This window comes from Nocardioides luteus (genome assembly GCF_014648595.1).
GTDB classification, from domain to species: domain Bacteria; phylum Actinomycetota; class Actinomycetes; order Propionibacteriales; family Nocardioidaceae; genus Nocardioides; species Nocardioides luteus.
In genome coordinates, this window is the sequence record NZ_BMRK01000012.1 from 57,672 (window position 1) to 98,260 (window position 40,589).

35 protein-coding genes (1 of these 35 only partly in view) are annotated in these 40,589 nt (G+C 70.3%); 13 read left to right on the plus strand and 22 right to left on the minus strand.

What is annotated here, in order from left to right:
- The 8 genes from IEY81_RS15455 to fakA form a co-directional block, all read right to left on the minus strand.
- Positions 1-955: the 5' portion of a hypothetical protein gene (locus tag IEY81_RS15455; RefSeq protein WP_189119374.1), read on the minus strand. Its footprint begins 755 nt before the window's first position; the window shows 955 of its 1,710 coding nt (coding positions 1-955); the start codon lies at positions 953-955; its stop codon lies off the left edge, out of view.
- 19 nt (positions 956-974) lie between these two features.
- Positions 975-2,456, minus strand: coding sequence for a phospholipid carrier-dependent glycosyltransferase (locus IEY81_RS15460; protein WP_189119375.1), 1,482 nt, complete (start codon positions 2,454-2,456; stop codon positions 975-977).
- Between the two features lie 209 nt (positions 2,457-2,665).
- Entirely contained in the window at positions 2,666-4,405 is a 1,740-nt protein-coding gene (locus IEY81_RS15465) for a hypothetical protein (protein ID WP_189119376.1), read from the minus strand.
- Positions 4,406-4,419: 14 nt separating this feature from the next.
- On the minus strand, positions 4,420-5,148 hold the full coding sequence (locus IEY81_RS15470; protein WP_229787900.1) for a class I SAM-dependent methyltransferase: 729 nt from the start codon (positions 5,146-5,148) through the stop codon (positions 4,420-4,422).
- Positions 5,149-5,205: 57 nt separating this feature from the next.
- Entirely contained in the window at positions 5,206-5,697 is a 492-nt protein-coding gene (coaD, locus tag IEY81_RS15475) for a pantetheine-phosphate adenylyltransferase (protein WP_189119377.1), read from the minus strand.
- Between the two features lie 35 nt (positions 5,698-5,732).
- Positions 5,733-6,296: a 16S rRNA (guanine(966)-N(2))-methyltransferase RsmD gene (gene rsmD, locus IEY81_RS15480; RefSeq protein ID WP_189119378.1), complete on the minus strand. Its 564-nt coding sequence runs from the start codon at positions 6,294-6,296 to the stop codon at positions 5,733-5,735.
- Between the two features lie 9 nt (positions 6,297-6,305).
- The gene (locus tag IEY81_RS15485; protein ID WP_189119379.1) at positions 6,306-8,570 is read right to left on the minus strand and encodes an ATP-dependent DNA helicase RecG; all 2,265 of its coding nucleotides are present in this window, start codon (positions 8,568-8,570) and stop codon (positions 6,306-6,308) included.
- A gap of 11 nt (positions 8,571-8,581) precedes the next feature.
- Positions 8,582-10,228 carry a DAK2 domain-containing protein gene (gene fakA / locus IEY81_RS15490; protein WP_189119380.1) on the minus strand — a complete coding sequence of 549 codons (1,647 nt, stop codon included), beginning with the start codon at positions 10,226-10,228 and terminating at the stop codon, positions 8,582-8,584.
- A 236-nt stretch (positions 10,229-10,464) separates the two neighbouring features.
- On the opposite strand from fakA, the gene IEY81_RS15495 reads away from it, so the two are divergent.
- On the plus strand, positions 10,465-11,493 hold the full coding sequence (locus tag IEY81_RS15495; protein ID WP_189119381.1) for a class I SAM-dependent methyltransferase: 1,029 nt from the start codon (positions 10,465-10,467) through the stop codon (positions 11,491-11,493).
- A gap of 125 nt (positions 11,494-11,618) precedes the next feature.
- Entirely contained in the window at positions 11,619-11,804 is a 186-nt protein-coding gene (rpmB, locus tag IEY81_RS15500; protein WP_008358326.1) for a 50S ribosomal protein L28, read from the plus strand.
- 178 nt (positions 11,805-11,982) lie between these two features.
- On the opposite strand, the gene IEY81_RS15505 is transcribed toward rpmB, so the two are convergent.
- The gene (locus IEY81_RS15505) at positions 11,983-12,939 is read right to left on the minus strand and encodes a thiamine-phosphate kinase (protein ID WP_189119382.1); all 957 of its coding nucleotides are present in this window, start codon (positions 12,937-12,939) and stop codon (positions 11,983-11,985) included.
- 178 nt (positions 12,940-13,117) lie between these two features.
- Between IEY81_RS15505 and IEY81_RS15510 the strand changes: the two genes are divergently transcribed.
- A complete protein-coding gene (locus IEY81_RS15510; protein ID WP_179656947.1) occupies positions 13,118-13,354 on the plus strand; it encodes an Lrp/AsnC family transcriptional regulator in 237 nt (78 codons plus the stop codon).
- Between the two features lie 138 nt (positions 13,355-13,492).
- The gene (locus IEY81_RS15515) at positions 13,493-14,449 is read left to right on the plus strand and encodes a D-alanine--D-alanine ligase family protein (protein WP_189119383.1); all 957 of its coding nucleotides are present in this window, start codon (positions 13,493-13,495) and stop codon (positions 14,447-14,449) included.
- 111 nt (positions 14,450-14,560) lie between these two features.
- Here IEY81_RS15515 and IEY81_RS15520 read toward each other — a convergent pair whose 3' ends face one another.
- From IEY81_RS15520 to IEY81_RS15535, 4 genes are all read right to left on the minus strand, one after another.
- Positions 14,561-15,538 (minus strand): type IV toxin-antitoxin system AbiEi family antitoxin domain-containing protein, encoded by a 978-nt coding sequence (locus IEY81_RS15520; protein ID WP_189119384.1) that lies wholly within the window; start codon positions 15,536-15,538, stop codon positions 14,561-14,563.
- 252 nt (positions 15,539-15,790) lie between these two features.
- The gene (locus IEY81_RS15525; RefSeq protein WP_189119385.1) at positions 15,791-16,906 is read right to left on the minus strand and encodes a D-alanine--D-alanine ligase family protein; all 1,116 of its coding nucleotides are present in this window, start codon (positions 16,904-16,906) and stop codon (positions 15,791-15,793) included.
- A 20-nt stretch (positions 16,907-16,926) separates the two neighbouring features.
- Positions 16,927-18,417 (minus strand): UDP-N-acetylmuramoyl-tripeptide--D-alanyl-D-alanine ligase, encoded by a 1,491-nt coding sequence (locus tag IEY81_RS15530; protein WP_189119386.1) that lies wholly within the window; start codon positions 18,415-18,417, stop codon positions 16,927-16,929.
- A 23-nt stretch (positions 18,418-18,440) separates the two neighbouring features.
- Positions 18,441-19,178: an alpha/beta fold hydrolase gene (locus IEY81_RS15535; protein WP_189119387.1), complete on the minus strand. Its 738-nt coding sequence runs from the start codon at positions 19,176-19,178 to the stop codon at positions 18,441-18,443.
- Positions 19,179-19,252: 74 nt separating this feature from the next.
- On the opposite strand from IEY81_RS15535, the gene IEY81_RS15540 reads away from it, so the two are divergent.
- A complete protein-coding gene (locus tag IEY81_RS15540) occupies positions 19,253-20,320 on the plus strand; it encodes a trans-sulfuration enzyme family protein (RefSeq protein ID WP_189119388.1) in 1,068 nt (355 codons plus the stop codon).
- Here the strand turns inward: IEY81_RS15540 and ggt are convergent.
- A complete protein-coding gene (gene ggt / locus IEY81_RS15545; protein WP_229787901.1) occupies positions 20,317-22,080 on the minus strand; it encodes a gamma-glutamyltransferase in 1,764 nt (587 codons plus the stop codon). The genes IEY81_RS15540 and ggt overlap by 4 nt on opposite strands.
- Positions 22,081-22,307: 227 nt before the next feature.
- On the opposite strand from ggt, the gene IEY81_RS15550 reads away from it, so the two are divergent.
- Positions 22,308-23,999 carry a glycosyl hydrolase family 18 protein gene (locus IEY81_RS15550; protein ID WP_271188356.1) on the plus strand — a complete coding sequence of 564 codons (1,692 nt, stop codon included), beginning with the start codon at positions 22,308-22,310 and terminating at the stop codon, positions 23,997-23,999.
- Positions 24,000-24,059: 60 nt separating this feature from the next.
- Here IEY81_RS15550 and IEY81_RS15555 read toward each other — a convergent pair whose 3' ends face one another.
- Both IEY81_RS15555 and IEY81_RS15560 read right to left on the minus strand, forming a co-directional pair.
- Positions 24,060-25,064, minus strand: coding sequence for an NAD(P)H-dependent glycerol-3-phosphate dehydrogenase (locus tag IEY81_RS15555; protein WP_189119390.1), 1,005 nt, complete (start codon positions 25,062-25,064; stop codon positions 24,060-24,062).
- Positions 25,065-25,072: 8 nt separating this feature from the next.
- Positions 25,073-25,834, minus strand: coding sequence for a lysophospholipid acyltransferase family protein (locus IEY81_RS15560; RefSeq protein ID WP_189119391.1), 762 nt, complete (start codon positions 25,832-25,834; stop codon positions 25,073-25,075).
- Positions 25,835-25,893: 59 nt separating this feature from the next.
- Between IEY81_RS15560 and cofC the strand changes: the two genes are divergently transcribed.
- Complete coding sequence (cofC, locus tag IEY81_RS15565) at positions 25,894-26,535, plus strand: 2-phospho-L-lactate guanylyltransferase (protein ID WP_189119392.1); 642 nt, start codon at positions 25,894-25,896, stop codon at positions 26,533-26,535.
- On the opposite strand, the gene IEY81_RS15570 is transcribed toward cofC, so the two are convergent.
- Entirely contained in the window at positions 26,532-27,431 is a 900-nt protein-coding gene (locus IEY81_RS15570; RefSeq protein ID WP_189119393.1) for a hypothetical protein, read from the minus strand. The two genes, cofC and IEY81_RS15570, sit on opposite strands and share 4 nt — an antisense overlap.
- Before the next feature lie 205 nt (positions 27,432-27,636).
- Between IEY81_RS15570 and IEY81_RS15575 the strand changes: the two genes are divergently transcribed.
- Positions 27,637-28,776 carry a hypothetical protein gene (locus tag IEY81_RS15575; RefSeq protein WP_189119394.1) on the plus strand — a complete coding sequence of 380 codons (1,140 nt, stop codon included), beginning with the start codon at positions 27,637-27,639 and terminating at the stop codon, positions 28,774-28,776.
- Positions 28,777-28,974: 198 nt separating this feature from the next.
- Here the strand turns inward: IEY81_RS15575 and leuD are convergent, their stop codons facing one another.
- Positions 28,975-29,580 (minus strand): 3-isopropylmalate dehydratase small subunit, encoded by a 606-nt coding sequence (gene leuD / locus IEY81_RS15580; RefSeq protein WP_189119395.1) that lies wholly within the window; start codon positions 29,578-29,580, stop codon positions 28,975-28,977.
- A 19-nt stretch (positions 29,581-29,599) separates the two neighbouring features.
- Complete coding sequence (gene leuC / locus IEY81_RS15585; protein WP_189119396.1) at positions 29,600-31,012, minus strand: 3-isopropylmalate dehydratase large subunit; 1,413 nt, start codon at positions 31,010-31,012, stop codon at positions 29,600-29,602.
- A 145-nt stretch (positions 31,013-31,157) separates the two neighbouring features.
- Here leuC and IEY81_RS15590 point away from each other — a divergent pair, with 145 nt between their 5' ends.
- Positions 31,158-31,880 carry an IclR family transcriptional regulator gene (locus tag IEY81_RS15590; protein WP_141781349.1) on the plus strand — a complete coding sequence of 241 codons (723 nt, stop codon included), beginning with the start codon at positions 31,158-31,160 and terminating at the stop codon, positions 31,878-31,880.
- 121 nt (positions 31,881-32,001) lie between these two features.
- On the opposite strand, the gene IEY81_RS15595 is transcribed toward IEY81_RS15590, so the two are convergent.
- From IEY81_RS15595 to IEY81_RS15605, 3 genes are read right to left on the minus strand one after another with little or no spacing between them, the layout of a single operon-like run.
- The gene (locus IEY81_RS15595; RefSeq protein ID WP_189119397.1) at positions 32,002-32,451 is read right to left on the minus strand and encodes a hypothetical protein; all 450 of its coding nucleotides are present in this window, start codon (positions 32,449-32,451) and stop codon (positions 32,002-32,004) included.
- The gene (locus IEY81_RS15600) at positions 32,451-32,930 is read right to left on the minus strand and encodes a methylated-DNA--[protein]-cysteine S-methyltransferase (RefSeq protein ID WP_189119398.1); all 480 of its coding nucleotides are present in this window, start codon (positions 32,928-32,930) and stop codon (positions 32,451-32,453) included. The genes IEY81_RS15595 and IEY81_RS15600 overlap by 1 nt, the downstream gene beginning before the upstream one ends.
- Positions 32,930-34,414 carry an Ada metal-binding domain-containing protein gene (locus IEY81_RS15605; protein WP_189119399.1) on the minus strand — a complete coding sequence of 495 codons (1,485 nt, stop codon included), beginning with the start codon at positions 34,412-34,414 and terminating at the stop codon, positions 32,930-32,932. The genes IEY81_RS15600 and IEY81_RS15605 overlap by 1 nt, the downstream gene beginning before the upstream one ends.
- A gap of 161 nt (positions 34,415-34,575) precedes the next feature.
- Between IEY81_RS15605 and IEY81_RS15610 the strand changes: the two genes are divergently transcribed.
- The 4 genes from IEY81_RS15610 to IEY81_RS15625 all read left to right on the plus strand — a co-directional run.
- Positions 34,576-35,760, plus strand: coding sequence for an LCP family protein (locus IEY81_RS15610; protein ID WP_189119400.1), 1,185 nt, complete (start codon positions 34,576-34,578; stop codon positions 35,758-35,760).
- Positions 35,761-35,783: 23 nt separating this feature from the next.
- Positions 35,784-37,325, plus strand: a complete 1,542-nt coding sequence (gene hutH / locus IEY81_RS15615) for a histidine ammonia-lyase (protein ID WP_189119401.1) — start codon at positions 35,784-35,786, stop codon at positions 37,323-37,325.
- Between the two features lie 195 nt (positions 37,326-37,520).
- A complete protein-coding gene (hutU, locus tag IEY81_RS15620) occupies positions 37,521-39,176 on the plus strand; it encodes a urocanate hydratase (protein ID WP_229787902.1) in 1,656 nt (551 codons plus the stop codon).
- Between the two features lie 157 nt (positions 39,177-39,333).
- A partial coding sequence (locus IEY81_RS15625; RefSeq protein WP_189119403.1) for an allantoate amidohydrolase occupies positions 39,334-40,589 on the plus strand: 1,256 nt, incomplete at its 3' end.

Genomic DNA, 40,589 nt, shown 5'->3' on the forward strand with positions numbered 1-40,589 from the left:
CGAACACCAGCGCGCTCACGGTCTCGGTGTGGCCGGGCCCGGGGCGCCGGATCGGGACGGTCGCGAGGAGAAGAGCGCACAGCGCGAGGAACCGCGTCGGATCGCTCGTCAGCCGCCAGATCACCGGCACGAACATCAGCAGCAGGAGGAACGGGTAGACGGCGACGATGAGGTAGCCCACTCCGTCCGAGGGGACGTCGAAGAAGGGCCAGCCGAAATGGTTCGGGAACTGCTGGGTCTGGCCGAGGATGACCTGACGGTTGAGCTCGCCGAGGCTCATCCCGTAGCCGATCCGGTAGAAGAGCACCTCGGACACGAGTCCGGCCAGGATCCCGGCGCCGAGGGCGATACATCGGGTCAGCCTCTCGCGCACCGGCGCGCTCTCCCTCCCGACGAGCTCGTACAGCCCCGCCGCGCCGGTCAGCAGGATCGCCAGCTCGACGTGCTGCCAGAAGAGAGCCGCCGGGACGAGGACCCGCACCACGGGTGCCCAGCGCGCGGTGTCGAGCCGGCCTCCTGGCAGGAGGAGGAACGCGAAGACGACCGGGAGGACGTACTTCACCTGTGCGGGTGACGCGATGGTCAGCACGGCCAGCGCCATCGTGGCCATCGCCGCCGGGTGCAGGCGTCGACGCAGGCCCATCGCGGCCACGAGCACCGCCGACGACGTCACCGCGAAGAAGCGGCCCAGGAGAAACCCCCACCACAGCGGGTCACCGCCGGCCAGCCGGTAGACCAGGCTGTTCACCCACCATGAGCCCGCGTTCCAGCCGTGCTGGAAGTCGACCAGCGGGACGGCGCCCTCGGCGGTCAGCTTGGCCAGGTGGAACTGCGCGCCCGTGTCTCCGGTCAACGGCTCCACCTGCGCGGTGAGGGTGTACGCACCCCGCACGACCGCGACGACGACGATCACGGCGAAGGTCGCCCACCTGACCGGGCCGACGGGTTCGCGCACGCGGCGCGCCTGCGATGGGTCAGCGGTCGCTTCCGCGTCGCGCATGTTCTGAACATACGCGCTGCCGAGGGCTCGTGCTGGTGGCTCGCCGAGCCACCAGGCAGACCGCGACCACACCGCACGCGATCCCTACGGCGACCACGAGCTCGGCGGTGCCGGTGTCGGCGCCCGGCAGCCGGCCCTTGTAGGTCGCCGAGGTGACGAACCAGCCGAGGATCAGCAGCGCGTAGGCGCCCAGCGCGAGCGAGATCGCGGCCGCCGCCAGGGTGTCTCGGATTCCACGCGACCTGGCCGGGATCAGGTCGACGACCGCCATGACACCGATCGCGAGCAGCGAGGCGAGCAGCGGCATGAGCGGCATCAGGTAGCGGTCGTTCGGGTTGCCGCCGCCCGCGAGGAAGCCGACCAGGTTCACCAGGACGAGGGCCGCATGCACCGCGAGCAGCAGCCATCCGGCCGCTGACCAGCGCCTGTCGGCCGGTCGGGCCCGGTGACGGACGAGCAGCACGAGCAGCCCGACCCCGGCGACGAGGGCGAGCAGATCGGCGCCGGCGGCGTACCCCTCCGCGAGCAGCGGCGCCCACAGGCGCTCGTACCAGTCCACCCAGAGCCCCCCGTCCGTCACGACCTGCCACCACGTGCCGGTCGGTTGCCGGTCGAACTTCTCCAGCAGTGCACCGCTGGCGGTCGGGTCGCCGTAGAGGGCGATGTTGCGCAGGTAGAACCAGCCGGTGGCGATCCCCGGTACGCCGGTCGCCACGGCAGCGGCGGCCACTGCGCGGAACACACCCCGGCGGGACCGGTCCGCCACCAGCAGAGCCACCGCGATCGCCGCGCCGCACAGGACCACGGTCAGCACCCCCGGCGCCTTCGCCCCCGCCGCGGCGGTCCCGGCCAGCGCGACCAGCGCCAGCCGTCTCGGGGTCAGGCCGTGGTCGAGGATCCTGATCGTGGCCAGCAGGGTCAGCGACGACGCCCCCACGGCGACCCCGTCGTTGGCGATGTGTCCCCCTGCGGCCACCAGCACCGCGCACGAGGCACTGATCGCGGTCGCCAGGAACGCGGTCAGCGGCCGCCGGGTGATCTGGAAGGCGATCAGACCGACCAGGAGCACGCACAGCGCGGACCCGAGAGCGTTGACCAGCCGCATCCCGACGATCATCACCGTAGGCGCGTCGAGCGCGTCGGCCGCGGCCACGAACGGAAGCGACAGCAGGTAGTAGAGCGGCGGGTGGTTGGCCGTCCAGATGTGCCGGTGCGGCTCGTCCACCATCGTCTCCCGCCCCTCGACGACGAGCGGGTACCGCTCCGCGTCCGTCGTCACCGGGGTGTCGATCGTCGGCAGCTCGCCCTGCGACAGCTCGACCGCATAGCCGGCGTTGGGTCCCTCGTCGCGGGTCTGATACTGGAACGAGCGGGTCAGCGCGACGTAGCTGCTCAGGCTCAGCGCGAAGAGTGCGACCAGCACCATCGCGGCCAGGAATCGCTTCGGGAGATGCACCGCTGCACGGTCCTGCGTCCGATCCTCGAGCGGGAAACGGAGCATTCGCGACCTTCGGGTAGGACTGCGGGGCGGACGTGAGCCTATGTCAGCTTCGGCGGTGGGTTGCTGCTCCTGGGGTCTGGTTCGGCGTGTTCTTCGTTCCTCGCCTGCTTCGGTGGCTTTTCTCTGTGGCTGGTGTGGGCCGCCGATCCCAAGACCCACCTACCTCACCGCGAAGGGGACATCTCCCCGCCCCGCACCGTCAGATCACGCCGCTCGACGTCACCACGAGACTTGTGAGTCCAGATCGTGACCGTGGTGGCGTGCTTCTCGATCCGTACGACCGAGCAGGGGACGTAGTTGCTGTGGATGGCGTCGGTGAGCCAGGGCTGCGGGGTGTGCAGCGGCATGGTCTCGACGATGACCGGGATCGAGCCGTCCTCGAGCTGTGGGACGAGGACGTCCTCGTACTGCGCGAAGTCGTAGTGGAAGAGGTAGTAGGGCGTCGGGTTGGTCAGCTCGAGGGTGTCGTAGAGCTCGAGGTAGTTGGGCATCACCAGAGCCTCGCGGGTGCCGCCGCTGCAGCGTTCGTACTCGGGGCCGGCCCAGCGGGCGATCGAGTCGGTGACGACGAACGACTTCGCATCGCGATCCATGTCGTCGAGGTGGTCGACGGAGGCGAGTGCGGGTACGCAGCCAAGCACGACCAGCGCCCCCGCCGAGACCGCGGCGACCGCACCGCGCAGCACCGTGGCGCCGACGGTGGCACCGGCGACCGCCAGGGCCACGAGGAGTACGCCGCCGAGCATGCTCTGCAGTCCGAAGCCGATCCAGAGGGTGGCGACCGCCCAGGCCGCGCCGGCCGCGGCTAGGGGTAGCGCGATGAGCGACCGTGTTGGTTTCGACACGGACTCGCTCGTCCCTCGCGAGTCCGGCTCAACCGACGAAGAGCGATACATCTCCCCCACTGCGAGCACCACAGCCAGGAGCACCAGCGCCGACACCGTAGTCGTGTGCGGGTTGTCCACCCGCCGGATCGGCACGACCACGAGCACCAGCCCGGCCAGCGCGACCAGCCGGGTGGAGTCGGAGACCCGCTGCCACACCAGCGGCACGAACGGCAGCAGCAGCACGAACGGGTAGAGCGCCAGGATGAAGAAGCGGCCCGACTCGGTGGGCAGGTCGAAGAAGTTCCACACGGCGTACTGCGCGCCCTCGTGGGTCTCGGCCTGGCCGAGGATCACCTGCCGGTTGAAGTCGGCGAAGGAGAGCCCCCACAGCAGCTTGTAGGCCGTCGCCTCGACCACCAGCCCGAGCACGAACCCGCCGGCCAGCTGGACGCAGTGGACGAGCCTGGTGCGCAGCGTGACGGAGCGCCGCGCGACGAGCTCGAAGAGACCCGAGGCGCCGGTGAGGAGCACGGCCAGCTCGACGTACTGCCAGAAGACCAGCGCGGGCAGGAGCACGCGGGCGGCCGCTGCCAGGCGCGGGCGCGACTCGACCGGACCGGCCGGCAGCAGGACGAAGACCCAGAGCAGACAGACGGTGTACTTGATGTGCAGCGGGGTGGCGAGCAGCAGCACGCCGAGCGCCAGCGCGACCATCACCGCCGGGTGCAGCCGCAGGCGCAGCCCGATCGCGGCGGCGAGGACCGCGCCGAGGCCGGCGCCGAGGAGGCGGCCCCAGAGGAAGTACCAGATCGTCGGGCTGCCGCCGGCGACGGTGTAAAGGATCGCGTTGAGCCAGAACGAGCCGGCGTTCCAGCCGTGCTCGAAGTCGACCAGCGGGATCGCGCCGCGGGCGGTGATCTCGGCGAGGTGGTACTGGGCGCCGAAGTCCTGGGTCAGGAAGGTGCCGTTCTGGGCGCCGACCGAGTAGGCCGACCAGACCAGCGCGAGCACGCAGACCCCGAGGAAGGTCGCCCAGCGTACGGTGCCGACAGGCTCGTTCGATTCGTTCCGTTGCACTGCTGCCGTGGACCTCAGCCCTTGGTCAGGACCGAGGTGCGCTCCGGGTAGGGCAGCGTCGGGGTGAGGCCGGCGTGGATGGTCTCCTTCAGCCCGGAGGCGGCGATCGCCTCGACGTAGCGCTTACGACGGCTGTTGTCGAAGACGATGATCCCGCCCGGAGCGAGCCGGTCCTTGGCCTTCTCCAGGCACGCCTCACGCGCACGCCCGTCGATCACCACGAGATCGAACTCGCCGTCGATGTCGTCGATCGAGTTCACGTACGCCGCGAAGTCGAGCCCCGCGTGGCCCTCCTTCTGGGAGCCGATGACGGGTGCGTCGCTCGAGGTCGGCGCGATCACCCGCAGCGAGATCTTCTCCTCACCGGCGAGCTCGGTCTGCATCATCTCCCCGAAACCCGTGTGGTGCTCGACGGAGTGGATCTCGTCAGCACGGCGCGAGAGCCAGACGGTGGAGGCGCCCGAGCCGTACTCGTAGACCCGGATGGGGTGCTCGCGCTCGGCCAGCCAGGCGTCGACGGCGGCGATCGCGTCGTAGGTCCACCACGGCACGTCCAGCTTCGCCATCGCCAGGGAGTCGTAGACCTTGGTGAGCGAGTGGGTCCAGTGGCGCCAGCGCTGCTCGACCGGCGGGGCGACCTCCTTGGCCAACCCGGTCCGGGTCAGGCCCCGGCCGACGGCCTTGAGCGAGGCGGCGTAGGACTGCTTGGCCAACGAGAGCGGGGAACGGCCTGAGGTGGACATTGGTCTCCAGGGAGGTGTGTCGGGGGCACGTGGAACGATACCGGCGAACAGTGCTCGTTACTCGGAACGTTCTGCCAAACGCTTGGTGAGTCGGGCAAGAACATCCGGCGGCAGGAAAGCCGACACATCCCCACCGAAATGGGCCATCTCCTTGATCAGCGAGGACGAGACCGCCGCCCACCGCGGGTCGTTGAGCAGGAAGACGGTCTCGACGCCGGTCATGTGGGCGTTCATCTGCGCCATCGGCGCCTCGTACTCCAGGTCGGGAGCACCGCGGAGGCCCTTCACGATCGCCTGGGCCTCGATCTCGGCGCAGAAGTCGGTGACCAGGCCGGTGAAGCCCTGGACGCGTACGTTGCCCAGCGGGGCGGTGATCCCTGTCAGCATCTCCATCCGCTCCTCGGCGGTGAAGAGCCGCTTCGACTTCGATGGGTTGACGCCGACGGCGACGACGACCTCGTCGAACATCGCCGAGGCACGGGTGAAGATGTCGAGGTGGCCGTAGGTGGGCGGGTCGAACGACCCGGGGCACACCGCGCGACGCGTCATCAGCTGTTCTCCTTCAGATGGTTCGGTGCCTGCTCTCAGTCCGGCGCGTGGCCGTACCAGAGCGTGGTCTCGCCGTACTTCTTCGACTTCTGGTCGGTGAAGCCCTCGGGCCAGACGGGCTCGGGGCTGCGCGCGGACCGCTCCACGACGACCAGCGCGCCCGGCACCAGCCAGCCGTGCTTGACCAGCAGCGCGATGTCCTCGGAGACCGCGTCGTCCGAGAGCGGGTAGGGCGGGTCGAGGAAGACCATGTCGTAGGGCGCCGCGGGCGCGGTCACCAGGGTGCTCGCCACGCTCGCCGCGATCACGTCGGCCCGTGGGAAGCCGAGCTCTTTCGCGTTGGAGCGGATCACCCCGGCCGTACGCCGGTCCGACTCGACCAGGGTCACGACCCCGGCGCCGCGCGACCATGCCTCCAGGCCGACCGCGCCGGTGCCGGCGTAGAGATCGAGGAAGCGCAGACCAGACAGGGAGCCGTAGGACGACTCGATCGCAGAGAAGAGCGCTTCGCGGACCCGGTCGGTGGTGGGACGCGTCCGCACGCCCTTGGGAGCGAGTAGACGCCGCCCTCCTGCGACGCCTCCGATGATCCGAGTCATTCGAGTACCTTAGGACTTCTCCAGATATTCCGCCGAGGCGGACTCCTCGATCGCGGCGACGCGCTCGGCGAGGAGCGGTGCGGCGGCGAGCTCGGGGTCGGCCTCGAGCAGCTTCTCGGCCGCCTCGCGCGCCTCCAGGATGGTCTCCTCGTCGCGCAGCACGCGCAGGCTCTCCAGGCTCGAGCGACGCCCCGACTGGGAGGCGCCGAGCACGTCGCCCTCGCGGCGCTGGTCGAGATCGACGCGGGAGAGCGCGAACCCGTCGGTGGTCTCGGCGACCGCGTCGAGGCGGGTCCTGGCCGGGGTGCCGGCCTCGGCGTGGGAGACCAGCAGGCACAGCCCGTGGAGCCCGCCACGACCGACCCGGCCGCGCAGCTGGTGGAGCTGGGAGACGCCGAAGCGGTCGGCGTCGAGGATGACCATCGTGGTGGCGTTGGGTACGTCGACGCCGACCTCGATCACGGTGGTGGCGACCAGCACGTCGATGTCGCCGGCGGCGAAGGCGCTCATGGTGCGCTCCTTCTCCTCGGCCGGCAGCTTGCCGTGGAGCTTGGCGACGCGCAGGCCCTGCAGCGGTCCGCCGGTCAGCTCCTCGGTGACCTCGTCGACGGCGGAGAGCTGGGCCGGGCTCGCCTTCACCTCGTTGCCGTCGGCGTCGAAGTCGCGCTGGTCGCTCTCCCCCTGCTCGGGCTCGTCGCCGCTGATCCGCGGGGCGACGACGTAGACCTGGTGGCCCTTCTCCACCTCTTCCCGGACGCGCTCCCACACCCGGGTGATCCAGCCGGGATGGTCGACGAGCGCGACCAGGTTGGTCTGGATCTCGGCGCGGCCGGCCGGGAGCTCGGTCAGGGTGGAGACCTCGAGATCACCGAAGACCGTCATCGCCACCGTGCGCGGGATCGGCGTCGCGGTCATCACCAGCAGGTGGGGCGGGGTGCCGGCCTTGTCGGTCAGGGCGGCGCGCTGCTCGACGCCGAAGCGGTGCTGCTCGTCGACGACGACCAGGCCGAGGTCGTCGAACATCACCTGGTCCTGCAGAAGCGCATGGGTGCCGACCACGATCCCGGCCTCACCGGTCGCGATGCGGCTCAGCGGGCCCTTGCGCTGGGTCTTCGTCATCGAGCCGGTGAGCAGCTCGACGTGGGTCTGCTCCTGGTCGCCGGCGAAGAGCCCGCCGGCCAGCCCGCTGGCGGCCAGGTCGCCGAGCATCGCCGTGATCGAGCGGTAGTGCTGCTGGGCGAGCACCTCGGTCGGCGCCAGCAGCGCCGCCTGCCCGCCGGAGTCGACGACCCGCAGCATCGCGCGCAGCGCGACCAGCGTCTTTCCGGAGCCGACCTCGCCCTGGAGGAGTCGGTTCATCGGGTGCGGCTGGGCCAGCGCGGTCTCGAGCTCCTCGCCGATCTCGGCCTGCCCCTTGGTCAGCGTGAACGGCAGCCGCTCGTCGAAGGCCTCCAGCAGGTGGTGGACACCGCCGGTGCGGGCGGTGGTGCCCATCTTCTCGAGCGCCCGCCGCCGCCGGGCGAGCACGAGCTGCAGCCCGAGCGCCTCCTCGAAGCGGAACCGGTGCCGGGCGCGTTCGACGTCCTTCCACTCATGGGGCGCGTGAATCAGGTCCAGGGCGTCGCGCAGCCCCGGCACGTCGTACGCCGTGCGGAGCTGCTCGGGGATCACGTCGGCGACGTCCTCGACGACCTGCCGGGCGAAACGCACCGCACGCATCACGTCCCAGTGCTGGAGCCCGGCGGTGAGCGGGTAGATCGGGAAGAGCTCGGTCAGCTCCTCGACGGCCATCTGGGTGTCGGCCGCCTCGGCGGCGTTCTCGGAGTCGGACGGGTCGCCGAAGACCACCATCTGCGGGTTGGCCAGCTGCCACTCGCCACGGAAGGAGCCGGCCTTGCCGACGAAGACGCCGCGGGTGCCCGGCGCGAGCACGCCACGGCGCCACTCGGCGATCCGCTGGGACTTGGAGAAGAAGGTGAGCTGCAGGTCGGCGTCGCCGGCCCTGAGCTGGGTCTCGACCCGGAAGGCGGGGCGGCCGGTGCGACGATCGGTGTGCTGGCGCACCACGCTGCGTACGACCTCGCCGAGCACGGTGAGCATCTCGCCCTCATGGAGCTGCGGGGTCTGGCTGAGGTCGGCGGTGCGCAGGTAGCGGCGCGGGAAGTGGTGGAGCAGGTCGCCGACGGTGCGCAGTCCGAGGCCCTTGGTGAACTTCGTGGCGTGCTTGCTGTTGCCCAGCACCGCCTCGATCGGTGACTCGAGGGTGATCGCCACGGTCTGCTCCTCTACTCGACCGACATCAGGAGGGGGTAACGCTCCTGGCCTCCGTCGTACACCATCACATCAACGGCCGGGTGGTTGGCGGCCAGCCACGCCGCGACCGCCTGGGCGAGCTCGCCGGTGGGGTCCTCGAGACCGGAGACCAGCGTGACCAGCTCGCCACCGCCGCCGATGAGGCGGGCGAGGACGTAGGTCGCGCACGTCTCCAGGTCGGGGCCGACCTTGACGAAGTCTCCGTCGAGCACCCCGAGCGCGTCGCCCGGCATGCACGGCCCCGCCATGGTAATCGCTCGGGTGTTCGAGATGGTGACCGCGCCGTGCCGCGCGTGTCGCGCGGTGGCGGTCATCTCCAGGACGTCCTTGTCGAACTTCCGGCCCGGCTCGTGCACCGCGATCGCGGCCAGCCCCTGGACCTGGCTGCGGGTCGGGATCACCGCGACGTTGATGTCGAGGTCGTCCTCGGCGGTGCGGGCGGCGGCCTCGGCCGACTGGCGCGTCGGGGCGTCGTTGGGCAGCACGATCACCTCGGACGCACCGGAGGCGGTGATCGCCTCGAGGAGCTCGGAGGTCGTCGGCCGCCGGCGGGGCCCACCCTCGATGACGATCGCGCCGGCGCCACGGAAGAGCTCGGCCAGGCCGGGCCCGGCGGCGAAGGTGATCACCGCGCGGCCGCTGCGGTTGGCATGGCCGTGGGCCTGCCCGGCGATCTGCTCGGCGAAGTGGGTGACATGGATCCGGTGGGGCCGCCCGGCACTGATGCCGGCCTCGATGGCCGCGCCGACGTCGTCGACATGGACGTGCACGTTCCAGATGCCCTCGCCGCCGACGACCACCAGCGAGTCGCCCAGCGGCTGGAGCCGCTTGCGGAGGTCGGGAATGGCAGCGTCCTCGGCGTCGAGGAGGTACATCACCTCGTAGGAGGGACCGCCCGGCTCCAGCGCGTGACCGTCGCCGCCCGCCTCCGCGGCGGCCTGGATCGGGATCGGGATGTGCGGGCTGCCGGCAGCACGAGCCTGCGGGCTCGGCCGTCGGCCGGTCAGCGCGGTCTCGAAGGCGTCGAGGAGCACGCAGATCCCACGACCACCGGCGTCGACGACTCCGGCGGCGGACAGCGTGGGCAGCTGCTCCGGCGTACGCGCCAGGGCCTCGCGGGCTGCGGCCGCCGCTTCCGACATCGCATCGCGCGTGCGGGCCTTCTCGTCACCCTCGACGCAGGTCTCGGCCGCCCCCGCGGCGGCGCTGAGCACGCTGAGCATGGTGCCCTCCTGCGGGTCGCCCACCGCTGCGTACGCGGCGTTGGCGGCCTTGCGCAGGGCATCGGCGAAGACGGCGGCGGTGCGCTCGTCGTCGGCCGCCTGGACGAGGCGGCGCAGCAGGGCACCGATCATCTCGGCCAGGATCACGCCGGAGTTGCCGCGGGCGCCGAGCAGCGCCCCACGAGCGAAGGAGCGCAGGCCCTCGCGCCAGTCGGGTCCGGTGTATTCACGGAACCGGTCGCGGGCGGCGGCGATGGTCAGGTAGAGGTTGGTGCCGGTGTCGCTGTCAGGCACAGGGAAGACGTTGAGCGCGTCGATCTCCTCACGGTGCGACGCGAGCGCGTCGGTCGCCAGGTCGCCGAACCGGCGGAACAGATCGAGCTTGACCTCGGCCACGCGGCCCTCCCTCCTCCTCGACACCCACCATGCGCCAGACACCGTGACGGCGCACACACCTCCCGGTATCGCGGCCCCAAGGTTAGGCGGTGCCTGGGCACGGGGTAAACGAAGGGTGAACTAATGCCGGTACGCAGAAAAGACACGTCCGAGTAACAGGTTCTGCCGCGTCGTGCCCACCTCGGTGACGATCCATCCCTAGTGTGGAGACCTCCCTACGCCCGAAGGACTCCCGGATGTCGATCCCGACCCCGACCCCGCGCGCCAGGCGCGTCGCCGAAATCTTCGACTTCTCCGCCGGCCGCGGCCTGGAGATCGGCCCGCTGCACATGCCGCTGGTCCCCCGTGACGCCGCCGACGTCGCCTATCTCGACCTCTACGACCGCGACCGGCTCTACGAGACGCACCAGATCAACCCGAACATCAGCCGCGACTCCATCCCCGAGATCGACTATCCGATGTGGGACGGCACCCGGATGCGTACGCTCGAGGAGGCTGCCAAGGAGGGTGCGCCGTTCGACTGGGCACTGGCCAGCCACGTCGTCGAGCACGTACCCGACCTGGTCGGCTGGCTGGGGCAGGTCGAGTCCGTCATCGCGCCGGACGGTGCGCTGGTCCTGGTCGTGCCCGACCGCCGCTACACCTTCGACGCCCACCGTCCGCCGACGACGATGGGCCAGATCCTGCAGGCCCACGAGGATCGACACACGGTGCCGTCCGTGCGCGCGGTCTACGACCACCACCGCAGCGCCGTCGTCGCCGATCCCAAGCGGCTGCACCAGCGCGGGCCCAGCGAGGCCGAGACGTGCGTCCACGACCTCGGCTACACCCGGAGCCAGGTCGAGCGGGCGCGGCAGGGGGAGTACGTCGACTGCCACGTGTGGACCTACACCGACCGCTCGTTCCCCGAGATCATCGCCGAGCTGCGCCGCCTCGGGCTGACCGGCTGGTCGGTGGAGACGCTGCTGCCGGTGCAGGGGAACGACATCGAGTTCTACGTCGTGCTCCGCCGCGGCCTCTCCCACGACCTCCCCGCCACCCCTGCTCTGCCCGACTGGGTCGAGCAGGGTCTCGAGCTGCGCGAGGAGGTCATCCGGCTCCGCGAGGTCGTCGCCGACCAGCGCTGCCGGCTGGGCTCACAGCGCAAACAGCTGGCCGGGCAGCGAGCCGCGATGGACGATCTGAGAGGATCGAAGCGGTGGAAGCTCGCCACCGCTCTGGCGGCTCCGCTGGACAGATGGCGGGATCGCCGCGCCGACGGGTGACGATTTCGTCGGTAACAGCCGGACGGGCTACGCTTGTTCGGTTGTCTCGGCAGGGCAGCCGTTCATCGCGCCCGCCAGCATCATCTATTCGACCTCGATCATCTATTCAACCTCAGGAGTTCACGGTGGCTGCCGTCTGCGACATCTGCGACAAGAAGCCGGGCTTCGGCAACAACCGGCCGTGGTCCAAGAAGGCGACCAAGCGCCGCTTCGACCCCAACATCCAGCGCGTCCGCGCCGTCATCAACGGCACCCCGAAGCGCATGAATGTCTGCACGACCTGCATCAAGGCCGGCAAGGTCGCCCGCTGAACCAAAGCACGAAGGGCCCCGCGGCAGCGCGAAAGCGCTGAGCGGGGCCCTTCTGCTTTGGCCCGGTGGAGCCGACTCGGCGCAAACGGACCGGAACGAAGTGAGGACCGGATTGCGCCGCGTCGGCGTAAGCCCGACGCAAGCCGGACCGAGCAAGCAGACCCGGACACGGCAGATCTCAGAAGTGCGTCCACCCCGCCGGTCCCTCATAGATCTCCCCGTCGACCGTGACCGGCACGTCACCGGGCTCCCCGATGGTCCCGATCACCGTCCACCCCTCCGGCAGCTCCACATCCGGCGGGAACGCCGCGAGCAGGGAGTGATCCTCTCCCCCACCGAGCACGAAGGCGAGCGCATCAGCCCCGGTCGCCGAGGCGACCGCGTTGAGCTCGTCGGGGACGGTCAACGCCGAGGTGTGCACGTCGATGGAGACCTCGGATGCCTCGGCGATGTGCCGGGCCTCGGCGAGCAGCCCGTCGGAGACGTCGATGAGCGCGGACGCACCGGCGGCCGCGGCGGCGGGGCCTGCTGCGTACGGGGGCTGGGGCCGACGGTAGGCGTCGACCAGCACCCGCGGTGACCGGAACCCACGCTTGAGGATCGCCAGGCCCGCGGCAGCCCATCCCTGGCGCCCGCAGAGGGCGAGTACGTCGCCGGGCTCCGCCCCAGAGCGCAGCACCGGCGCCTGGGCGACCGCGCCGATGGCGGTCACCGAGATGACGATCTGGTCGGCGCCGGTGACGTCACCGCCCACGACCGAGGCACCCACGAGCGCACACTCCGCCGCGAACCCCTCCGCGAAATCGACCGCCCACTCGGCCGGCAGGTCCGAGGGCACCGCGATCCCGAGCGTCATCGAGTGCGCGACGCCACCCATCGCGGCGATGTCGGCGAGGTTCTGCCCGGCCGCCCGGTGGCCGATGTGGGAGGCCTCGGCCCAGTCGCGGCGGAAGTGCCGCCCTTCGACGAGCAGGTCGGTCGAGACCACCACATGTCCCTGCTTGACCCGCAGCAGCGCGGCGTCGTCACCAGGCCCGACCAGCACCTGCTCCCCCTGAGCGAAGTGCTTGGTCATCTCGGTGATCAGCCCGAACTCGCCCACGTCGGCGAGTGTCGTGTCCCTCGGAAAAGCCATGACACCATCCAACCCTCCTCACGATGCGCCGAGATACCGGGACACGCATGACGCCGTCTCTGCTCGCGTCGCGCCGGTCGTCTTATCCGCAGGGTCGGTGTAGGTCGAGCGATAGATAACGCGATAGGTTACTGGCCTGACGTTGTGCCAGGAAGGCACGGAGAACAGGAGCAGCACCATGGTCGTACAGGCTTACATCCTCATCCAGACCGACGTCGGCAAGGCCGCTGAGGTCGCCACCGAGATCGGCAAGATCCAGGGCGTGACCCTGGCTGAGGACGTCACCGGTCCGTACGACGTGATCGTGCGCGCGGAGGCCCGCAACGTCGACGAGCTCGGCAAGCTGGTCGTGGCCCGGGTCCAGAACCTCGAGGGCATCACCCGCACGCTCACCTGCCCGGTCGTGCACATCTGAGTTCCGAGCCTTGTCCGGAGCTTGCTCCGGACAAACGCGAGGAGGTCGACCGAGCGCGCGGCTGAGCTTGCGAAGCCGCGACTGCGGGTCGAGACCCACGTTTCCAGTAACTCTTCCGCCGTCTGTTAGAACGAACCCATGAGCACACCTCCTCTGTCCGGGCCCGTCGCCGTCATCGCCGGCGGGCTGAGCCACGAGCGCGACGTGTCGCTGGCCTCCGGCCGCAACCTCGTGCGCGAGCTGTCGGCGCTGGGCGTGGAGGTGGCTGCGTACGACTTCGACCGGGCGCTGCTGCACAACCTCGAGCGCGACAAGGCGGTCGTGGCGCTGCCGGCGCTGCACGGCCAGTTCGGTGAGGACGGCGAGATCCAGACGCTCCTGGAGCTGATCGGGATCCCCTACGTCGGCACCGTCTCCGCCTCCTGCCGCGTCGCCTTCGACAAGGCCGCTGCCCGGGAGCTGCTGCGTCGCGGGGGCATCCCGGTGCCGGAGTCGGTCTCGCTCTCGTCGACGACGTTCCGCGACGTCGGCGCGCCGGTGCTGATGGAGCACGTCATCTCGCGGATGGGTGAGCGGGTCGTGGTCAAGCCCTCGCGCGGCGGCTCCGCGCTAGGCGTCACCGGCGTCGACGGCCTCTCCGCCCTCCCCGCCGCCCTGGTCAAGACCTACGCCTACTGCGACGAGGCGCTCATCGAGCGCTTCTACGCCGGCATCGACGTCTCCGTGGTGGTCCACGAGACCGACGACGGCCCCAAGCCGCTCACCCCCATCGCCATCGACTTCACCAAGGGCCACGAGTTCGACTTCGCGGCGCGCTACACCGCCGAGTTCGTCGGCTTCAGCCGCCCCGACCTCCCCGACTCCCTCCTCGCCGAGCTCGGCGAGACCGCCGTACGCGCCCACCAGATCCTCGGCATGCGCGACATCTCCCGCACGGACTTCATGGTCACCCCCGACGGCAGCTTCGTCGTCCTCGAGGTCGCCATCACCCCCGGCGCCACCGAGACCAGCGTCTTCCCCTTCGCCGCCAAGCACGACGGCACCTCGATGGGCGAGGTCACCCTCGCTCTGCTCAAGCGCGCGCTTGGTCGTTAGGGGTCGGGGGTCGCGTGGGATACCCGGTCGACCGGGTATCCCTGGACATGACGGGCACTGAAACACCCATCAAGTCCACGAAGTGCCCGTCATGTGCCGACAATCGTCCCATCATGCGGACGGCAGGAGCCAGCGTGCCGCTGCGGAGCGCGAGAACGCAGCGCGGATCTTGGCCGCGACCCACTCCGGCCGGGCCAGGTCGGCCCAGGTCAGTCGAATACAGCGCCATCCGGTGAGGTCTTCGATCATCTCTTGCCGCTGCTTCTCCCTCAGCACGACATCAGTGACCGACTCGCCCTCACGCAGCAGCTCCTGATACTTCACGCGGCCGTCGAACTCGACCCACACACCGAGATCGGGCCATGCGAAGTCCAAGCGCGCAACGACACGGCCGGACGGATCGCGCACCTCGTACTGCGGACAGGGCATCGGCAGTGACTGAGCAAAGCAGAGGTGGAACACGCGTCCTTCGGCCACGGACTCGAGGCGGCCATCGGCCAGGCGGAGCACCAGGTCGGTGGTCAGCGTCTGTGGCCAGCGGTCCATCGCACCGCTGTAGCGCTGCACCAGCTGCTCCATCGTGACCAGCCTGCGGTGGAGGAGGCAGCTGGCGAGGACGATCCCGACCTCTAGCGTCGCCATGGTGGTGACCTCGAGCAGCGCTCTCGCCGGAGAGGTCACGTCGACATCGCCGATGCGGACGACGTCGCCCTCGGCCAGGCGACCGCGGTGTTGTTGTATGCCGGCCTCCTTCCTTCCGCTTCGTCCGTCGCGTCGGGTCAGGTGCAGATTGCGGAGGTCGAGCCCCCAGGTCGGGATCGGGTCCGGGTAGAGGGCGATCTCGGAGGCGTGTGAGACCACGACCTCGGTCTTGGCTTGCTTCACAGCTGCGCGTGCCCGCACCGCATGCTTCGAGCGCTCGTCGAGCGAAGCGAATGGCGCTGCGTTCACATAGGCGCCGCGGCGGGCGCGTGTCCACTGGCCCGAGCGGACCGCTCGGAGGATCGCGGCGTCGTCATAGCCGGTCGCGAGCAGCTCGCGCCGGAGGCGGATGGGCATGAGGCGTACGTCATCGGGTTCAAGGTTCATGTCCGCCACCCTGACGTCGACCTCGGACGGTTTTCCCGTGCTCGGAGCTAGCTGTGGATATCTCGGACTTCAACCGACCCTGTGGAGAGCTATCGGCCCAGCACCAGCGTCATCGCCCGTCGACGTGACCGCGATGTGAGACGTTCCGAGCGACGTGACGGGCACTTCTCGGACTTGATGGGTGTTCCAGTGCCCGTCATGTCCAGGGATACCCGGTCGACCGGGTATCCCACACCGCCCGACCCGCGCCCGTCAGCTCAGCCCAGTGAGCTTCCCGGCGATCCCGCCGGCAGCCTTGAGGGCGACGCCCTCCTCGAAGTTCCGGGTGACCTGGGGGATGTGCTTCTCGGCCTCGGCGATGGCGCTGGTGAGGACCTCGGAGGCGGGGGTGTCGGGCCAGAGGTAGAGCGAGAGGGCGCCGGGGATGGAGTTGACCTCGTTGATGAAGACCTCGCCCTTGCCGTCGGAGAGGAAGTCGATGCGGAGGATGCCGGTCAGGCCGGTGAGCTCGACGACGCGTACGGCCAGGTCCTTGATCTGCTTGGTGACCGACTCCTCGACCTGCGCGGGGAACTCGCGCGGGGAGGAGGAGAGGCCGTCGGTGTGGACGTACTTGGCGGAGTAGTCGTACATCTTCGCCTCGTCGGAGCGCAGCGGGCGCTCGACGTCGGAGACGGCGACCTCGGGGGCGGTGCGGACCGAGGCGTTGAGGTCGAAGAGGTCGGGGCGGTAGGGCTCGACGACCGCGCCGGCGCGCAGGTGGGGCGAGGTGTTGAGGAGCGCGAGGCCGGTCTCGTAGTCGTCGACGACCTCGATGCCGATCGAGGAGCCGCCGAAACGCGGCTTGACGATGTAGGGGCCCTCGAAGGACGGCGCGGCGTAGCGGGAGAGGAGCTCGCGCTGGAGCGAGGGCAGGCCGGCGTTGAGCATGACCGCACCGAAGGCGAGCTTGTCCATGCCGAGCGCGGCGGCGGCCGGAGTGGCGCCGGTGGCCTTCAGACCGGCCAGCTCGAAGAGCCACTGGATGCCGCCGGCCTCGCCCGCGCCGCCGTGGAAGGCGGAGAGGATCGGGCCGGTCTCGAGGCGCTTGCCGCCGCCGAAGCCGCCGACGGTGTAGAAGCCGTCGCCCTTGTCGGTGCCGAGGCGGAACTCGACCGCCTTGGAGCCCTTCGGCTCGCCACCCAGGAAGTCACGCGCCTCCTGCTTGGCGGGCACCAGGAACCACTTGTCGGAGCGCGCCCAGTAGAGGCAGGTGACCTCGACGCCGGCACCGGAGAGGACCCGCTCGGCCTGCAGACCGGTGAGGATCGAGATGTCGTGCTCGGCGCTGGGCCCGCCGAAGACGATGGTGGCCTTGGTAACGCTCATGGTGAAAGCTCCTGGGGGTCCTACGCGTAGTGATCTGGGAGGTCGTTCTCGTAAAGCACCACGTCGCCCTCCTTGGCCGCGGTCAGAGCATGATCCGCTGCCGCCTTGCGGCTGTCGAACTCGTGGGTGCGCGCCGTCTCCCCCGCACGCAGCGCTTTTCGGTTGGTGCGACCGACGATGCACAGCTGCATCTTGTCGGAGGCCGTGGCAGCCTGCGCGAACTCCATGTTGCGCGCGGCCTGCTCGTTGCCCAGTTCGACCATACCGGGCGTGATGGTCCAGACGGTGCCCGACTCCCCTGCCAGCCGCTTGGCCTTGGCGAGGGCGGCGGCGGCGCCGGTCGGGTTGGAGTTGAAGGTGTCGTCGACCACCCAGACGCCGCCGGGGGTCTTGTTGGCCTCGGCGCGGTGCGGCGTGCCGGGGATCGACCCGAGCCGCTGGGTGATCGTCTCGACCGGTACGTCGACGGCGAGCGCCAGACCCACGGCGATCGCCACGTTGATCGGGTGGCCGACCTCGTCGGGGAGCTCGATGGCGTACGTCTCCTCGCCGAGCCGCAGCTGCCCGTCGGCGACCACGACCTCGGCGGGCGTGCCCGGCACGGCGGAGCAGGCGATCACGCGCTTGCTGGCGCGGAGGTTCTCGGCGATGAGGGCGAGCTCGGGCACGTCGATGTTGAGCACCACGGTCGAGGCCTTCGGAAGGATCTCCGACTTCGCCGTCACGATCGTCGCGCGCGACTTCATCCGCTCCAGGTGGGCCTCGCCGATCGTGGTGATCGCGGCGACCTCGGGCGGGAAGATCTCGGTCAGCTCGGCGATCTCGCCGGGGCCGTACGTACCCATCTCGGCGACGAAGATGTCGGTGCCGGGCTGGAGCCGGTCGTTGACCGCGCGGGAGAGGCCCATCGCGTTGTTGAAGCTCGCCGGCGAGGCCAGCGTCGACCAGCGCCCCTGCATCAGGTGGGTGGCGTAGTTCTTGGTCGACGTCTTGCCGTAGGAGCCGGTGATCGCGACGATCTTCGGGTTGACGCGCTTGATGGTGGCGGCGGCCTGCACCTGCCACTTCTTCGCCATCGCCCTCTCGACCGGCCACATGATCGCCAGGGCAGCCTCGGCGAGCGGTACGGCGAGGATCGGCAGCAGGCCGGCCGCGGCCGGGACGATCAGCGCGATCAGCAGGGTGACGATCACGTGCAGCACCAGGAGCACGCCGGCCAGGCGCTTGACGCGGTCGGTCCACACCAGCCGCTTGGCGCCGGTGAAGCTCATCCCCACCGGCCAGCCGACGAACAGCAGCGCACCCACGAGAGCGCCGTAGGGCAGCACGAAGGCGGCGAGGCAGACCACGATCACCGCGCCGAGCAGGATCGCCTCCACCGGACGGGCCTTGACCCAGATCCACTCGATCGCGAACAGCCGCGTCGGCTCGTAGTGCTCACGCTGAGCCACGCGCAGCCAGCGATAGTAAGACAGCAGGGTCAGCGCGGAGGTGACCAAAACGATCCACATGCTTGTTATTCAGCCCCTCAGTTTCAGAACGTACGCAGTTCGTCGATGGAGCCTCGCAGGCTCTTGACCAGCCCGGCATCGAGCAGGTGCGCCGATCCGGGCACGATCTCCAGGGTCGCGTTCTCCCCCAGGATCTCCATGGCCTCACCGGGCATCCAGACCGGCGCGGCCGTGTCGTTCTCACCCCAGACCAGACGGACCGGGAGGTTCTTCGGGATCGCCGCCAGCTGGTCGGCATAGGACTCGTTGACGACCTTCACGAAGATGTCGCGGATGATGCCTTTGGCGTTGCGGTAGTCGGCCGAGCCGTACTTCTCCCGCAGCGCTTCCATCCTGGCGTCCGGGATCAGCCCCTTGCCGTGGAGCCAGCGGCCGAACCGATAAGCGGGCTTGGGCTTGCCGCCGGTCTTCGGGCGGAACAGCGGTACGCCGGTGAGGACGATGCCGCGGACGAGCTCGGGACGGCTGGCGGCGAGCTGGACGGCGACCCGGCCGCCGAAGCTGTGACCGACGAGCACGGGGCGGTCGAGGTCCTCGAGGATCCGAGCCAGCCACTCGGCGTACTCCTTGCTTCCCCATGCCTCATCAGGCGCCGGGGTCGCACCGAAACCGGGCTGGTCGAGCGCGAGCGCGTCCAGCCCCTCGAGCGTCGAACCCCAGTCGCTGCGGTTGCGCGCCCAGCCATGCAGGGCCACGACGGTGGCGGCATTCTTGCCGTGCTTCTCACCGAAGGCACGTCCATCCAGCAGGGTCGTCAACACGGCCGCAACCTTATCCGGGACCATGCCCTGACCCGTAACCGCGCATCATCTCAGCACCAGCATAGGCTCGAGGCATGGATCACAAGCCCGCCACGATCGCCGTCCAAGCCGGGCGGCCGGCCCACGAGCCCGACCAGCCGCTCAACGTACCGATCACGATGGCCTCGACCTACGTGGCCGGCGGTGACAAGGAGTACGGGCGCTACACCAACGACTCCTGGGTGGCGTTCGAGGAGGTGCTCGGCAAGCTCGAGGGCGGCAAGGCGCTGTCGTTCGCCTCCGGGCTCGCCGCGATCGCGACGCTGCTCGACCTCGTCAACGACTCGGTGGTCGTGGCGACCGAGCAGAGCTACCTCGGCACCATCGGTCAGCTCGCGGACCTCGAGGCGCGCGGGCGGCTGACCGCCCGGCTCACCGACTTCTCCGACACCGACGGGGTCGTGAAGCTGCTGAAGAAGCTCGACGGCGAGGTCGCGCTGGTCTGGATCGAGACGCCGACCAACCCGGGCATGCAGGTCGCCGACCTCCCCGCGATCATCGAGGCCGCCCACGAAGCCGGCGCTCGCGTCGTGGTCGACAACACCTTCGCCACGCCGATGCTGCAGCAACCGCTCTCGCTCGGCGCCGACATCGTCATCCACTCGGCCACCAAGTTCATCGCCGGCCACTCCGACGTCCTCATGGGTGCGCTCGTCGTCTCCGACGAGGCGCTGTGGGACGTGCTCAAGGCCCGCCGCGACCTCCTCGGCGCGATCCCCGGCCCGTTCGAGGCGTGGCTGGCGCTGCGCGGGCTGCGTACGCTGCCGCTGCGCGTCGAGCGCTCCGCCGCCAACGCCGCGGCCCTGGCCGAGCGCTTCGCCGCCCACCCGGCGGTCGAGGAGGTCCGCTACCCCGGCTTCGGCGGGATGCTGGCGGTCGTCCTCCCCACCGCCGAGCAGGCCGACCTGCTCACCCACTCCACCTCGCTCTGGGTCAACGCGACCTCGCTGGGCGGGGTCGAGTCCACCTTCGAGCGGCGCCGCCGATGGAAGACCGAGTCGGCCACCGTCCCCGACGGGCTGGTCCGGTTGTCGGTGGGCGTGGAGGACGTCGACGACCTCTGGGACGACCTCGTCCAGGCGCTCGACCGCCTCGTCGGCTAGTCGAGCGGCCTGACCACCATCGCCGACCCACCGCCACGACGCCACGGCTCGGCCGTCGAGGTCAGCAGCCCACCGGGGCCGATCTCGATCGCGGTGGCCGCGCCGAGCTCGGCGGTGGCGGCGAAGCCGTGCCCCAGCTCGGTCAGCGGCCCTCCGTACGCCTCGATGAACGCCGGCTCCGCGCCGGTGCTCGCAGCGTTGCGCTGAGAGGCTCGCGGAGCCGCCATCGCCTCCGGCAGGGTGCGGTCGCGGGCGAGCCGGTCGACGAGGATCTGGAGCACGGTGGTGATGATCGTCGAACCGCCGGGCGAGCCGACCGCCAGCACCGGGCGGCCGTCGGAGAGCACGATCGTGGGCGACATCGAGCTGCGAGGGCGCTTGTTCGGCTCGATCCGGTTGGGGTCGTCGGCGCGGTAGGTCGTCGAGAAGTCGGTGAGCTCGTTGTTGAGGAGGAATCCACGACCCGGGACGGTGATCCCGGATCCACCGGTCTGCTCGATGGTCAGGGTGTATTCGACGACGTCACCCCAGCGGTCGACCACGGTCAGGTTGGTCGTCTCCAGGTTCTCGGTGTCCCGCGCCGTCTCGCCGGCGCCGGATGCGTTGTCGCAGACCCCGTCGTAGTCGTACGCGTCCTCGGCCGCCACCGGCTTCGGCTGCGCCGACTCCGCATCGAGGGTGCACGCCCGCTCAGTGGCGAAGGTGTCATCCAGCAGGGCCTCGACGGGCACCTCGACGTGGTCGGCATCGCCCAGATAGGCGCCGCGGTCGGCGAAGGCGATCGCGCTCGCCTCGAGCATGTGGTGGTATGCCTGGGGGTCGCTCATCGCCGCCAGGTCGTAGCGCTCCAAGATGTTGAGCGCCTCGCCCACGGAGGTGCCTCCGGAGGACGGCGGGGCCATCCCGTAGACGTCCAGGTCGCGGTAGGTCGAGCGGGTCGGCTCGCGGTCCGGTGCGGTGTAGCCGGCGAGGTCCTCGGTGGTCACCCAGCCGGCCGGAACCGGCAGGTCGGTGTCCTCGTTCTTCGGGGGCTGGACGACCGTCGCGGCGATCTCCGCGGCGAGCGGGCCGCGGTAGAAGGCCTTCACACCGTTGCGTCCGAGCAGGTCGTATGTCGCCGCGAGGTCGGGGTTGCGGAACCTGCTGCCGACCTCGGGCGCAGATCCTCCCGGAAGGAATAGTTCCGCTGTGGAATCGATCGCTGCGAAACGTTCTGCGTTGTCGACGGTCTGCTGGCGGAACGTCTCGTCGACGACGAACCCCTTGCGGGCGAGCCGGGCAGCCGGACGAAGCGACTGGGCGAGCGAGCGAGTGCCCCACGTCCGCAGCGCCTTGTCCCAGGTCAGCGGCGTTCCGGGCACTCCGACCGAGGCGCCGCTGGTGACCATGTCCGGGAAGAACGGGTACTCCTCCCCCGTCTCCGGGTCGATGAACGCGTCGTGCGGCATGGCGGCCGGCGCCTTCTCCCGACCGTCGATCGTCTCGACCTCGCCGGTGCGTGCGGAGTAGTGCACGAAGAAGCCTCCTCCGCCGATCCCGGCCGAGTAGGGCTCGGTGACGCCGAGCGCGGCAGCCGTGGCCACGGCCGCATCGGTTGCATTGCCGCCCTTGCGCAGCACCTCCAGCCCCACCCGGCTCGCGTCGGCGTCGACGCTGGCCACTGCCCCTCCGTAGCCCACGGCGGTGGGCACCTTCGGCGGTGGCGAGTGCCGGTGGCCCGGGGCGGCGGTCGCCCCGGCGTACGGGACCAGAGTGGCCAACGCGAGCGCGCCTCCGGCCAGCGTGGCAACGACTGCAGAACGGCATCCGAGCATGGCGGTCTCCCAGGATCGACGGCTCTCCGAACGTACTACTTCCGCTCCCACCTCGAATTACGTTCTGAAATTCCTTAATTAGTAAGGGTTGCTTACAAATAACGGGGCTGCCACCATCGAATGGCGATCGGGCGACTCGAGCCCGAGCAAGCCATCACCTCGGAGGTGTCCCCATGCATGTCGCCTTGCCCCGTTCCTCCCGGAGATCCCCACAAAGATCTCCACGAAGAACCCAGCGCAGATCACGCCGCACAGCCGGCCTCTTCGTCGGTGCGCTCGCCGGAGCACTCGCCCTCACCGGCACGCTCGCCCTCACCAGCCCGTCCAACGCCTCGCTGCAGACCGCCGCCGCGGAGCCGACCGCGATCAACGGCTACCGCAACGTCGGCTACTTCGTGCAGTGGGGCGTCTACGGCCGCGCGTTCAAGCTCAAACAGCTCGAGACGTCCGGCGTCGCCGACGACCTCACCCACCTCAACTACGCGTTCGGCAACATCCACCACCAGTCGCTGACCTGCTTCGAGGCCAACAAGGCGCAGGGCGACGGCCCCAACGGATCCGACGGCGCCGGTGACGCCTACGCCGACTACGGGATGGCGTACGCAGCCGGTGACTCCGTCTCCGGCACGGCCGACACCTGGGACCAGCCCCTGGCCGGCTCCTTCAACCAGCTCAAGCAGCTCAAGGCGAAGCACCCCGACCTGAAGGTCATGCTCTCCTTGGGCGGCTGGACCTGGTCGAAGAACTTCTCCCTGGCCGCGGCCACCCCGGAGTCGCGCCGCACGTTCGTCTCCTCCTGCATCGACCTCTACATCAAGGGCAACCTGCCGGTGATCGACGGCCGCGGAGGGGCCGGCGCGGCCGCCGGTGTCTTCGACGGCTTCGACATCGACTGGGAGTGGCCGGGCTCGCCGAACGGCAACGCCGGCAACCACGTCGACCCGGAGAACGACCGCGCCAACTTCAAGGCGCTGCTGGCCGAGTTCCGCTCGCAGCTCGACGCGCTCGGCTCCACCACCGGCAAGGACTACCAGCTCTCGGCCTTCCTGCCGGCCAACCCCGAGGACATCGAGGCCGGTGGCTGGAACGACCCGGCGATCTTCGACAGCCTCGACTTCGGCAACATCCAGGGCTACGACCTGTGGGGAGCCTGGGACCCGACGCTGACCGGCCACCAGGGCAACCTCTACGCCGACCCGGCCGACCCGCGCCCCGACGGCAAGCGGTTCAGCGTCGACGAGTCGGTGCGCGAGTACATCGACGCCGGCGTCTCACCGGCCCAGCTCGGCCTGGGCATGGCTGCGTACGGCCGCGGCTGGCAGGGTGCGACCTCCGCCGAGCCGTGGGGTCCCGCCACGGCCGCGGCGCCGGGCACCTACGAGGCCGGCAACGAGGACTACGACAAGCTCAAGACCCGCGGCACCGACCAATACGACGCCGAGACCGGCGCGGCCTGGCGCTACGACGGCAACCAGTGGTGGAGCTACGACAACACCCGGACGATCGCCCAGAAGGCGGCGTACGCCATCGACAAGGGCCTCGGCGGCGGCATGTGGTGGGAGCTGTCGGGTGACCGCCAGGGCGAGCTGATCGGCACCTTCGCCGACGCCATGCGCGACGGCAGCGGCGGCCCGGTCGAGGAGCCCGACCCGACCGACCCGCCCACCGAGGACCCCACGGACCCGCCCACCGAGGACCCGACCGACCCGCCGAACGACGCGGCCGCGTGGTCGGCGAGCACGGTGTACGTCGCCGGTGACCGCGTCACCTACGGCGGCCACCTGTGGGAGGCCAAGTGGTGGACCCAGGGCAACACCCCTGGCACCGAGGAGTGGGGTCCCTGGAAGGACCTTGGCTCCGTCTGAGGCGCTAGAAACAGCGAGACGGCCCCGGAGCGATCGCTCCGGGGCCGTCTCGCGTCGGATCTACTCGGTCTCGGCCTTCGTCGGTCGCTCGAGCATCTCGTCCATGATGTCGGTGACGGTCTTGGCCCCGGAGACGACGTCGTCGACGTAGTGCGCCAGGGGCGCGTCCACCCCGACCTTCGCGGCGAGCTCGCGCAGCGAGTGGGAGGACTTGGCACCCTCGGCGACCTGGTGGCTGGAGGCGAGGATGTCGGCGGTGGTCATGCCCTGACCGAGCTTCTCGCCGAACGTACGGTTGCGCGAGAGCGGCGACGAGCAGGTCGCGGCCAGGTCGCCGAGGCCGGCCAGGCCCATCAGCGTGATCGGGTTGGCGCCGAGCTTCATCGCCAGCCGCGCGGTCTCGGCCAGACCGCGGGTGATCAGCGATGCCTGGGTGTTGTCGCCGAAGCCCAGCCCGGCAGCCATCCCGGTCGAGATCGCGACCACGTTCTTGTAGGCGCCACCGATCTCGCAGCCGACGACGTCGGTCGAGGTGTAGGGACGGAAGGCGGGCGAGTGCACGCGCGCCTGGATCGTCTTGGCGACCTCCTCGTCGGCGCAGGCCACCACACCGGCGGCCGGCTCGCGCCGGATGATCTCCTTGGACAGGTTGGGACCGCTGACGACGGCGATCCGGTCCGGTCCCGCACCGGTCACGTGCGCGATGACCTCGCTCATCCGCTCCAGGGTGCCGAGCTCGACCCCCTTCATCAGCGAGACGAGCGGCACGTCCTTCGGCAGGAACGGCGCCCAGTCGGTGAGGTTCTTGCGCAGCGTCTGCGACGGCGCCGCGAGCACGACCAGCTCGGCTCCGTACGCGGCCTTCTCGATGTCGTGGGTGGCGGTGATGTTGTGCGGCAGCTCGGTGCCCGGGTGATAGTCGGGGTTCTCGTGGGTGTCGTTGATCGCGGCCGCGACCTCCTCACGCCGAGCCCACATGGTCACGTCGTTGCCGGCATCGGCGAGAATGACCGAGAAGGCGGTGCCCCACGAGCCCGCTCCGAAGACCGCTACCTTGCCACTCACGCGCTCGCTCAATTGCTGTCCTTCTTGCTCTTCTTGGGGTCGCCGGTCTCGTTGATACCGGCCTTCTTCGGGTCGAAGAGCTCGCTGGGCGGCTCCTCCTCCCGGATGTCCGCCACCAGGCCGACGATCGCCTTCATGATGCGGTCGGTCGCCTCGTTGACGACCGCGACCGAGTGGTCCTGGACCTCGAGGTCCTTCAGGTCCACCGGATCGCCGATCTTCATCTGGATCATCTTGCGGCCGACCAGGTTGGGCTTGAGAGAGTACGCCGGGAGGAGCTCCTGGGCTCCCCACTGTCCCACCGGGTAGACCGGGGCGCCGGTCGCGAGCGCGATCCGGGCAGCGCCGGACTTGCCGCGCATCGGCCAGCCGGTCGGGTCCTTGGTGATCGACCCCTCGACGTAGACGACCACGAGGCTGCCCTCGTTGACCGCCTTGACGGCCTCATCGAAGGCGGCCGCACCGGCCTTGCGGTCGACCGGGATCTGACCGGCGGCGCGCAGGAACTTCCCCAGCGCACCCTTGAAGAGCCCGGCCTTGGCCAGGTAGCTCGGTCGTCGGCCGTAGTCCCAGACGATGTGCGCCGCGGTGAACGGGTCGATCTCGGAGACATGGTTGAGCGCGATCACCGCTCCCCCGCTCTCCGGGATCTTCTCGCCGCCCTCCCACTGGTGCTTGGTGGTCGCGAGAAGCACTGGCTTCACGATGCCGACCGCCACGACCCAGGCCCAGCCGAGCCGACCCTCTTGGAACTTCCGGTACTTACCCACGCACGCAGGCTACCGGGCCCTCTCCGCGGCGTTGGGAGATACCTGTCAGGATCTACCCGATGCCCGCACCTGCACCCGGTTACGTCGTACTGCTGCCCGTCAAGCCTCCGGCGCGCGGCAAGTCGCGGCTGGTCGGGATCGAGTCGCACGAACGCGCCGATCTGGCCCGCTCGTTCGCCCTCGACACCGCTGAGTCCTGCCTGGCCGCCTCCGGCGTCGGTGCGGTCCTGGTGATCACCGACGACTCCTTCTTCGCCGCCGACGTCGCGCGCCTCGGCGCCGCCGTCATCCCCGACGGCGTCAGCGGCGATCTCAACGCGACGCTGGTCCAAGGCTCGCTCGAGGCCCGCCGCCGCTGGCCGGAGCTCCGCCCCGCTGCGCTGTGCGGTGACCTGCCGGCCCTGCGCTCGGCCGACCTGGACGCGGCGCTGACCGCCGCGAGCGGCCACCCGGCTGCGTACGTGGAGGACGCGGCGGGTGGTGGCACCACCCTCTACACCGCGCCCCACGACCTCTTCAGCCCGTCCTTCGGCCCCGGCTCCGCGGCGGCCCATCGCGAAGGAGGCGCCCACCCCCTGGCCGGCGAACTCCACTCGCTGCGCCACGACGTCGACACCCTCGAGGACCTGGCGGCCGTACGCGGCCTGGGCCTCGGCCCCCGCACCACCCTCGCCTCGGTCCGCGTCGGCACTCCCGGCTAGGAGTCGCTCGCCGGCTTCTCCGCAGCACCCTCACTCGAGCTCGAGCCCGCAGCACCGGAGGTTGAGCCTGTCGAAGCCCCCGTGGCCGGAGCCTTCTTCGCCGGAGCCTTCTTCGCAGTCGTCGTCTTCTTAGCGGCGCTGGTCTTCTTAGCCGCCGGCGCCTTCTTCGCAGCGCCCGCACCGGAGGTCGAGCCTGTCGAGACCCCCTCAGCCGAAGCCGTCGTCGTCGAAGCGGTCTTCTTCGCGGCCGGCGTCGTCTTCTTCGCAGCCGTCGTATTCTTCGCGGTGGACGTCTTCTTCGCCGCGGTCTTCTTCGCCGCAGCCGAGGTCTTCTTCGCCGCAGGAGTCTTCTTCGCAGCGGGCTTCGCCGCCTCGTCCGCACCGGAGGTCGAGCTTGTCGAGACCCCCTCAGCCGAGGCGTCCTTGGCCGGAGCCTTCTTCGCCGGAGTCTTCTTCGCGGTCGCCGTCTTCTTCGCCGCGGTCGTCTTCTTCGCGGCAGCCGTCTTCTTCGCCGCCGTCTTCGCCGCCTCGTCCGCACCGGAGGTCGAGCTTGTCGAGACCCCCTTGGCAGGAGCCTTCTTCACCGCGGTCTTCTTCGCGGTGGCCTTCTTCGCGGTGGTCTTCTTCGCAGCCGGAGCCTTCTTCGCAACAGGCTTCTCGGACGAGACGACCTCGTCAGCCGCTGCCGTCTTGTCAACAGCTGTCTTCTCAGCAGCCGGCTTCGCCGAAGCAGGCTTGGACTTGGCCTTCTCGGTGGTCACCTTCGCCGCGGTCTCCGGCTCAGCCGACTCAGCAGAGCCCTTGCGACCCGGCCGCGGCACCTTGACCTTCCCAACCGCGGGAACCTTGACCTTGCCGGTCACCACGTCGGCCACGAGCTTGCCCGTGCCCTTCACCGCGCCGACTAATTTTCCGGCCTGTTTACTCGCGTCAGCTACTCGTTTTCTCACCACACGATCGACCATAGGCCATGCCAGCACATCGAGGACGTACCAACAGGATGTGAAACGGACTGTTCACCTGATCGCTCCTGTCCGGGATGCTCGCCCGCACCTACCGTGGAGAGACTCACGCCACGAGAGAGGTACGACCATCACCGACGTGCACCCCGACGAGCAGCCCGCGACGAGGCATCGACCCGAGACCCTCTTCTCGGTCGGCGTCGCCCTCGCCCTGATCGCGTCCGTCGCCTGGCTGGCCGCCCACACGACCCGGCTCGCGGAGAGCCGCGCGGACGCCGACGTCGCCACCCCCGCACCGCCCGCTCCGACGGTGCACAACAGCACACCCGCCATCCCGGCCACGTACGCCGACCTCCCCCTCGGCCCGGCGACGACCCTCCCGTTCGTCGACCTCGCCGGCCGGCTCCGGCTCGGCGCCGCCCCGCAGCCGGTCCACGGCTCCCGGATGAGCATGGCGGGGTGGACGGTGCTGATGTACGAGCGGGCCGCACACCCCGGCCCGGTGTGGATCGCTCGACGCGGATCGACCGTCCAGGTCCCGGGACTGTGGACGCAGCCGGTGCTGAGCAAGGACGGCAGTCGGCTCTTCGCCCTGCAGGAGACCGGCAAGGACACCTCCGCGCTGATCGCCGTGGACACCGTCTCCGGCAAGGAGGTCGACCGGCGCGCTCTCGACGGCGCTCCGTCCGCCACCGCGCTCCTCGGCACCGACCGCCGCCGCGTCTACTTCCGCACCATGCCGAGCAGCGGCCGTCTCACCTCGTCCCTGCCACCGGTGGTCGCCTGGGACCCCGGCCGCAGCAGCCAGCGGATCTCGCTGCCGCTCGACCACCAGCAGCTGAGCCCGTTGCGCCGCGGCGCACTCCTCCACAACCCCGGCGATGCCGAGGCCCGCTTCGCCGCCCTCGAGGCAGACGGCAGCCTCGCCCAACCCGGCGTGCGTACGCCCCTGCCCGGTACGGTCGCCGACTCCCCCGACGGCTCGGTCGTCGCCGTCGCCGGTGATCCCGACGACCCGGACGCGTCCGATCCCGCCGCCGAACGCGGGTTCGCCGTCGACATGAGCACGTCCGACCTGGTCGACCTTCGCATCCCCATGTCCGTCGAGACGGTGCACGTAGCCGGCTTCGAGTCCGACCGCAGCCTCGTCCTCCACACCTCGAGCGCCGCCGATTCCTGGTATCTGCGCTGCTGGGTCGACACCGGCTCCTGCGACCGCATCACCGGCTCCTCCCGCACCCCCGAAGGCCACCAGATCCGCATCCCCGGCCTCCCTTGACAGCCCTCCCCTGCCGAGGCGTCACCCCGGTCGGCCGAAGCGTCACCCCGGTCGGCCGAGAAGTCAGCTACGCCGGTCGAGGCGTCACATGGGTGACGTCTCGACCGGCGTAAGTGACGTCTCGACCTGCGGGGGTGACGTCTCGGCCGACCTGACCGACCTCTCGGCCGGGGGCCGGGGCCGGGCTAGGGCCAGAGATCAGGCGTGCTGGGTGACCGGCTTGAAGGAGGGCCGGGTGGCCTCGTACGCCGCGATGTCCTCGTCGTGGGACAGCGTGATGCCGATGTCGTCGAGGCCCTCGAGCAGGCGCCAGCGGGTGTAGTCGTCGATGTCGAAGGAGTCCTCGATGGCGTCGGCGCCCTCACCGGCGCGGACGGTGCGCGACTCGAGGTCGACGGTGACGTGCGCGCCGGGGTTGTCGTCGAGGTAGTCCCAGAGGCGCTGGACGACCTTCTCGTCGACCTTCGCCGCGAGCAGCCCGGCCTTGCCGGAGTTGCCGCGGAAGATGTCGCCGAAGCGGCTCGAGATGACGACCCGGAAGCCGTAGTCCATCAGCGCCCAGACGGCGTGCTCACGCGAGGAGCCGGTGCCGAAGTCGGGGCCGGCGACGAGCACGGAGGCCCCGGCGTACGCCTCGTTGTTGAGGACGAAGGTCGGGTCGTTGCGCCAGGCGGCGAAGAGGCCGTCCTCGAAGCCGGTGCGGGTGACCCGCTTGAGGTAGACGGCAGGGATGATCTGGTCGGTGTCGACGTTGCTGCGGCGCAGCGGGACGCCGACGCCGGAGTGGGTGGTGAACTTGTCCATGGTGCTCAGTCGCTCCGTATCAGGCGTTGGCGAGAGTCAGGTCGGCGGGCGAGGAGAGGGTGCCGCGTACGGCGGTGGCGGCGGCCACCTCCGGCGAGACCAGGTGGGTGCGACCACCCTTGCCCTGGCGGCCCTCGAAGTTGCGGTTGGACGTGGAGGCCGACCGCTCGCCGGGGGCGAGCGTGTCGGGGTTCATGCCCAGGCACATCGAGCAGCCCGCACCGCGCCACTCGGCTCCGGCGTCGAGGAAGATCTTGTGGAGACCCTCCTCCTCGGCCTGGAGGCGTACCTTCGCCGAGCCCGGCACGACCAGGAAGCGGGTGCCGTCGGCGACGCGGTGACCCTGGATGATGTCCGCGGCCGTACGCAGGTCCTCCATGCGCCCGTTGGTGCAGGAGCCCAGGAAGACGGTGTCGATGTGCACCTCGCGCATCGGGGTGCCGGCCTCGAGACCCATGTAGGTCAGCGCCTTCTCGGCGGCGAGCTTCGCGTCAGGGTCCTCGAAGTCCTCGGGGCTCGGGACGGAGGCGCCCAGCGGGACGCCCTGGCCCGGGTTGGTGCCCCAGGTGACGAACGGGGTGACCTCGTCGGCGTCGATCACGATCTCCTTGTCGAAGACCGCGTCCTCGTCGGTGACCAGCGACTTCCAGTGCGCGACGGCCTGGTCCCACTCGGCGCCCTTGGGTGCCTCGGGCTTGTCCTGGATGTAGGCGAAGGTGGTCTCGTCGGGGGCGATCATGCCGGCCTTGGCGCCCCACTCGATCGACATGTTGCAGATCGTCATCCGGGCCTCCATGGAGAGCGCACGGATCGCCTCACCGCGATACTCCACGATGTAGCCCTGACCGCCACCGGTGCCGGTCTTGGAGATCAGCGTCAGGATCAGGTCCTTGGCGCTGACGCCCTCGGGCAGGGTGCCGTTGACGGTGACGGCCATCGTCTTGGGCTTGTCCTGCATCAACGTCTGGGTGGCCAGCACGTGCTCGACCTCGGAGGTGCCGATGCCGAACGCGATGGCACCGAACGCGCCGTGCGTGGACGTGTGGGAGTCACCGCAGACGATGGTCATGCCCGGCTGGGTGAGACCCAGCTGGGGACCGACCACGTGCACGATGCCCTGCTCGGCGTCGCCGAGGGGGTGGAGACGTACGCCGAACTCCTCGGTGTTCTTGCGCAGCGTCTCGACCTGCGTGCGGCTGACCGGGTCGGCGATCGGCTTGTCCCAGTCGACGGTGGGGACGTTGTGGTCCTCGGTGGCGATGGTGAGGTCGGGGCGGCGCACCTTGCGACCGGCCAGGCGCAGGCCGTCGAAGGCCTGCGGACTCGTCACCTCGTGGATGAGGTGAAGGTCGATGTAGAGGAGATCCGGCTCTCCTGCGGTCGACCGGACGACATGCTCGTCCCACACCTTCTCCGACAAGGTCCTGCCCATGACACGTTCTCCATCTGGCATCTTGGTCTGTAGTGGCCAGCGGCGGGTGTTTCCGCGTATGAACGCGGTGTCAGATCCGCCACTTCCAGTCTGCTTCTACGACCCTAACGTTGCATCTCAGGTTCTGAGAAGTTAGTCTTGCGATATGGACAGTTCCAGCGGTGTGGGCGTGCTCGACAAGGCCGCCCTTGTGCTCACAGCTCTCGAATCCGGCCCGGCGACCCTGGCAGGTCTGGTCGCAGGAACGGGCCTCGCCCGCCCGACCGCGCACCGCCTGGCGGTCGCACTCGAGCACCACCGTCTGGTCGCCCGTGACATGCAGGGCCGCTTCGTCCTCGGCCCCCGGCTGGCCGAGCTCTCCGCCGCCGCCGGCGAGGACCGGCTGCTCGCCACCGCCGGCCCGGTGCTGGCGCGTCTGCGCGACATCACCGGCGAGTCCGCGCAGCTGTGGCGCCGCCAGGGCGACTTCCGTGTCTGCGTCGCCGCCGCCGAGCGGCCCTCGGGTCTCCGCGACACCATCCCGGTTGGCTCCCAGCTCACCATGCGCGCCGGGTCGGCCGCTCAGATACTGATCGCCTGGGAGGACCCCGAGCGCCTCCACCGTGGCCTGCAGAACGCAGCCTTCTCCGCCGCCGCCCTCTCCGGCATCCGCCGCCGCGGCTGGGCCCAGTCGATCGGCGAGCGCGAGGCCGGCGTCGCCTCGGTCTCTGCTCCGGTCCGCTCCCCCGGCGGCAAGGTCATCGCCGCCGTCTCCGTCTCCGGCCCCCTCGAGCGCCTCAGCCGCCAGCCCGGCAAGATGCACGCTCCTGCTGTGCTCGCTGCTGCCGATCGGCTCTCCGAGTCGCTCCGGCGCGCGGCTGCTGAGTAACTTCTGTCACTTCAGCCCCATGAATACCCGGTTGACCGGGTATTCATGGACTTGACGGGTGTTTCAGTGCCCGTCAAGTCCAGGGATACCCGGTCGACCGGGTATCCCTGGGAACAGCCCCTCACGCACAGATCTCCCGCACCGCATCCCGCACAGCCCGAAAATCCTCGGCCCGGCTCTGCTCCTTCTCGAGCCCCACGATCGCCGCGACGTCGTAGTCGTCGAAGAGCCGGGGCCGGGCGTCCTCGAGGTCACCGGCGACGAGCACGATCACGCCGGCCGCGGTGCTCTCCGCGAACCGCACCGACCAGGTCGGCTGCTGGAGCCCGCCGACACGCTCGATCGTGCTCTTCGCCTGGTCGCTCGAGACGTCCTGATCGCAGGTCACCCGGCCGTTGACGAGGAGCTCGTCCTCGGTCCGGTCCGGGCTCGAGCTCGACCTGGCCGGAGGCTCAGGCTCGACCGAGCCGACGGACTCCGACCCGCAGCCGGCGAGGCCGGAGAGGCCGGCGACGGCAGTGAGGAGCGCGACGGCCGCCAGCGGCGTACGCCACCCGAGAGATCTGGCCATCAGAAGAGCGCACCGCTCTCCAGGCCGAGGAGCGTCGTCTTGCGGTCCAGCCCGCCGGCGTAGCCGGTCAGGGAGCCGTTCGCGCCAACGACGCGGTGGCACGGGATGACGATCGGGATCGGGTTCCTGCCGTTGGCGAGCCCGACCGCGCGGGCGCCGTGGCCGGTCAGGTCGAGACGGCCGGCGATCTGCCCGTAGGAGCAGGTCGTGCCGTACTCGATCTTCTGCAGCTGCTCCCACACCCGCGTCTGGAACGCGGTCCCGGAGGGTGCGAGCGGCAGGTCGAAGGTGGTGCGGTCGCCGGCGAAGTACTCGGCGAGCTGCCGGGCGCACTCAAGGAGCAGCGGGTCGGAGTCGTCGCGCTCACCGCGCGGCCGGCCCTCGGCGTACAGCGCGGGCATGAAGTCGATCGCGGTGATCGCACCGTCGTGGGCGACCAGCCGGAGCTGGCCGACCGGCGAGTCGATCAGGGTCCACATCAGAGTTCCTCCAAGGGGGTCAGTGAAGTCCACAGGTAGAGCAGGGCGTACGAGCGCCACGGCCGCCACGCGGCCACATCCGCCGCGGGCGCACCGAGCACTTCCAGCGCTCGTCGGATGCCGACGTCGGTCGGCAGGAAGACGTCGGGGTGGCCGAGCGCGCGCAGGGCGACGTAGTCGGCGGTCCAGGGCCCGACACCGGGCAGGCTGAGCAGCTGCTCGCGCACGACGTCGCGGTCGGTGCCACGGTCGAGCTGGAGCTCGCCGGAGGCGAGGGCTGCGGCCAGGCCGGTGACGGCACGGCCTCGTGAGCGGGGCATCGGCATCCCGGCCGGGTCGGCCGCGGCCAGGGTCTCCGCGGACGGGAAGAGGTGGGTGAGGCCGTCGATGTCGGTGGTGATCGGGCGGCCGTGCTCGGCGACGATCCCCGCCAGCACCGTGCGCGCGCCGGCGACCGAGACCTGCTGTCCCACGATCGTACGCAGCGCCAGCTCGCCCCCGCAGACCGTGCCCGGCACGCGCAGCCCCGGCAGTGCCTTGGCCAGCGGGCCGATGATCTCGTCGACGAAGACCTCCGCGATCGCGCGCGGGTCGCAGTCGGCGTCGACGAGACGCCGCGCGCGTTCGACGGCTGCGGTGGTGTCGCGCAGGTCGGCGAGCTTGAAGGTGGCGTGGACGAAACCGGTCTCGCCCTCGGGGATGTCGGTGAGCTCGATGCGGAGCGTTCCCGGTCCGTTGGGCAGGTCGAGGGTGCGGGCGAACCAGAGCCGGCCGTTGTCCACGCCGCCGGCCTCGACGCCGGGGACGAGATGGTCACGGAGGAAGGCGTGCAGAGCTCGGCCGGCGAACGGGGTGCGCACGGCGAGCCGCAGCGAGATCGTCCCGTCGGCCCGGCGCCGCGACCCGCGGCGGCCGCGGAGCTCGGTCGGCGAGGCCGCATAGACCTCGCGGACGGTGTCGTTGAATTGGCGTACGCTCGAGAAACCGGCGGCGAAGGCGATGTCGGCGAAGCCGAGCTCGGTGGTCTCGACCAGCGTCCGCGCCGTCTGTGCGCGCCGTGCTCGAGCGAGCGCCAGCGGGCCGGCGCCGAGCTCAGTGGTGAGCAGCCGGGTCAGGTGGCGGGGCGAGTAGCCGACCCGGCGGGCGAGTCCCTCGACCCCCTCCCGGTCGACGACGCCGTCGGCGATCAGCCGCATCGCCCGCCCCGCCAGCGTGGCCGCGACGTCCCACTCCGGGCTGCCCGGGGTGGCGTCGGGTCGGCAGCGCTTGCAGGCGCGGTAGCCGGCCGCCTGGGCCGCGGCCGCGGTGCGATGGAAGGAGACGTTGGTCAGCGCCGGGGTGCGGGCCGGGCACGAGGGGCGGCAGTAGATCCCGGTGGAGGCCACCGCCGTGTAGAAGATCCCGTCGAAGCGCCGGTCGCGCGAGCGTACGGCGCGGTAGCACGATTCGAAGTCGAGTCCGTTCACGCTCGTCGCTGTGTCCATGGGTTCTATGGTGCCGTGTTCGGAACGAAATTACGCGCGGATTTCGGACAGCGCCTTCCTCATGGTTTCACAATGTCGTTACCTGAAGCAGCAACCTCTCGGCTCACTGAGGCGTAGAACTCGTGAGGGCTGCTCACCGTGGCGGCGATCGAGGGAGGGTGATGGGGACCGAAGCAGGGTCGGGCACGCGGACTGTGGTGCTGACCGTCGTGGTCACGATGCTGTTCCTCGCGGTCGGCACCGGGATCGCCACCTGGGCGTTCTACAGCCGGCTCAACCGCAACCTCGACTCGGTCGGCGACATCCCGCACCTGGTCGACGAACCCGAGGCGAAGGACGAGGGGCAGGGGCCGAAGCAGCCGCTCAACATCTTGATCCTGGGCACCGACGGACGTGACTGCAAGGGCTGCTCGATCGACGGCGAGGGCGGTTCCGGTGGCTCGGACAGCACGATCCTGCTCCACGTCGCCGCCGACCGGAAGTCGGCCTACGGCGTCTCGATCCCCCGCGACGCCCTCGTCGACCGGCCCGAGTGCACCGCACCCGACGGGGACACGATCCCCGAGGCCAGCGATGTGATGTGGAACCAGGCCTACTCGGTCGGCGGACCGATCTGCACCGCCCGTCAGACCGAGCTCCTCACCGGCATCCCGATCGACCACTACATCGCGCTGGACTTCGCCGGCTTCCGCGGCATGGTCGACGCCGTCGGCGGCGTGAAGATCTGCATCCCGGAGGCGATCGACGACAAGGAGCACAACATCTTCCTGCCCGCGGGCACCCGCAACCTGCGCGGGAAGCAGGCGCTGGACTACGTACGCAACCGCTCCTCCACGCCGAACGCCGACCTGGGCCGGATGCGCCGTCAGCAGTACTTCCTGACCGCGCTCGCCACCAAGGTCCTCTCCGCCGGCACGCTGGCTCGGCCGAGCCGGCTCGCGGCCTTCGCGACCGAGCTCTCCAAGTCGATCACCACGGATGTCGAGACCGTCGCCGGGCTGGCCGAGATGGCCGGTGAGATGCGCGACGTCGACCCGGCGAGCATCGAGTTCGAGACCGTGCCCAACCGGGCCTTCCCGACCGGCGACCCCCACTGGGGCCGGCTCGAGATCCTCCCGGAGGCCGAGGAGCTGTGGCAGCGGATGCTCGAGGACCGGCCGCTCCACGACCCGGCGGCGGCTGTCACTGACCCGTCTTCACCGACGTCACCGCGCTCCCCCAAGGAGTCGGCGACCACCGGGGATCCCCAGGTCAGCACTTCGCCCGAAAAGCGTCCGGCGGACGCAGTGAGCCCCGAGGACAAGGAGAAGGACGCCGCCGACAACGGCCTCTGCTCACCTGCCTGAGTGTGATGTGATCCACTCACCTCATGACCAACACCACGGTTCCCGTCGGGGTCGGCGCCCTCACCTTCGACCAGGTCGTCGCCGTCGCCCGTCACCAAGCACCCATCACCCTCACCGACGAGTCGCTGTTCGCGATGGCCACCAGCCGCGCGCTCATCGAGGACCTCGCTCACGACACCCGCCCCCACTACGGCATCTCGACCGGTTTCGGAGCGCTGGCCAACACCTCCATCCCGCCCGAGCACCGCGCCCAGCTGCAGGCCTCGCTGGTCCGTTCCCACGCGGCTTCCTCGGGCGCGGAGATCGAGAAGGAGGTCGTACGCGGCCTCATGCTGCTGCGTCTCTCGACCCTCGCCACCGGCCGGACCGGCGTACGCCCCGAGGTGGCCGAGACCTACGCCGCGCTCCTCAACGCCCAGATCACGCCGGTGATCGGCGAGTACGGCTCGCTCGGCTGCTCCGGTGACCTCGCCCCGCTGGCCCACTGTGCGCTGGCCGCGATGGGTGAGGGCGAGGTACGCGATGCCCACGGCGCACTCGTACCCGCCGCCGACGCACTCGCCGCCGCCGGGATCACCCCGGTGCAGCTGCGCGAGAAGGAGGGGCTGGCGCTGATCAACGGCACCGACGGGATGCTGGCGATGCTCGTCCTGGCCCTCGCCGACCTGGACGACCTGGTGGCCACCGCCGACATCGCCGGCGCGCTCAGCATCGAGGGGCTCCAGGGCACCGACACCGTCTTCGCCGAGGACCTCCAGGCGCTGCGTCCGCACGCCGGCCAGGCGACCTCGGCCGCCAACATCCGCGCGGTGCTGGCCGGCAGCGGGATCGTCGCCGACCACCGCGGCACCGGCTTCACCCGGGTGCAGGACGCCTACTCGCTGCGCTGCGCGCCCCAGGTCCACGGCGCGGTTCGCGACACCATGGCGCATGCCGCCCGGGTGGCGCAGACCGAGCTCGCCAGCGCGGTGGACAACCCGGTCGTCACCCTCGACGGCCGCGTCGAGTCCAACGGCAACTTCCACGGGGCTCCGGTGGGCTACGTACTCGACTTCCTGGCCATCGCCACCGCCGATCTGGCCTCGATCTCCGAACGCCGCACCGACCGTTTCCTCGACAAGGCGCGCAACCACGGGCTGCCCCCGTTCCTCGCCCACGACCCGGGCGTCGACTCGGGGCACATGATCGCGCAGTACACCCAGGCCGGGATCGTGTCCGACCTCAAGCGTCTCGCGGTCCCCGCGTCGGTCGACTCCATCCCGACCTCCGCGATGCAGGAGGACCACGTCTCGATGGGCTGGAACGCCGCCCGCAAGCTGCGCCGTGCGATCGCAGGGGCGCAGCAGGTCGTCGCGATCGAGCTCCTCACCGCCGCGCGCGCGATCGACATGCGCAGCCCGGAGCGCCCCGGCGCCGTCGGCGCAGCGCTGGTCTCCGCGATCCGCGAGCTGGTCCCGGCTCCCGGCCCAGACCGCTTCCTCGCGCCCGACATCAAGTCCGTCGTCGGCCTCGTCACCAGTGGTGCGCTGCTGGCGAAGGCTCGTGAGCTGACCGAGATCCGCTGAGCTGCTGGTCGGTGCGGGTGGCGGGCCAAATTCCCGCCATGGCGGGGAAATGGAGCCCCAACCCGCCACCCGACCCGCAGATCTCGCGGCAAATTCCCGCCATGGCGGGTATTTGCCCCGCCCGAACGCACCCAGAACCAACTTTTCACCGGGCCGGGCTGACGCCCGATCCCCTGATGAGGTGAGATGGACCACATGAGCGAACCACGCACTGTCCGCGCACCCCGCGGCGCCGAGATCACCGCCAAGACCTGGCAGACCGAGGCCGCCAAGCGCATGCTGATGAACAACCTCGACCCGGAGGTGGCCGAGCGCCCCGACGACCTCGTCGTCTACGGCGGCACCGGCCGCGCGGCGCGGTCGTGGGAGGCGTACGACGCGATCGTCCGCACCCTCGACGAGCTCGAGGCCGACGAGACGCTGCTGGTGCAGTCCGGCAAGCCCGTCGGCGTCTTCCGCACCCACGAGTGGGCGCCGCGCGTCCTGATCGCCAACTCCAACCTCGTCGGCGACTGGGCGACCTGGCCCGAGTTCCGGCGACTGGAGTCGCTCGGACTGACGATGTACGGCCAGATGACCGCCGGCTCGTGGATCTACATCGGCACCCAGGGCATCCTGCAGGGCACCTACGAATGTTTTGCGGCCATCGGACGCAAACGTTTCGGGGGTTCGCTGGCCGGCACCCTGACCCTGACCGGCGGCGCCGGCGGCATGGGCGGCGCCCAGCCGCTCGCCGTCACGCTCAACGAGGGCGTCGTGATCGTCGTCGACGTCGACGCCACGCGTCTCCAGCGCCGCGTCGACCACGGCTACATGGACACCGTCGCCTCCTCCCTCGACGACGCGCTCGCCCAGGCCGAGGAGGCCAAGAAGGCACGTACGCCGCGCTCCATCGGTGTCGTGGGCAACTGCGCCGAGGTCTTCCCGGAGGTCCTCGCCCGCGGCACCGAGGTCGACATCGTCACCGACCAGACCTCTGCTCACGACCCGCTCTCCTACCTCCCGCTCGAATTCACGGTCGAGGAGTGGGCCGACCGCGCGGCCGAGGACCCCGAGGGCTTCACCGAGAAGGCGCAGGCCTCGATGGCCAAGCACGTCGAGGCGATGGTCGGCTTCATGGACCGGGGCGCCGAGGTCTTCGACTACGGCAACTCGCTGCGCGAGGGCGCGCGCCTCGGCGGGTTCGCGAACGCGTTCGCCTTCCCCGGCTTCGTACCCGCCTACATCCGCCCGCTCTTCGAGGAAGGCCTCGGCCCGTTCCGCTGGGCGGCGCTCTCGGGCGACCCCGAGGACATCGCCAAGACCGACCGCGCGATCGTCGACCTCTTCCCCGAGAACGAGGGCCTCAAGCGCTGGATCACCCAAGCCGGCGAGAAGGTCCACTTCGAGGGCCTGCCCGCGCGGATCTGCTGGCTCGGCTACAAAGAGCGTCACCTCGCCGGGCTGAAGTTCAACGAGATGGTCGCCTCCGGCGAGCTCTCCGCGCCGGTCGTCATCGGCCGCGACCACCTCGACTCCGGCTCCGTCGCCTCGCCCTACCGCGAGACCGAGCAGATGTTGGACGGGTCCGACGCGATCGCCGACTGGCCGCTGCTCAACGCGCTGCTCAACACCGCCTCGGGCGCCTCCTGGGTCTCCATCCACCACGGCGGCGGCGTCGGCATCGGCCGCTCCATCCACGCCGGCCAGGTCTGCGTCGCCGACGGCACCCCGCTGGCCGCCGAGAAGATCGAGCGCGTCCTCACCAACGACCCCGGCACCGGCGTCATGCGTCACGTCGACGCCGGTTACGAGCACGCCCGCGACGTCGCCCGCGAGCGCGGCCTGGACATCCCGATGCTGGACGGCTGAGGCCGATAGGACTGTGTTGGTCTCGACACGTTCGGCCGCAGGCGGCCTCCCGGCTCGACCAGCGGTGCCTCCGCTGGTCGAGCCGCCGGAGCCGCTAGGCGGAGGCGTGTCGAGACCAACACCTCAGCGTCATCGAACGACCGACCCAAGGATCTGAATGACTCTCGACGTCGTCACCCTGCTCGACGAGATCGCCGACATCGGCCGAGACCCCGTACGCGGCGGCTACTCCCGTCACGTCTACGACCCGGCGGAGCTGGAGCTGCGGGAGTGGTTCCGACGTACGGCCTCCGGGCTGGGTCTCGATGTCGAGACCGACCGCAACGGCAACATCTGGGCACACTGGGGCCCACGCGGCGACGGGACGATCGCGATCGGCTCCCACCTCGACTCGGTGCCGGGCGGAGGCGCCTACGACGGCCCGCTCGGAGTCACCTCCTCGCTCGCCGCGGTCTCGGCGCTGATGTCGGAGGGGCTCGTCCCGGCCCGGCCGGTGACGGTCGCGGCGTTCGGCGAGGAGGAGGGTTCGCGGTTCGGCATCGCGTGCCTGGGGTCGAAGCTGATGACCGGCGCGCTCTCCGGCGAGAAGGTGGCCGCGCTGACCGACGAGGCCGGGGTGACGTACGCCGAGGCGTGCCGCTCCGACGGGATCGACCCCGCCGGGCTCGGCCGCGACGAGGAGCGGCTGGCGAGCCTGGCGGCCTTCGTCGAGCTCCACGTCGAGCAGGGCATCGGCCTCGCCGACCTCGGCGCCCCGGTCGCGGTGGCCTCCTCGATCCTGGCCCACGGCCGCTGGAGGCTGGTCTTCTCCGGCGAGGGCAACCACGCCGGCGCGACCCGGATGCGGGATCGCCGCGACCCTGTGGCCGCGATGGCCGCCGCGGTCCTCACCGCCCAGCGCATCGCCTCAGCCCATGACGGCGACGGCGCCGCCCGGGCCACCATCGGCCGGCTCACCCCGATCCCGGGCGGCACCAACGTGATCGCCTCCCGGGTCGATGCCTGGCTCGACGTACGCGGCGACACCGACCCGCAGACCCGAGCACTCCTCGAGGAGATCCTGGACGCGTCCCGCGCGGCGGCCGAGGAGCACGGTTGCACGCTGGAGGTGACCGAGGAGTCGTACGTCTCCACCGTCCACTTCGACACTGACCTGCAAGAACGTCTCCTCGACGTGCTCGGCGAGGTGCCGGTCCTCTCCACCGGCGCGGGCCACGACGCCGGCATCCTCGCCGCCGAGATCCCCACCGCCATGCTCTTCACCCGCAACCCCACCGGCGTCTCCCACTCCCCCTACGAGACCGCCACCGACGACGACTGCCGCGCCGGAGCGGACGCCCTCACCGACGTCCTCCGCGCCCTGGCGAGCGAGCCGAGCGAGCCGAGCGAGCCGAGCGAGCCGAGCGAGCCGAG

Excerpts from the sequence above, each read along its gene's own strand:
- IEY81_RS15470 (WP_229787900.1), bottom strand. The coding sequence starts at position 5,148 with ATGTCCACCTCAGGCCGTTCCCCGCTCTCGTTGGCCAAGCAGTCCTAC.
- coaD (WP_189119377.1), bottom strand. The coding sequence starts at position 5,697 with ATGACGCGTCGCGCGGTGTGCCCCGGGTCGTTCGACCCGCCCACCTAC.
- rsmD (WP_189119378.1), bottom strand. The coding sequence starts at position 6,296 with ATGACTCGGATCATCGGAGGCGTCGCAGGAGGGCGGCGTCTACTCGCT.
- IEY81_RS15495 (WP_189119381.1), top strand. The coding sequence starts at position 10,465 with ATGTCGATCCCGACCCCGACCCCGCGCGCCAGGCGCGTCGCCGAAATC.
- IEY81_RS15505 (WP_189119382.1), bottom strand. The coding sequence starts at position 12,939 with ATGGCTTTTCCGAGGGACACGACACTCGCCGACGTGGGCGAGTTCGGG.
- IEY81_RS15510 (WP_179656947.1), top strand. The coding sequence starts at position 13,118 with ATGGTCGTACAGGCTTACATCCTCATCCAGACCGACGTCGGCAAGGCC.
- IEY81_RS15515 (WP_189119383.1), top strand. The coding sequence starts at position 13,493 with ATGAGCACACCTCCTCTGTCCGGGCCCGTCGCCGTCATCGCCGGCGGG.
- IEY81_RS15520 (WP_189119384.1), bottom strand. The coding sequence starts at position 15,538 with ATGAACCTTGAACCCGATGACGTACGCCTCATGCCCATCCGCCTCCGG.
- IEY81_RS15525 (WP_189119385.1), bottom strand. The coding sequence starts at position 16,906 with ATGAGCGTTACCAAGGCCACCATCGTCTTCGGCGGGCCCAGCGCCGAG.
- IEY81_RS15530 (WP_189119386.1), bottom strand. The coding sequence starts at position 18,417 with ATGTGGATCGTTTTGGTCACCTCCGCGCTGACCCTGCTGTCTTACTAT.
- IEY81_RS15540 (WP_189119388.1), top strand. The coding sequence starts at position 19,253 with ATGGATCACAAGCCCGCCACGATCGCCGTCCAAGCCGGGCGGCCGGCC.
- IEY81_RS15550 (WP_271188356.1), top strand. The coding sequence starts at position 22,308 with ATGCATGTCGCCTTGCCCCGTTCCTCCCGGAGATCCCCACAAAGATCT.
- cofC (WP_189119392.1), top strand. The coding sequence starts at position 25,894 with ATGCCCGCACCTGCACCCGGTTACGTCGTACTGCTGCCCGTCAAGCCT.
- leuD (WP_189119395.1), bottom strand. The coding sequence starts at position 29,580 with ATGGACAAGTTCACCACCCACTCCGGCGTCGGCGTCCCGCTGCGCCGC.
- leuC (WP_189119396.1), bottom strand. The coding sequence starts at position 31,012 with ATGGGCAGGACCTTGTCGGAGAAGGTGTGGGACGAGCATGTCGTCCGG.
- IEY81_RS15590 (WP_141781349.1), top strand. The coding sequence starts at position 31,158 with ATGGACAGTTCCAGCGGTGTGGGCGTGCTCGACAAGGCCGCCCTTGTG.
- IEY81_RS15595 (WP_189119397.1), bottom strand. The coding sequence starts at position 32,451 with ATGGCCAGATCTCTCGGGTGGCGTACGCCGCTGGCGGCCGTCGCGCTC.
- IEY81_RS15600 (WP_189119398.1), bottom strand. The coding sequence starts at position 32,930 with ATGTGGACCCTGATCGACTCGCCGGTCGGCCAGCTCCGGCTGGTCGCC.
- IEY81_RS15605 (WP_189119399.1), bottom strand. The coding sequence starts at position 34,414 with ATGGACACAGCGACGAGCGTGAACGGACTCGACTTCGAATCGTGCTAC.
- IEY81_RS15610 (WP_189119400.1), top strand. The coding sequence starts at position 34,576 with ATGGGGACCGAAGCAGGGTCGGGCACGCGGACTGTGGTGCTGACCGTC.
- hutH (WP_189119401.1), top strand. The coding sequence starts at position 35,784 with ATGACCAACACCACGGTTCCCGTCGGGGTCGGCGCCCTCACCTTCGAC.
- hutU (WP_229787902.1), top strand. The coding sequence starts at position 37,521 with ATGAGCGAACCACGCACTGTCCGCGCACCCCGCGGCGCCGAGATCACC.